Here is a 57,352-nt window from a genome sequence, read left to right as displayed (position 1 = left end):
CCAAGGCAGTGACTGCCAACGGGGTGCGCGGCCTGCCCGCGAATTACACGTTCAACTTCGCGTGCGGTTCCCGCAACGTCGTGAGCAATGGCACGGTCGAGGCAATCAAGCTGGAGGGCACCGCAACGGTCGCTCCGGGTGCGCCCGTCACGCTGAAAGTGGGAGATCCGCGTGTCGACGACGGCCCCGGCGCCACCATGCGCGTGCCCTACGGCAACACCTGTACCTTCACCGAGGATCGCCCCCAGCTGCCCGGCGGCGTGAACTGGGACACTGACGTGGATAACGTGGCGCTGACCATCACCGGCGCCACCAACACCGCCACCGTGACCAACACGTTTACCCCTGCCGGCAACGGGCTGACCATCACGCAGCGCTACACCGGGGAGCAGGCACTGTACCCGAAGGTGGGCGTCGATTATCAGTTGAGCTGCGGTGCATTCCAAGAGACCTTCCAGCTTGCCGACGGCGCCCAGCGCACCTTCACCGCCGCCGAAATCCCCGCAGGCACCCAGTGCACCCTTGCGCGGCGCAGCCCGGTGGACACGCAACGCACCAACAGCAAGGGCGTGGACTACCCGATCACCCACACCACGGTGGGCCACTACGCGCCGGGCGGCGAGCAGGCCACAGAGCTGGCGCCTGGCGTGGCGTTTACGGTCGGAGACCGCGCCACGTTGGCCATGGAGGACGAGTTCGCCTACCAGCGCGCCACCCTCACCGGGGTCAAGCGCGTGCGGTTCGACCCGGCGACCAAGGACCTGATCGCGTCTGCGAAGCAGGAGGCGTGGCTCGGGCGGGAGTATCCGGCGTCGCTACGCTGTGTGCTGCCGGACGGCACGCCGGGGGCGTCATTGCAGGCGTCGGTGCGCAACGGCGTGGTGTTTACCCAGGGCGACCTGGTGGTGGGCAGCAGCTGCACCGTCGCGGAGAACCCCCTGACCCCGGAGCCGGGCATCCACATGGCGGCGACGACCGCCGTGGACGGCACACCGGGCAACACGTTTACCGTCGCGCGGGCTGGTAATTCGGTGGAGTTCATCAACACGTTCTCCCGCCGCGTCACCGACGCAACCGTGCGCACCGGCGTGGTGCTGCCGGGGACGACGCGTCAGGACTATGAGGCCGCCGGTAAGGCGCTCGGCGCGGTGCTGCCCGCCCACCCGGTGACGCTGGTGTGCTTCGACGGCGACGCCGAATTGCTCCGCCGCAGCGCCACCGTCGACGGCGAAGGCGCCGTCAGCGTGGCAGGCGTGCCGGTTGGCGCGGCCTGCACGGTCGAGCTTGGCGGGTATGCGCCGCTGGACCTCCAGGCGGACACCCCGGAGGGCCCGCTGCGGGCCACCATGCTGCCGGACGCGGTGGACTGGACCGTCAGCCGCCCGGATCCGACGCTGGCGACGGGCAAGCCGCTCGAACAGGGGAATGAGGCGGCGGTTGCTCCTGCGTTCGTGGTCGAAGAAGACCCCGCGGCCAACGTCGTGCGTGCTACCAGCCGCTACGTGTACCAGACCGCGCCGCTGAAGCTGCGCAAAGACATCGAAGGCAATCCCTCGGACATGCGACTGCTCGGCGAGGCGAACACGATGCGCTTCGCGCTGCAGTGCCGGGCGCTCGGCACCGAGTTGACCAGTGTGGAAGGGCTGCCGCTCCAGCTGCAGCCCGGTGATTTCACGGCGGTTGACGGCGGGCTGCGCTACGTCTCTGCAGGCGGTGCGGAGTCCGCGGTGCCGGTCGGTGCGCACTGTCGCCTGCGCGAAATCGCGGTAGACAACGTGCCCGCCCAGCTCACCGTGGCCGCGGCCCACCCCAGCGTGGAGGCCGACGTCACCACCCAGGGCGCAGAGCTGCACCTGGTGAACAAGGTAAGCCGACGCACCACCAACCTGCAGGTAGCGATGCGCCAAACTGGGTACCTCCACGGCGCGGACCCCGCAGGCTACACGGGCACGCTCGTGTGCAAAGACGGCGACACCACCCTGGCCACCCGACCAGTCCAGTTCAGCCTGGCCGAAGTCCCCGAGCGCCCGCTGCCCGGCGCGGACGCCGTGCCGGTGACCGGGCTGCGCACCGTGGAGGTGCCGGCGGGGACCTCGTGCACCCTGACCGTGGATGCCGCGGCGGCGCTCAGCGCGCGTGGCGAGCTTGAGGTGTCCGCGGGTGATCGTCGCCCGTACCTCGGCTTCGCCGCCTGGCACAACGGCGCCTACAACGGCCCGGATACCACCGTGGACGGCGTCGCCCCGCAGGACGTGCGAGCCAAGCAGTACGAATACGCAGTTGACGTCGCCGCCGACGCCCCGGACACCACCGCGGCTGACCCGGCGGTGGTCGTCGGCGTGCAGGCGCACCACCCGCGGGCAACCGTGGACGTCGCGCTGACGAAGCAGGCTGCAGGCGCCCCCGACGCAGAAGCCACCTACACCTTCCGCGCTAATTGCGGCGACGGCACCCGCGAGCCGTTTACCCTGCGCGCCGGGCAGACCCACGTGCTGCGGAACGTCCCCGTGGGCAGCGAGTGCACCGTGGAGGAAGAGCAGGCGAACGGGACGTACACGTTCGCGCTGACCTCCCGGGGAGCCAAGTTGGGGGAGGGCTTTCTGCCTGAAACCGGCACGCCGACCGTGGCGTTTAAGGTGCTCGCCCCCAAGGCCGCCGACACCACCCGCGCGGGCGACGCCTGGGCGGCGACCGCGCTGAACAAGTACGCCAGCGTGGCCCTCGACAAGCGCATCGCGGGCACCCCGCTGTCCGGCGTCACCAACGTGGTGGATACCGCCCTGTTGCCGGATCACGCCACCACCATGGACATCACCTACGAGCTGACCAACACCGGCCAGTTCGACCTGTCCAACATGGTGCTGCGCGATCCGGCTCTGGCGGGGATGACGGTGCGCACGCCCGGCGGCCCGCGCACCATCGGCGAGCAGGGCACCATCCCCGCCGCCGCATGCGAGGCGGTGCGGGCGGCGCTGGCGCCGGGCCAGTCCGCAACCTGCGCCGTCACGGTGGACATCCCCGCGGAAGGAACCTTCCGCCACCGTGGCACCGCGACGCTGCAGGCGTCGGCGGGCGCCCTCGGGGTGGTCAGCGCCGAATCCACGTACGGGGCGCTGCGGGTGCCGTCGACCATTGGCTGGTTGTTGCCAGATACCGGCCGCACTACACTCGTGTGGATTCTGCTGCTTGGCCTGCTGCTCTTTGGCTTCAGCGCCCGTCGCTTCCTTACAGAGACTTCAACCTCAACAACTCCAACAACAGAAAGTTAGATACCATGAAACACATCATTTCCCGCACAGCACTTGCGGTATCCACCGCGGCCGCGGTCGCGTTCGTTGGGCCGGTCGGCGCCTCCGTCGTAGCGACGCTGCCAACCGCCGTCGCCCAGGCGCAGGTCGATGTCAACCGCGCCACGAAGCTGACGATCAAGAAGTACGAGGGCGAGCCGGTCGGTGAGAACGGCACGCTTGACGGCATGAAGACCATCAAGGGCGTCACCTTCAAGGTGGAGCGCATCGCCACCGCCCCGCTGAACACCGCGAAGGGCTGGGAGGACGTTGCCGCAGCCGGGGAGAAGAAGGTCTCCGAGTTGCAGGCGGACCCGAACTTTACTGCGAAAGAGGTAGCAACCAACGGTGACGGCGAGGCCATCTTCGAGGACCTCGGCGTGGGCCTCTTCCGCGTCACCGAGCTGCGCGCCGAGGGCGCCAAGCACTCCGTGGCGACCCCGTTCCTGCTTACCCTCCCGGCATTTGAAAAGGGCGTGGCGCAGTACGAGCGCACCATCAGCCCGAAGAACCAGATCTTGGAGCCGAAGAAGTCGCTCATCAGCGAAAACATCACCCTGGGAGATAACGCCCGCTACCGTATTGACGCCCCCATCCCAGCGTTCGGCCCGAACCCGGAAGGTGACCAGCTGAGGGTCGTCGATACGCTGGCGGCGAACCTTGAGTGGTCGCAGGCCGCGCACCCCGTGCAGGTGCAGGTGCTGAAGTCCGCGGACGACAAAAACCCGGAGCCCCTTGCCGCCGGCACCCACTACACCGTGGCCGACAACGGCGACAACACCGTGACCGTGGAGTTCACCGAGGCTGGCCTGCAGAAGCTGCGTGAGCTGCGCGCCACCAACCCCGGCCTGACCGTGCGCACCGAGTTCGACGCGAAGCTGGTCAAGCTGCCTGAGAACGGCACGATCGACAACACCGCGCAGGTGTACTACTCCAACGACGATCAACCGCACAACACCACCCCAACCGACGACCCGAACGACGGAAAGACGACGCTGAACTTCGCCAAGGTTGAGGTGACCAAGCTGCTGAACAAGCAGGCCAAGGACGGCGACAAGAATGGCGCCGGCGCCGAGTTCCAGATCTTCACCTGCACCAAGCAGAAAGACGGTTCCTGGAAGGTGGACGAAGGCACTGCTGCCCAGCGCGTCGTCATCAGCGGCAAGGTGGAAACCACGCTGAAGGCCGACCAGACCGTCGCCGAAGGCCAGGAGAACGCCGGGGCCGCCCTGGCGAAGGCCGAAGGCCTCAACCTGACCAAGAAGGACAGCAAGTTTGCCGACTACTGCGCCGTAGAAACCAAGGGCGTGTCCGGCTACCTGAATAACCCGGAGCCACAGCCGTTGAACTACGACGAAACCACCAAGACGCTCAGCGGCAGCGTGAACAACGTCAAGGACAACCTGTTCGGCCGCCTGCCAGCAACCGGTGAGCGCACCATGCTCATCATCCTGGCGCTTGGCGTGGTCCTCTTCGGCGGCGGCGCTGTCTACCAGCTGCGCTCCCGCAAGGCATAAGTAGAGGAGCACACAGCGGTGAGAAACCCGGGGACTGCGATGGCGGTGGCGCTGGCCGTAACGGTCGGCGTTGCCGGCGTCGGCATGCCTGCGTTCGGGCCACCCGCCGCGGTGGCCGCGGCACCGGGCAGCGTCACGGTGGACCTTCGCGCCGCCGCAGGTGTCGACGGCCTGGACACCATCGGGGAGCGCACCGTCACCGCCTCACGCATCACCACCGTGGACATGAGTACCCAGGCCGGGCGCGAGTCGCTGGCGACCCTCGACGTCCCCGCACTGCTACGCACGCAGCCCGACACGATCGTCGAAGTCGCCACCGCGCGCACCAGCGGCGGACGCGCCACCCTCGACGGCCTGCAACCCGGCGCGTACCTCTTCACGCTTGGCGACACTGAGGCGAAAGCGGCGTCGCAAGTCTTCTTTGCGCCCTTCGTGGTGCCAGTGACGGGCGGCTCCCCGCGCACCGTGGAACCGAAAGCCCAGCACCTCAACGTGGCGCTTACAGCCAGCCGCCAGCGTGTTCACCCCGGCGAGGACGTCACCCTCACTGTGCGCGGCGTTGCGCCCAACCCGTCTCTCGACGGCACCATCGGCCACTACGAGCTCACCCTGACGCTCACCGGAAACCTGGCGTTTGATGGGGACCCCACCGTGCGCATCAACGGGGCGGCGCTCAGACCAGGCGATGTCGCCTTCCACCGCGAAGGCAACCGCCTGCGCGCAGTCCTGACCAAGTCTGGCCTGCAGAAACTCGCGCGCGCCCGCGCCGCCGACGCCAGCACTACCGTCACGCTCGAGCAGCGTACCCGCGCCACCGCGGAAGGCACCGCAGGTGCCGACGCCACCCTCACCACCGACGGCATGGACCCCGAACGCAACCACGTCACCGTGCGCGCCGCCCACGCCGACGTGCTCATCGAGGCACCCGCGCAGCAGGGCTCCTCCAAGGGGGATCGCCGCTGGCTGTGGGGGCTCCTCGGGCTGCTGCCACTCGTGCCACTGCTGCCGGGGCTGCCAGGGCAGGCGGGCTCGTCGGGTACGGCCCCGGCTGGACCATCGCCGACAGGTCCAGCACCGAAGACGACCACGCCGGAAACGCCGAAACCTACAACCGAAGCGCAGCCTTCACAGGACGGCCCGCGCGGGCGCCTCGGCCAAGTACTCGCCTATACCGGCGCCAACGTCATCTGGCTCGCGCTGCTCGCCCTCGCCCTGATCGTTGCGGGATGGTTGCTGGCGCGTCGAAAAGAAGACGAGCAGGAACAGTGAGCCAACCCGCCCGCAAACGCGCCGGAAACCTCATCTCGCTCATCGGGCTGATCCTCGGCGCGCTCCTGCTGCTGTACCCAATCGTGGCCACACTCGCCACCAACGAACAGCTCCGCCGCCAAGCCGACGCCTACAGCGAACACACCACCAACCTCAGCGCCGAAGAACGCGACGCCCAACTCGCCCGCGCCCGCGACTACAACCAACGGCTCCTCGCCACCGGCACACACGCACGCCCACCCTCAACAAACGACCCCGACATGCCCGACTACCTGGCACAACTCAACCTGTCAGGCTCTGGGGGCATCATGGCACGCATCCGCATCCCCGACATCGGGGTGGACCTGCCCGTCTACCACACCACCGCACCCCACGTACTCTACGAAGGCGCAGGCCACATGTTCGGCTCCACCCTGCCCATCGGTGGCGACGGCGCCAACTCCGTCATCACCGCCCACACCGGCATGGTCAACGCCGCCATGTTCGACGCCCTCCCCACCCTCAAACCAGGCCAAGACATCTACATCGACGTGATGGGGCAGCGGCTGCGCTACCAAATGGTCAGCCGCGAAATCGTCAAACCGGACCAATACCAGGCAGTGCGCTACCAGCCGGGGGAAGACCGCCTCACCCTGATCACGTGCACTCCCTACGGCCTGAACACCGATCGGCTGCTCGTCCACGCCGAGCGCGTCCCCCTCGACCCCGACGCCCCCGAACCGCAGGTCACCGGCCTGGGAATTAGCTGGTGGATGATACTCGTGGCCTTGATCGTGTTGGTGGTGTTGCTGCTGATCCTGTGGCGCTGGTGGAAGCGTAGGCGCCGGGAGACTGGGCTGGGGTAGTTGGGGGTTGGCGTGGCACCAAATTCCTACACGCAGGGGTCGCGACCTGGGGAAATTCCCCGGGTGTGCGTTGGAAAGAGGGAATTTGGTGCGCATAGGCGTTGGGGTGACACCAAATTCCCACGCTCACAATCTGCGACCTGGGAAAACGCGACGGCACCTCTTCCAAAAGAGGGAATTTGGTGCATAGATGGGGGAGCGAGTGACAAAGGGCGCAATCTTGTCGGCAGACTCCGGCAAAAGCCCAGGTCGTGAAAATTGGGCTGCGTCCTTTGTCACTCGGGGTGGCGGGGCAGACACCAAATTCCCTCCTGCGAGCCACGTGAACTGGGGGAACGCGGAACCTTCCCCAGAAATCAAGGAATTTGGTGCGCGCAAGTCTGCAGCCCCCCAAGCAACCCAACCAAGAACTACAAAATCGCCTGCGACAGCTTCCGCAGGTTCTTGAGCTGCTTGTGGTTGGCGGCGTCGAGGGCTCGCTCCTCGGCGGCGGCCACTTCGTCCGCGAGTTTGGTCAGCGCTTTGCCGCCTTTCTCGGTCGCGGTCACGATTTGGCGGCGGCGGTCATTTGGGTCGCGTTCGCGTTTGACCCACGCGTGTTTTTCCAGGCAGTCGATGAGGCGGACCATGTCGGAGGCGTCGATGGCGAGGAGCTCGGAAAGCTGGGATTGGGAGCGTGCTTGCTCGGATACGCAGCTGAGCACCCAAAACTCGCGCATGGAGGAGTCGTGCTTCGCCAGGGTGCGCTCCACCTCATCTTTGGTGTGTCTGCGCACTCGTTCGATTTGGAACGATGGCGAGGTAGTCAGCGCCTCGGGGAGTTCAATCGTGGCCATAAGTCCAGAGTATAGGGCTGCTGGCCAGGAAGGAAACTGTGCTACTCGGTGGGCAGGCCGTTGGCGACCCACTCCATGGTGCCGCCTTCGACGTTGATGGGTTCCCAGCCGTGGACCTGTTCGAGGTACTCGCATGCGCGCGACGAGCGCCCGCCGGAGCGGCAGATGACGTAGATGTCCTGGTCGGGGTCGATCTTGTCGGTGAGTGTGGTCAGTTCGCTTAAGGGTAGGTTGGTGGCGCCTGCTGCGTGGACTTCTGCGTATTCTTCGGGCTCGCGGACGTCGATAAGCTGGGCGTTTTCGGGGACTTTGTTGACGTTGATGGATTGCATGTGCGCGATTGTAGCGGAAGTGTCGGGTGCGTCGGCTACGATTTCCACTATGCGTACGTCTCCTCGAACTCGCCCGCCTCAGTGGGTGTTTTGGGTGCGCCGGGTTGCGGCGTTGCTGCTGCTCGTGGTGCTCGTTTCGCTGCCGGTGAGGTGCGGTAAGAAGGAGGCACCTGCGCCCGAGCCCTCAGCGGTGCCCCTAGCGGAGGCTCCTGCAGCACTTGGGCAGTCGCAGCCGTTGGAGATGTTTATTCCCTCGGTGGGGCTTCGCGCGCAGTTCGAGGAGGGCCCGTGTCGCGTGCGCGCGGACGCCCTTGATCCCGCCACATTAGATAAGGCATGTGTGTATACGGCGTCGGATAGGCCGTATTCGCTGCCGGGGCCTGAGGCTAAGGACCTGGTGGTCGTTGCTGGTCACACGGGTGCAGGTGTGCATGGGGTCTTTGACCAGCTTTTTGACGGCTCCTCCGACCATCACACCGTCCAGGTGGGGGACATGCTCTACCTGCGTACCGCCGACTCCGAGGCGGCTGGCGGGAAGTGGTTGTCTTATCGCGCGACTGACCTGCATGACCCGGTGAAGGAGGTCATGGCTAGCGATGTTGATATTTGGGGCGATGGTCCGCGACCGGGGCGCCTGCTCACGATCTCTTGTATTCAGCCGCGCAACGTTTTGGCGGACTCGGTTCGCAATGCGGTGATTGGGTGGCAGTTTGCATCGGTGCTGGATGCGCCGCCGACCGAGACCGGCGCAAAGTAACTGAAGTTTTTTGTGTAAACACTTGTGACTGGGGTGAAGTGCGTCTACAGTGGGGGCTAAACCATGAAGTAAGACTTGAGACTTCATGTTGAGTAAAGGAGCCCCAATGAAGCGCAACACCGTTTTGGCCGCCGTCATGACCGGCGCGCTCGCAACCGCCATCGTCCCCATGGCACAGGCGCAGGACGTCCCGCTGCCAGCCGTGACCCACGACATCAACGGTGCCGAATACTTCCTCACCCAGGACGGCACCCACTACGTGCCGGACCGCAACCTGGTCAACATCGCGTTCGACCAGCTTTCGGCCGCTGACCGTGAGCGCGCAGTGGACGTGGCCAAGGCGGCTGTCGCCGGGCTTATCGACGCCCCCTCCGCTCCCGAGGTAACGACCCCTGTCGAGCAACCAGCTCCGACCGGCGACCACCAGGACGTCCTATTCACCGCCGAGGACATCGACCCGAACAACCCGGCACCGGCGGCTGCTGGCCTGATCGCGCTGCCGGCAGTGCTCGCCATCGGTGGGCTGACGTACTACCTCAACGCTGACGGCAAGACCTACGTCACCGACCTGGCGCGCATCAACGAGCCGCCAACCGACGCCGAGGTGAAGGACTCCAACTCGCTCCTCGCGGAAAACGCCGCTGAGGTCGCACGCCAAGGCCTGGCAACCTCCAAGGCTGCAGGTCAGACGCCTGTCGAGGTGCAACAGCAGGCCGCCCCGGCGCAGGCCCCAGTTGCGGAGCAGCGCGGTATCGCAGCTGAGACCGGATCCAACACCCTGGTTCGGGCACTGTTTGCGTTGGTGGTGGCGTCGATAATTGGTGCGGCCGTCTTTGCGTACGGGCGCCGATACCTCATATAGTAATCCCTTGTGAAAACTCGACGTGTCCTTGCTGCAGTATGTTCTTTCTCCCTGATGCTAGGGGGCACGACGCCCGCATCCGCGCACGTCGATGTAAAGTCGGATGGCTCTGAATGTCGGGCACTGAAGTCGCAGTTTCAGCGCGGGCAGAAGCTCGACATCACACGCTTTACATTCCCGGGTGACCACAACACGGGCATCCGCAACAACACCCTCTACCTGTACGACACCACCGGCCACCACGCCGACATCGAATACGCCGCGAACCTGTGGGTCGACGCCGTGCGCGCCCGCGGCGGATACCTGGACATCAAGTTCATCGACAACAAAACGCCCGAGGCCGTCAGCGTAATCGTCGACCCGAACCTGCCGGTGCTCGGCCGAGTCACCGGCGGCGGGCCGACCCTCACTGTACGGATCAGTCCAAGGATGTTCGGTCGCTACGTTGAACCGAAAAGCCGCATCATGACCATCGCCCACGAAATGGGCCACGCGATGGCGCTCGCGCACAGCTGCGACAACCTCCTCATGGTCTCCGGGTACTCCAGCAAGCCCGGCGTGGTGCCGCAGCCTCTCGACGCCGAAATCCTCATCCTGCGCAACAACCTGCGCCAGAAGCCGACGCCAACTCCTTCACCTGAGCCATCGCCTGAGCCTTCACCTTTGCCGCCGGTGGTGACGACGACGATTTCCGAGCGCCCGAAACCGACGCCAACTACCTCGTCTTCTTCGTCTACCTCGACGACGCCAACTACCTCGGCGCCGAGCCAGCCGTCCCTCCCAGACCTGCCACCGCTGCCGATGCCCACCATCCCGAGCGCCCAGCCGCTGCCAACGACCACGGTCACCTCGACGGCGCCGACTATCTCCTCTTCTTCGGCCCTTTCCTCTTCGTCTTCGTCGTCGACTTTGACGCAGCCTTCGTCCCCGAAGCCGTCGCCGACAGGGGAAACACACCGAATTGTTTTGCCGGAGTACGTCGCGCCGCCGAAGCCTTCCACTGAGGCCGAGGGCAAGCGCATCGTGGACGAGACGGTAAGGGAGTTCGTTGCTGCACAAGACGCACTCAACCAAGCCGAGAATTTCGCGGACCGAATCATTTCACAGGAGCGTGTGAAAAATGCTCGCCGAGCTTTCCAAGAAGCGCAAGACAACCTAGAGGTGCTGCGGCAACAACTCGCGAGCGAGACCTCCACGCCACCGACGTCCGCCCCACGAACAACCACAACCACGCCTACGAGTACGACCACGTCTGCAACCGCTTCCGCGCAGCCATCGGTGTCCGCCCCGCGGACAACCACGAGCAAGCCGACAACATCAAACCCGTTGACTACCGTTGCGCCGACCACGTCGACGACTTCCGCGCAGCGGACAACGCCGACAGTGGGGCCGTCGACAAGTGTGGAGACCTCCACCTCAACTACAGGGTGCTGTCCGAACTGTGGCGCTACCACCCCGCAGTTCGAAGCGCCGACCTACGTGCCTGCCGTGAAACCGCGCACCGTTGAGGAAGCGCGCGCCGTGCTCGCTGCCGCAACTGCGGAACATGAAAAGGCCGAGGACCGCATGACCTTGGCTCGACGGACGAAGTACGCGCCGATCATAAACGAGGCGCAAGCTGACCTCGACCGCACCTTCTTCCGCGTCAAGGAGGCGCAGAAGAACCTGGACGAGCTGCTGGCAAAGGAGCCGACGCCAACAACCACGGACGTCACCTCTTCTGCTGCGCCATCGTCGGTGACTACTTCGGTCGCACCATCTCTGACCACATCAGAGGTTTCGACGCCCACTTCCGCAACGACTTCCGCAGAAGCGCCGAAGGCGTCCGTCCCGCGGACAGCCGAAACGACTTCGGCTACTTTGTCGACGACTTCGGTGGAGCCTTCCGCGGAGCCTTCGACCTCGGAGGCACCGAAGGCGTCCGCCCCGCGGGCAACCGAAACGACTTCGGCCGCCCCGTCGAGCGAGTCCATCGAGCCTTCGACCTCGGAAGCTCCGAAGGTGTCCGCCCCGCGGACAACCACACCAACCACTACGCTGGTTGAGCCCGCGCCAGAGTCTCCAACAACGTTGACGACGACGGCATCTTCGTCGAAGACCGAGTCGGCTACCACGTCCGAGTCCGCCGCGCGGACAACGGAGGAGACCTCGGAGCCAGAGGTGGGGACGTCGACAAGTGAGCCGACACCCGAGCCGAGCGTCCCTGCGCCCGCTACCTGCGCGAAGGATGGTTCCTCAAGTGGATCCTCCGAGAATTGCGAAGGCAGCTCGAAGGGCGGCATCATCGCGGCGATCCTGGTGCCACTGCTCGCGTTGCTGGGTGCGGCGGCGTTCTGGGCGAAGGATCACCTCAAGTTCTAGCCGCTCGTGGTACATAGATTGCGGAGCGAGTGACACCAGATTCCCCTACGCGCGCTCGGCGACCTGGGGAAATGCCTTGGGTTGCTCGCGGAAATCCCGGGATTTGGTGCGCATAGGCTTTTGATAGACACCAGATTCCTCAATTTCGAGGAGAGCGGGTTGGAAAGGCCCAGGTCGTTGGAAGTCCGTGATGGAATTTGGTGCACAGATTGGGAAGCGAGTGACAAAGGACGCCTGCCCCCCGATTACGGCAAAACCCCAGGTCGTGAAAAAGGGGGGTTGCGTCTTTTGTCACTGGCTGAGCAGGGCAGACACCAAATTCCTTCACACAGCACCAGCGACCTGGGAGAACTCGACGGCGCCCTCCCGAAAAGCAGGAATTTGGTGCACGGTCAAGCAAGGACCAAGCAAGGACCAAGCAAAAACCCCAAGAAAAAGCCGCCCAGGACAACCCGGGCGGCAAACCATAAGGCGCTAAGAACCTCAAAGGCTTCAGAGGCAGCAGACTACTTCTCGTAGTTGTCGATGGAGGCCTGCAGGATCTTCTCGGCCTCTGCCTTGTTGCCCCAGCCGGAACCGGAGACTTCCTTGTTTGGTTCGAGGTCCTTGTAGTGGACGAAGAAGTGCTCGATTTCGTCCTTGAGGAACTGGGAGACGTCGTCGATGTCCTGGTAGTGGTCGTAGCGGACGTCGTCGATGACGCAGAGGAGTTTGTCGTCGCCGCCGGCTTCGTCGGTCATTTTGAAGACGCCGATTGGACGTGCCTTGACGATGACGCCTGGGAAGACGGATTCGGGGAGGATGACGAGGGCGTCCATTGGGTCGCCGTCGTCGGCGAGGGTTTCGTCGATGAAGCCGTAGTCGAGTGGGTAGGCCATCGGGGTGAACAAGTAGCGGTCGAGGTAGACCTTGCCGGTCTCGTGGTCGAGTTCGTACTTGTTGCGGGAACCCTTCGGGATTTCGATGGTGACTTCGACAGCCATGTGCGCTCCTTTTGTAGTCGCGTTGATAGTAGCGGTACTTATCATACGGGGCTGCGTCGCTGTGTGGGTTTGGGCTACGCTTATGCGCCGTGAAGCTTTGGACTTGGATTGTTGGTGGCGTGGCGTTAATTGCGGTGGGGGGCGCGGCTGGTTTCGGTGTGGCGGCGCAGCAGGAGCTGGGCCGGATTGAGCACGCCCCGGCGTATCAGTTGCCGCAGACGGAGCCGGTGTTGGTGCCGGCGGTGCCGCGCCCGGTGGATGTCCAAGCGTTGCAGGCGCGTCTCGCGGAGCTTGCGGAGGATCCCGCGTTGGGTACGTTCCATGCGCGCGTGTCGGATGGCAGCACGGGTGAGGTGTTGTTTGACCGGTTGGCGGGGGAGGCGTTGCGTCCGGCGTCGACGACGAAGATTTTGACGGCTGCGGCGGCGGTGTTGGAGTTGGGGGCGGATGACAGGATCGAGACGCAAGTGGTGCGCGGGGAGCAGCCGGGGTCGGTCGTGATCAAGGCCAACGGTGACGTGTGGCTCGATGCGGAGGCCATCGAACAGCTCGCCGGGCAGCTGGGAAACCAGCAGGTCACCGCCGTATTCATTGACACCAGTGCGTGGGAGGACCAGCCGTCTATGATGCCGGGCTGGGACCCCGTGGATATCGATGGTGGTTTCGTCGCGCCTCTGGAGCCGGCGATGCTTTCGGGCGGTCGGCTGAATGGGGAGACGGAGGGGGACGTGCCGCGCTCGCATACTCCGGCGTTGGATGTGGCGCAGGCGCTCGCGGACCGCGTGGGCGCGCAGACGGTGGGTCTGGGCCCGGCTCCGGCGGAGGCGGAGACGTTGGCGCGGGTGGAGTCGCCGGACTTGGTGCAGCGTCTGCACATGATGATGAAGGAGTCCGACAACGTCTATGCGGAGGCGATCGGCAGGGAGGTTGCGGCCCACGTAGGTATCGACGCCCCCTCCGCCACCCTGCACGTGTTGGCGGAGCACGGCTTCGACACGGGCGGCATTACGTTGGTGGATAGCTCTGGCCTGTCGGTGGATAACCGGATTACGCCGCGCATGTTGGACAGCATCCTGAGCGACGCCACCCAGCACGAGCAGCTGCGCCCGATGCTGGACGCACTGCCGATTGCCGCCGGCGACGGCACCCTGGCGACCCGCTACGGGGATCTGGCCGGGCGTGGTTGGGTGCGCGCGAAGACGGGCACCTTGGACGAGACGTCGGGGCTGGCGGGCACGGTGACGGCGGAAAGCGGCAACGTGTACACGTTTGCGTTGCTCTCGAACGACTCGGACATTCTGGAGGCGCGCCGGGCGATGGACATGTTCGCGTCGGCGCTGCGGGAGTTTTAACGATGGAGCCGTTCTGGCCCCGGCGCAGCCCCCACTTTTTGGCGTGTCGCCGCGCGGTGCGCGGGTGGACGGGGCCTGCGGTGATTGGGCTGTCGGGCGGGGCGGACTCGTTGGCGCTGGTGGCGGCGGCCGCGGCGGAGCGTTTGGACGTGACGGCACTGGTGGTGGACCACGGATTGCAGGAGGGCTCGGCGCAGGTTGCCGGGCGCGCCGCGGAGCAGGCGCGGAACTTTGGGGTGGCTGCGGATGTCGCAACCATCCAAATCACACCAACCGGCAAGGGCACCGAGGCCGACGCCCGGCAGGCCCGCTACGCGGCCCTGTTCGGGCACGCTGGCCCCGACCGTGACGTGTGGACAGCCCACACCGCCGACGACCAGGCCGAAACGCTGCTGTTGGGGGCACTGCGCGGCAACCCGGCGGGGATGTCCCCGCGGGCGGGCCGCCTGGTGCGCCCGCTGCTGCATGTCCGCCGCGCGGACACCGAAGGCGCCTGCGCCGAACTGGGGGTGACCCCCTGGCAGGACCCGATGAACCAGGATGAGCGTTACCGGCGTGTAGCGCTGCGCCACCGGGTGATCCCGCTGCTGGAGGAGATCGTCGGCGGGGAGGTCGTGCCTGCCCTGGCGGGCACGGCGGACCGGATCGCGGAGGCGTCGGTGCAGCTGCAACGCATCACCCCGGCCACAAGCACAAACTCGGACACGCTGGACTGCGCGGAGCTCGCAACCCTTCCGCCGGTGGTGAGGAGGGCGGTGGTGGCGGAGTGGATCGTCGAAAAGCGGGGAGAGGTCAAAGGTGCCCACCTGGCGACGATTGAGGCGCTGGTGACGAACTGGCGGGGGCAGGGCGCGGTGCATCTCGGCGGCGGGGTGCGGGTGGCGCGGCGCGACGGAAAACTCGAGTTCGTCTAAATGGTTGTCCAAGGTGGCGTGAAAGTGGCAAGATGATGAACTGATGCCAACCGAGACGGTCTTGAGAAAGGGCACCCGATGACCGAGCTGTATGACAAGAAGGATTTCAACGTTGCGCCACACCGCTACGGAGACGACGTGGAGGCGGTGTTGATCCCTGAGGAAGACCTGCAGCGGCGCATCCAAGAGCTGGCCGACATGGTCTCCGAGAAGTACCGCGACGCCGAGCAGGACCTGGTGCTCGTGTGCGTGCTCAAGGGCGCGGTGTTCTTCTTGACGGACTTCGCCCGCAAGCTCACCATCCCGTGCGAGATGGAGTTCATGGCGGTGTCCTCCTACGGTAGCTCCACCACGTCTTCGGGCGTGGTGCGTATTCTGAAGGACCTGGACAAGGAGATCGAAGGCCGCGACGTGCTCGTGGTCGAGGACATTATCGACTCCGGCCTGACCCTGTCCTGGCTGCTGAAGAACCTGTCGGGCCGCAACCCGAGGAGCCTCGAGGTGATCACGCTGCTGCGCAAGCCTGAGGTGCAGAAGGCCAAGATTGAACTTCTCGACGTCGGCTTCGACATCCCGAACGAGTTCGTTATCGGCTACGGCCTGGACTACGCCGAGCGCTACCGCGACCTGCCGTACGTGGGCACGTTGCACCCCCGCGTCTACTCCGACGCGCCTGAGGACATCTAATACACACAGAAGAGCTGTATGACCAAGAATAAAAACGTGTTGCGGTGGGGCCTGATCGGCGCCACCGTGCTTATTGTTTTGTACCTGCTCACCCTCATCGGGGATGACACCCGCGGCTACCAGCGCGTGGACACGTCGATCGCGATGGAGCAGCTGCAGAACAAGAACGCCAAGGAAGTCCAGATCGACGACCGCGAGCAGCGGGTCCGCATTGACCTGCGGGAGCCGATCACGGTCGAAGAGCGCGAGGGCGTCGAGCAGATTAGTGCGCAGTACCCGGCGCGCACCACGCCGGAGATTTTCGGCGCGGTGAAGGAAGCCGCCCCGGACAAGTACAAGACGAACGTGACGCAGGAGTCCTTCCTGATGTCGATGCTCGGCTTCATGCTGCCGATGGTGCTGATCTTCGGTCTGCTGTTCTTCTTCATGTACCGCATGCAGGCCGGTGGCGGCATGTTCGGCATTGGCTCGTCGAAGGCGAAGCAGCTGTCGAAGGATAATCCGACGAACACGTTCGCGGACGTCGCCGGCGCCGATGAGGCCGTCGATGAGCTGCAGGAGGTCGTGGACTTCCTCATCGACCCGAAGATTTACGAGTCGCTCGGCGCGAAGATTCCGCGCGGCGTACTGCTCTACGGCCCGCCCGGCACTGGTAAGACGCTGCTTGCGCGCGCTGTTGCGGGTGAGGCCGGGGTGCCGTTCTACACCATCTCCGGCTCTGACTTCGTCGAGATGTTCGTCGGCGTGGGCGCCTCCCGCGTGCGGGACTTGTTCAAGCAGGCCCGTGAGAACTCGCCTTGCATCATCTTTATCGACGAGATCGACGCCGTCGGCCGCCAGCGTGGCTCCGGCATGGGCGGCGGCCACGACGAGCGCGAGCAAACCCTGAACCAGCTGCTGGTGGAGATGGACGGCTTCGGCGACCGCGAGGGCGTGATCCTAATCGCGGCGACGAACCGCCCGGACATCCTGGACCCGGCGCTGCTGCGCCCGGGCCGCTTCGACCGCCAGATCCCGGTGACCAACCCGGACATCGCGGGCCGCGCCCAGATTTTGAAGGTGCACGCGAAGGGCAAGCCGTTGTCCAAGGACGTCGACCTGGATGCGCTGGCGAAGCGCACGGCCGGCATGAGTGGTGCGGACCTGGCCAACGTGCTCAACGAGGCCGCGCTGCTCACCGCCCGCATCGGCGGCAACGTGATTACCCCGGACGCGTTGGAGGAGGCCACGGACCGCGTGATTGGCGGGCCGCGCCGCTCCTCGAAGGTGATTTCGGAGAAGGAGAAGAAGGTCACCGCCTACCACGAGGGCGGGCACACGCTTTCGGCGTGGGCGCTCAAAGACATCGAGCGCGTTTACAAGGTCACCATCCTTGCCCGCGGCCGCACTGGCGGGTTCGCCATGACGGCCGACGAGGACGACAAGGGCATGTACAACCGCGACGAGCTCTTCGCCCAGCTCGTCTTCGCGATGGGTGGGCGTTCCGCGGAGGAGCTCGTCTTCGGCGAGCCGACCACGGGCGCGTCCAACGACATCGAGCAGGCCACGAAGATCGCGCGCGCGATGGTCACCGAGTACGGCATGACGTCGGCGCTGGGCACGGTGAAGTACGGGCAGGCCCAAGGCGACGCCTTCTCCGGCATGGGGGCGGGTGCCAAGATGGAGTCCTCGCCGGAGGTTGCGGCCACGATCGATAAGGAGGTACACACGCTTATCGACGCCGCTCACGCCACCGCCTACGGCATCCTGGAGCAGTACCGCGACCAGCTCGACACCATGGTGTCCAAGCTGCTGGAGAAGGAAACGCTGCGCCGCCAGGACCTCGAAGCGCTGCTCGAGGGCGTAGAGCCGCACCGGCCGCAGCTGCCCGCTTACGACATCCGCTTCGGCCGCCAGATCGGCCGCGAGCCCGTCAAGACCCCGGTCGAGCTCGCCGAAGAGCGTGGCGAGGAACCACCGAAGCGCTTCTCCATCCTTGAGGCGTCACGGGAGACGCGGGAGCGGCGTCGAAAAGAACGGGAGAAGGAGCACGGCGCTCCGCTGCCACCGCCGCCTGCGGGAGGCACCCCGACCTACGGCGGGCCGAAGCCGCCGAGCGACTGGACGTACCCGGGCGCGCCACAGGCGAAACCCGAGCCAGCGCCGAAACCCGAGCCCGAGCCGGATACGCACCCGGGCATGGACAACTACCGCCCGGACGAGGAGATCGGGTTCCGCCTGCCGGAGCACGAGCGCCCCGACCGACCCGACCGGCCTTCCGAAGAAGAGACCCAGCAGCTGCCACGACATAGGAGCAACGAGGATGACCAGTAAGTTCGACCGCGCCCGCGCTGAAGCCGCGGTGCGTGAGCTGCTTATCGCCGTCGGCGAAGACCCAGACCGCGAGGGGCTGAAGGAAACCCCGGCGCGAGTCGCGAAGGCGTACGAGGAAGTGTTCGCCGGGCTGCACCAGGACCCGACCGAGGTGCTCGAGAAGACGTTCGCGGAGGACTACCGGGAGCTCGTGCTGGTGCGCGACATCCCGGTGTACTCCACGTGCGAGCACCACCTCGTGCCGTTCTTTGGCAAGGCGCACGTCGGCTACATCCCGGGCAAGGAGGGCAAGGTGACTGGGCTGTCGAAGCTCGCCCGCCTGGCCGATTTGTACGCGAAGCGGCCACAGGTGCAGGAGCGGTTGACGGCGCAGATTGCGGACGCGATCGTCGATAAGCTGGGGGCTTCCGCCGTGATTGTGGTGCTGGAGTGTGAGCACCTGTGCATGGCGATGCGGGGCATCCGCAAGCCGGGCGCCGTGACGACGACCTCCGCGGTGCGCGGCGGCTTCCAGAACAACGCCGCCTCGCGCGCCGAGGTGCTAAGCCTGATAAGGAGCTAGGCATGGTCAGCAAGGTCAGTGTGCAGGACCTCACCGCGCCGGGGCGCACGACGGTGATGGGGATCGTCAACGTCACGGAGGATTCCTTCTCGGACGGCGGCAAGTGGCTCGCAGTTGACGACGCGCTCGCGCACGCCCACGACTTGGTCCGCCTGGGCGCGGACATCATCGACGTTGGGGCGGAGTCGACCAGGCCGGGCGCGACGCGTGTGCCCGCCGAGGTGGAAGCGGCGCGCGTTGCCCCGGTGATCCGGGCCCTTCACGAGGACGGCATCCGTACCTCCGTGGACACGATGCGCGCAGCCACCGCCGAGATCGCCGCTGAGGCCGGTGTGGACCTCATCAACGACGTCTCCGGCGGTCTCGCGGACCCCGGCATGTACGCCACGATGGCGCGCACGGACCTGCCGGTGTGCCTGATGCACTGGCGCGCCCAGCAGTTCGTGAACGCTTCCGGCGCCGCCGACCACGGCGGGGACGTGGTCGCAGACGTGCTCGGCGTGTTCGAGGAGCTGGTCGCCAACGCTACGGCGGCCGGGGTGCGCCCGGAGCAGATCACGTTGGACCCGGGCCTCGGCTTCGCCAAGACGCCGCAGGAGAACTGGCAGCTGCTCCAGGCCCTGCCCGCGCTCATGAACTGCGGCTACCCGCTGCTGGTGGGGGCCAGCCGCAAGCGCTTCCTCACGGGGGTGCGCGCCGCCCGGGGCCTCGAGCACGGGCCTGTCGATGCGGACCCAGCCACCGCCGCCGTGACCGCCCTGTGCGCCCAGGCGGGCGCCTGGTGCGTGCGCGTGCACGAGGTGGCCGTGTCGCGCGACGCCGTGGACGTGGCCGCCGCGTGGAAGGCGGGAAACCTTGGCTGACCGCATTGAACTCAAAGGCCTGTCCGTCTACGCGCACCACGGCGTATTGCCGCACGAGCGCGAGCACGGGCAGCGCTTCCTGCTGGACATCACCTGCTGGCTCGACTTCGCCGGTGCCGCCGCTTCTGACGACCTGACCCAGACGATGAACTACGCGGAGCTGGCCCAGCTGGCAAGCGATATCGCATCGGGCACGCCGCGTCAGCTCATCGAGACGGTGGCGACCGAGATCGCCGAGGCCGCCATGGAGCGTTTCGGCATCCTGCACGCGGTCGAGGTCACGCTGCATAAGCCGCACGCGCCGATCCCGCTGCCCTTCGAGGACGTTGCCGTGGTGGCGCGTCGTTCCCGCAAACGAATGGGGGCCCGCTGATGTATGCGATGATTTCGGCGGGTTCGAACATGGAGGATTCGCGCGCCCACCTTGCTTCGGTTGCCGAGGAGTTTGACGCGGAACTCCTCGAGGCAAGCTCGATCTACGTCACCAAGCCCTGGGGAGGGGTGGAGCAGCCGGACTTTTACAACCAGAGCTTTCTTATCGACCCCCCCCTCGACACCCCTTACAGCCTCCTTGCCCGGTGCCAGCGCCTTGAGCAGGAGGCGAACCGCACCCGCGACGTGCGCTGGGGGCCGCGGACGTTGGACGTGGACATCATCGACATTGAGGGCTACGAGATCGACGACATTGAGCTGACGGTACCGCACCCTCGTGCGCACTTGCGCGAGTTCGTGCTGGTTCCGTGGCTGGAGATCGACCCGGGGGCCTGCTTGCGAGGCCGCCCGGTGCGTGAATGGCTCGCGAAGCTTGAACCGCAGGGGGTTCGCAAGCTGTGAAACGAACACCGCTGGCCGGGGTTGTCGCCGCGTTCGGGTTTTGTACCGCCGCGGCGTTCATCGTTGTGCGCCGCCTGTTCGGCCTGCTTGAGTCGCTGAACATGGTGGTGCCGCTCAGCCTTTGGATCGTGGCCGCGGTCTGCTTTTACGTTGCGTTCATGGTGCGCAAGCGCCGCGAGGAGGGCAAGGTTGGGTTGGACCGCAGCCAACTCAACCCGATGATGGCGGCGAACTTCATGCTGTTTGGCAAGGCCTGCACGTGGGCAGGAGCGGTCAGCGGCGGGCTGTACGCGGGGTGCCTGCTCTTCGTGCTTCCGCGGTTGCACATACTGGCGGCGGCGTCGCAGGATGTGCCGCCCTTGGTGTCCGGCGCGTTAGGCGGCATCACGCTGGCGGTGGCCGGTGTGGTGCTGGAACGGGTGTGTGAGGTGTCGCCACCCTCAAGTGGAGAACAGGTTAGCTAAGGTAGTGGGCATGAAAAATACTTGGGTGATTGTTCCATTTGTGGCTGCGCTTGCAGGCACAGTGGTGATGTTGTTTACCAACTCCGCGAACATACTCAAGCTTTCGTTGATTTTGGCGTTGTGGGCGGCCGTCGCAGGCCTCATCGTGATCTACCGCCTGCGCCGCGACAACGAGGAGGTCACGCGCTTGCAGGAGGAGCGGGAGAAGACGTTCGCCGCAGAGCTCGAGGCCGCGCGCGCTGGCGCACCTTCGGGTGTCGACGCCCCCTCCGAGGAACTGCTGCGTGATATCCAGGAGGAGCTGCGTTCTTTGCGCTCCACGATCGAGGAGATGAGCGGTCACGTCTTCGAGTACGAGCCCGCCGCCGTGCACGCCGCGGCGCGCCGCATCCAGGAGATCGAATCTTTCACCCAGCCGGCCTACGAGCCGTCCGACGACCGTCCTGCTGGGGCGCCGTCCTCCGACGCGATCGCCGGCCGCATCGGTAGCCAACCAACCCGGGAGACCCAGAACCCGCTCACGGCGCTGATTAGCGAGCACCAGGCGAAGCAGGAAGCCCAGGAGTCGCAGAAGCCCGCACCGGAACCTGTACCCGAGCCGGCCCCTGAGCCTGAGCCGGAACCGGCTCCTGCGCCCGACCCAGAACCGGAGCCAGCTCCTGAGCCAACACCAGCTCCTGAGCCTGAGTACGGCCGCCACGAGCAGCCCACCGAAGTCATCGCGGCCGTCGAGACCCCACCCGAGCCGGAACCGCGCGCCGGGGGACGTCGCCGCCGCGACGCGGCTGGCGAGAATGCAGTGTCCGTCGCCGAGCTCTTGGCACGTCGTAACAAATGAGTCCAACGCTCACCGTCGCCGCCTGGCGTGGCCCCAGCGCGCTCAGCGAACAACTTGCGCGCGCCGGGCACCACGTGACGTACCCGCGCACGGCCGCGGACATCGCCCCCGCCGACCTGGTACTCATCGAAGGCCCCGCTGACCTCATCGAGCGCGCCGCCGCCGAGTGCGCGCCGTTCGTGCGGCCGAAGCAGATGTTCTGGCACACCAACCTGGACCACGGCGCCCAGCTCCTCGACGAGGTCGAGGTCGCGGGGGCCGTCGTCATGTGCGCGCACAACATCGTGGACAATGTGTGGGTCACCTCCGCGGCCGACGAGCTGGGGGATACCGTGATCGCGCTGCTGCTCGGGGAGCTCGGGCAACTCACGATGCCGGTCAGCGACGCCGACCGCCCCCTGGTGGCCACCGCCCAGCACCTGCGCGCCCTGCAGCGCGTCGTCAAAGAAGATGCGCTGAGCCTGCTGCGGCAGGCGAACCCCAACTTCGAGGCGGTCGCCGACGCCTTCGACGGCGCCGAACTGCCGCCGCTGCGCCCGCTCGACCGGGCACCGGTTGGGGGAGAAGGGGTGCGCCGATTAGTAGAAGCATTGGAGCGCCGCGCGGCGCAGCAACGAGAGGAAGACCTGTGACCTTTGAACCTGGCAACGCAGTTGTCGTGCGTGATGAGCAGCTGCTGGCCACCTACGGGCGTGCATTCCGCAAGATCGGCAAGACGATCGCGGTCGTGCCGCTCGGCGCGGATGTCCACGCCGGGCATATCGAACTGATCCGGGCGGCGAAGTCGCTGCTCGGCGCGTACGTGTTCGTCACCTACTCCGGCGAGGAGGTACCCGAGACCTTCCGCAACGAGGGCGTCGACGTGGTCTTCCACGGCGAGCTGCGCACCGCCGTGAGCGTGAACACCGGCATGGACCACCTTGACGATGCCGACGCCATAGCGCGCGACGTCGCCCGCATCCTCGCGGTGCTCAACGCCACCCATGCCACCGACCTGGTGATGGGGGAGAAGGACTTCGAGCTGCTCGTCGCCACGCAACTGGCCGTGGCTGGCCTGCGCATGGAGGTGAAGCTGCACAGCGTGCCCACCGTGCGCATGTCGGACGGGCTGGCGCTCTCGCTTCGCAATGAACGCGTCGCCGAAGACGCCCACGACCAGGCGCTCGCGCTGTCCGCGGCCCTGACCGCCGGGGCTCACGCCGCTGAGCACGGCGCCGAAACGGTCCTGGACACCACGCGTGGCGTGCTCGAGGCCGCAGGGGTTGCGCCCGCTTACCTTGCCGTGCGCGACCTAGCCATGCGCGAGGCCCCCGCCCACGGCGACGCCCGCCTGCTCGCCGCGATCGACCTGCCCGCCGCAGACGGCGGCACGGTGCGCCTCCACGACAACGTTGGCCTGCCGCTCGGCATCGGGTTCAAACACATCGAGGACTAGGACTGATACGGAGGAACGGCGAGTTATTCGCTACACTCTTTGGCATGCCTATAGACCTGATTGCTGGAATCCTGAACGAGCGCTTCGGCATGGACTTCACCCCCGAGCAAGTCCAAGCCACAGGACGCACCGAGGACTCACAGCTCTTCGTCGCCAGCAATGATGCAGGACAGGCGGTCGAAGTCGAGCTTTTCGACGCCGCCCAGCCCGAAGACCAACGCCGCGACATCGCAGGCCTGAACCGGGCGCTTGCCGCTTCGAACCACCCGGGCGCGTTCCAACCGCGCAGCGCCGGTTACACCGACGACGGCCACCTCTACGTGCTTCGTGAGGCCCCCACCGGTGCCTCGCTGGCCCGCCTCATCGCCGACAAGCGCGCCGACGGCGGCGTGTTCACCCCCGCCGAGGCCCGCGAACTGCTCATCGGCGTGGCCGAAGCCATCGACGACTATGACGCCCAGGGGCTCGGCGCGTTCGTCGCCCGCTCCGTGGATGCCTCCCGGATGCTCGTGCAGCCGGCGTGGTCCAGCGTCCCCGTCAAGCTCACCCTGGTCGGCCCGACGGCCACCGCCGCCGAGCACACTGAGGAGCAGCACGCGGCGAACGTCGCTAGCTTCATCGACCTGTTTAACTCCATGACCGGACTCGACGTCGACGAGGACGCCGCCAAGGCTGCTACCGGCTGCGTTGGCTACCTCAACGCCGTCGCTGGTGAACCGTTGGATGAGCCCGAGGTATCCCCGGTCGCGCCGGGAGCCACCGACGGCTACCGCCAGCCACCGCAGCCCTACCCATACGGGCCGACTGGCGAGTACGTCCGCCCAGAGGATGAGAAGAAGTTCAAGCTCTGGCCGTGGATCGCTGCTATCGTGGCGCTGCTGCTCATCGCTGCCGGCGGCATCTGGTATTGGATGCAGCACCGCGGCGAGGAATGGGTCGGCGTCGAAGCCGAGATTGCCGAGACCTACCCCGGCATCGTGTCTGACAAGGCCGGGCAGAAGGGCTGGCACGGCCTGATCTGTGAGTCCGCAACACCGGACGAAGGCCAGGAAGGCAAGATTAGGTGCTCGGATGAGACGTTGGGGGTTTCCGTCGCAAAATATGTGTCCTCTGATGCGCTCGATCGCGTCCTGCCGGACCCGAAGGAAGCCGTCGTGCTGGGCTCCGGCGAGTGCCTTATCTACGACTACCAGCTTCCCGACGCCACCCCGCCAGCCTTCGTGCTGACCCCGCGCGCTGAGCGCGAATACATGGTGGTCATCAACGGCGACGACGCCGAAACACAGCGCCTCGACCTGCCTCTCTGTGCCCCAGCAGCCGACGAGGAGTAGCCTTAGCGGGCTATGAAATCAACGAACCCAGTACTGCTCATTGGGGTGCTGGTGGTTTCCGCGATGATGATGATCTTCAACGAGACCACCGTCGCCGTTGCCCTGCCCGCCATCATGGAGGATTTCGGCGTTCCCGCCGATACAGCCCAGTGGCTGATGACCGGCTTCCTCCTCACCATGTCCGTGGCGATCCCGGCCTCCGGCTTCGTCATCCAGCGCCTCAGCACTCGCACCGTCTACTTCGCCTCGATGGCGTTGTTTATCGTCGGCTGTGTCATGGCGGCCACCGCTCCCTCGTTCGCGGTGCTGCTCGCCGCGCGCGTAGTGCAGGCGCTTGGCACGGCGGCGATGTTGCCGCTGCTCATGACGGTGACCGTGACCGTGGTCGCCCCGCAGCGCCGTGGCACGGTGATGGGGCTCAACGCGGTGGTGATGTCGGTTGCACCAGCACTCGGGCCCACGCTTGCCGGGTTCGTGCTCGGCGCGTTTACCTGGCACCACATTTTCTGGGTGATGGTGCCCATCCCGGCCGCCGCCGTCGCACTCGCGGTGTTCGCCCTCCCGAACGTCGGCGAGCGTCACGACGCCCCACTCGACATTCTCTCGGTGCTCCTTTCAGCACTCGCGTTCGGTGGCCTTGTCTACGGCCTATCGACGATCACCTCTCTCCTCACCGGTGAATCCTGGAACCCTCTTGTGGCCCTGGTGATCGGCGCGGTCTTCCTCGTGCTGTTCGTCTGCAGGCAGCTGCGCCTCGCGCCAACCGGGCGCGCGCTGCTCGACCTTAGCGTCTTTACCCACCGCAACTTCGCATTCTCCGTGGTGGGCGTGTTCATCGCCTTCGGCATCCTGCTGGGCACCGTGAACATCCTGCCCGTCTACATGCAGGTCGGCCTGGGGATTTCCACGGTGGCCACCGGCCTGATCCTGCTGCCCGGCGGCATCGCGCAAGGCATCGCGTCCCCAATCGCGGGGCGCTGCTACGACGCGTACGGGCCCCGGCCCTTGACCATCCCGGGCGCGGTGCTGATGCTGGCCTCCCAGTGGATCCTGGTCATGATCCTCGCCGACGACACCCCGCAGTGGCAGCTCGTCGCCGTGCTGATCCTGGTCAACGTAGCGATGTCCATGATCATGACCCCACTGATGACAGTGTCGCTGTCCTCGCTGCCGTCGCAGCTCTACGCCCACGGCTCCGCGGCGCTCAACACGCTGCAACAGCTCGGCGGAGCGGCGGGCACCGCGGTATTCATCGCCACGATGACTATGGGCACACAGGCCACCGGCAGTGCCTCCGACGGGACGGCGCGCGCCTTCATCGTTGGTGGCGTCGGCATGCTACTCGTCGTCGTGGCGGTGTGCTTCGTGGGAGCCAAGCCGAATACACGACTAATTGACCGAGGCTAACCCCAACCGACTAGGCTAAGTCAGCGTGAAGAATCAAACAACGCAGGACCTCTCCGAACAGCAACAGTTCCGTCGTGCGAAGCGCGAGAAGCTTCTCTCCGAAGGTCGCGACGCCTACCCAGTCGTCGTCGACCGCACGACCTCCTTGCGCGAGCTGCGCCTGAAGTACCGCGCCGTGCCCGAAGGCGAAGGCGACGGCCAGTTCAACCTCGCGCCGGGCGAAGAGACCCAGGACGTCGTCGCCGTCGCGGGCCGCATTATGTTCCAGCGCAACACCGGCAAGCTGTGCTTCGCCACCCTCCAAGAGGGCGATGGCACCCAGCTACAGGTCATGCTTTCCCTCGCGGAAGTGGGGGAGGAGGCACTCGCATCCTGGAAGGCCGACACCGACCTCGGTGACATCGTCTCCGTCCGCGGCCGCGTCATCGCTTCCCGACGCGGCGAGCTCTCCGTCCAGGCCCAGTCCTGGCACATGGCGTCCAAGGCACTGCGCCCACTTCCTGTCGCGTTCGCCGACATGAACGAGGAGCAGCGTGTCCGCCACCGCTACACCGACCTCATCATGCGCGAAGACGCCCGCAAGAACGCCATGACCCGTATCAAGGTCATCGCTGCTGTGCGCAAGTTCCTCACCGGCTACGACTTCGTCGAGGTCGAAACGCCGATGCTGCAGACCCTGCACGGCGGCGCCGCGGCCCGCCCGTTCATCACCCGCTCCAATGCGCTCGACATGGACCTCTACCTGCGCATCGCACCCGAGCTTTACCTCAAGCGCTGCGTCGTCGGCGGCATCGAGCGCGTCTTCGAGCTCAACCGCAACTTCCGCAACGAGGGCGTCGACTCCTCCCACTCGCCCGAGTTCACCATGCTCGAGACCTACCAAGCATGGGGCACCTACAAGGACGGCGCGAAGACCATGAAGGACCTCGTGCAGTTCTGCGCCAAGGAAGTCTTTGGCTCCACCACCGTCACCCTCCCCGACGGCACCGAGTACGACCTCGGCGGCGAGTGGAAAGTCATGGAGATGTACCCCTCGCTCAACGAGGCACTTCAGCGGAAGTTCCCAGGCCAGCCAGAGGTCACCATCGAGTCCTCCGTGGAGGAACTCAAGGGCATTGCCGACGTCATCGGCCTGAAGGTGCCGAAGGATGAGGGCTGGCTGCACGGCAAGCTCGTCGAGGAGATCTGGGAGCACCTCTGCTCCGACCAGCTCTACGAACCGACCTTCGTGATTAACTTCCCAGTCGAGACGTCCCCGCTGACCCGCGACCACCGCGAGCAGCCCGGCGTCACCGAGAAGTTCGACCTCTACGTCCGCGGCTTCGAGCTGGCCACCGGCTACTCCGAACTTGTCGACCCCGTCATCCAACGCGAACGCTTCGAAGACCAAGCCCGCCTCGCCGCGCACGGCGACGACGAAGCCATGGTCCTCGACGAGGACTTCCTCGCCGCCATGGAACAGGGCATGCCGCCAACCGCCGGCTGCGGTATGGGCATCGACCGCCTGCTGATGGCTTTGACCGGCCTCGGCATCCGCGAAACCGTGCTCTTCCCGCTGGTGAAGCCGGAGGTGTAGGGCCGGTTTCTTGCTGGTTCGCTTTGGTTGAGCCCGCTGATCCCTGTTTTCAGAAAAGTTCCCGCCATTTCAGGAATGGCGGGAACGTTTTTCGTTGACAGGCGTCGCGACCTGCAGAAACGCCTGTGCCGGTCGGCCGGAACCGGCCTCAAACACAAAATGGTTCCCGAGCGTGGGAACTTTTTCACGTGGCTCGAATACAGAGGACCATAAGAATGTGTGACCCGTGTTGATGGGGGTTGTCCCAAACACAGGTCCTCAGCCACGGAGCTGAGGGCAACCGCCGGAAGTTTACTTCAGCGGGATGCCGTTGGCGTCGGTGTCGTAGCTTCCGCCGCCGACGAGGACCATGATCATCTCGATGATGCACCACACCCACAGTGCCAGGAAGATCGGGGTGGAAACGATCCAGCCGACAAACGGGATCAGGCTGAACAGGCTGCCGGTAAGGAAGAAGCCCACTTTGACGACGCCACGGAAGTTCTGCCCAAGATAGAAGTTGCCGATGCCGAACGAGCCCAGGAAGAAGAACAACGCCGCCGCGAGGAACTTGTTCTTTTGGGGCACAGCATGCCCGTAGGCCATCTGCATCTGCTGCATCTGGGGCGGTTGTGCGGGTGTGAACTGTTGCATCTGCGGCTGTCCGTACGGTGAACCCTGCCCGTATTGCCCGAACTGCCCGAAGTTCTGCTGCCCGAACTGCCCGAAGTTTTGTGGCTGTTGGAATTGGCTGGTTGGCTGCGGGATTGGGAGCCCGTCTTTGTCGTACATGGGCTGCGGGTTGTTCATGTGCTTCCTCAATTCAAGGCGGTCGGGAAAGGATCATTCCGTAGTGTAGTTCATTTATGTCGGTTGTCATCGGTATGATGCGCAGAGTTAGGCAGCAGAGTTGGTCAACAGTGATGGGCGTAAGGCGATGCGATGGTGAAGCAGGTTTCGTTGTGGGTGTGGGTGCTTGTTGGGGTGCTCGCGGCTGCGAGTGGGCTCAGTGAGGTCTTCGGTGCTGCTGCGCGCGGCGAGCTGTTGGACGTCGGGGTGTTTCGCGACGCCGGCAACGCCCTGACCAGCGGCGCCGACCTGTATGACGACTTCCCGACGCGCAGCGGGTTCCGCTTCATCTACCCGCCGTTTGCGGCCCTGCTGTTTGTGCCGTTGACGTGGATGCCGGAGCCGGTGATGGACGTGGTGTGGACGTTGGCGACGATGGCGTGCGTGGCGCTCATTTCGTGGTTGGCGTTGCGCAGGCTGGATGTGAAGGTGACGCCGCTGGTGCTGGTGGGGGTGATTGCGTGGTCGCTGGCGATTGATCCGCTGCAGGCGAATTTCTTCTTCGGTCAGATTAACGTGTTCCTGTTTGCGCTGGTCGTGGTGGATGTGCTGGGCCTGTTGCCGAGGCAGTTGCGCGGTGTCGGTGTGGGGATTGCAGCCGGGATTAAGATCACGCCGGCGGCGTTCGCGATTTTGTTCTTGGTGAAGAAGGATTGGGCGTCGGTGGCGCGTGCTGCGGGGACGTTTGTGGGCACGATCCTGATTGGTGTGCTGATGCGCCCCGCGGAGACCTGGTACTACTTCACCGACGAGTTCTTCAATACCGACCGCGGCGGCAACGCGATGTACCCGCCGAATCAGGCGCTGTCCGGGCTGTTTGCCCGCGCTGGGCTGGACGCCCCGACGGGGGTCATTTTCCTTGTATTCGCGCTGCTCACTGGTTTGGGTGCGTGGTATTTGCTGCGTCGTGGGCTGGATGTGCACGCGCTGTTTTTTGTCGCGCTGGGCATTAGCGTGGGTGGGCCGTATGCGGTGTCGCACCACTTCTCCTGCGTGGTGTTGGTGGTCCCGCTGATTTTTGCGGCGGTGCCGTCGGTGTGGAAGCTCGCGCACGTGCTTTATGTCGCGGTGCTGTTTGTGCCTTCGTATCAGCTGTACCCGGAGGTTGATGCCTACAGCTTCTCGACGCCCCTTTGGTACATGGGCAACCTGATCGGGTTGGCGTCGCTGGCGATGTGGGCAGCGCTGCTTCTGGAGCGCTGGTTCCCAGCTGAGAGCAAACTTATTGCGCACTAAAACGTTCCGACATATAGTGGAACGTAATACCAACCACAGGGTTGTTACCTGCCGGTTCCGGCGGGGCAAGACCTGGGACGTTTTCGCGTCTCGGGTCTTTTTTCATCCCTGGATCTTTGAAGAAAAGGAGTGAACATGGCAACCAAGCAGGCCGGCTTGCAGGAGCAGGCGGCGGATATCCTTGCGGGGATTGGTGGTGCGGACAACATTGCGTCATTTACGCACTGTGCGACCCGTTTGCGCTTCGAGCTGAACGACGCCTCCCTGGCTGATAAGGAGCGTCTCGAGGCGAATCCGAAGGTGATGGGTGCGGTGCCGCAGGGCGGGTCGCACTACCAGGTGATTGTTGGCGGAGACGTCGCGACGGTGTACAACGCAATGAACAACCTGCCTGAGATGCAGTCACGTGGCAGCCAGAGCAACGACGACGTGAAGGCGGCCCAGCGCGCGAAGGCGCAGGGCAAGGTGCCTTGGATGGATGCGTTCTTCGAGTACCTCTCGGATTCCTTTAGGCCGATTCTGGGCGTGTTGCTTGGGGCGTCGTTAATTATTGCGTTTGCTGCGGTGATGGACGCGCTGGGCTTTGTTGACTTCCGTGCGGAGGTGAAGACGCCGGGTTGGCAGTTCGTCGACGCGATGTGGCGCTCGGTGTTCTACTTCCTGCCGGTGATGGTGGCGTACAACGCGGGCAAGAAGCTCAACATTGAGCCGTGGGTGCCTGCCGCTGTCATCCTGGCGCTGTTCACCCCTGAGTTCATGGGGCTGGCGGAGCACCCGGATGCTGTGACTGAGGTCAACAACTTGCTCGGCACCGAGGTCAGCCGCGTGACGGTGATGGGCTTGCCGATGCTGCTGCCTGACTACGGTGGCAACGTGTTCGTGCCGCTCATCATGGCGGTTATTGCGGCCATGGTGTACAAGGGCTTCCAGAAGCTCATTCCGTCCGCGGTCCACATGGTGTTCGTGCCGTTCCTCACCCTGCTGGTGATGATCCCAGTCACCGCGATCGTGATTGGCCCGCTCGGCTACGCGCTGGGCGCGTGGATCGGTGTTGGTCTTGCGTGGCTGAACGGCAACGCGCCGTTCGTGTTCGCCATCCTGATCCCTATGCTGTACCCGTTCCTGGTGCCACTCGGCCTGCACTGGCCACTCAACGCCCTGATGCTGGTCAACATTCAGACCCTGGGCTACGACTTCATCCAGGGCCCAATGGGTGCTTGGAACTTCGCCTGCTTCGGTGCAACCGCGGCAGTGTTCGCGCTCTCGCTGCGCGATAAGGACCCGCTCATGCGCCAGACCTCCGGTTCGGCGCTGGCGGCTGGTCTCTTCGGTGGTATTTCGGAGCCTTCCCTCTACGGTATCCACCTGCGCTACAAGAGGATCTACCCGCGCATGCTGGTGGGCTGCTTCACCGGTGGCCTGACCATCGCTATCCTGGGCACCCCGTTCGGCGGCGTGCAGACCAACGCGTTCGTGTTCACGTCGCTGCTGACCACCGTGGTCTTCAGCCCGATCTGGGTATACGTGATCGCGATTGCGGTTGCGTTCTTCACCTCGTTCTTCGTCATCTACTTCACCGACTACCGCACCCCGGAGGAGCGTGAAGAGGCCCTGGCTCGCGCACGCGCAGCACAGGAAGAGCAGGAGCAGGAGGAGGCCCCGGCAGTTGCTGCAGCACCGGCGGCAGCCGCCGCGCCAGCCGCTGCAGCAGCAGAGGCCGAGGCAGACGCGCCTGCAACCCCTGCAGTGGACACCCGCGAGGTCAACGCGCCGATTGCCGGCAAGGTCGTCCCGATGGACCAGATTCAGGACGCCGCGTTCGCATCTGGTGCGCTCGGCCAGGCGATTGGCGTGTTGCCGGAAGGTGGCGTCGAGAAGGTTGTGGCGCCGGTTGCTGGCAAGGTGATCTCTGTTGCGAAGACGGGCCACGCCTACGGCATCAAGACTGACGACGGCGTCGAGGTCCTCGTCCACATCGGCATTGACACCGTCAAGCTGAAGGGCGAAGGCTTCACCCCGCTCGTGGAGAAGAAGCAGCGCGTCGAAATTGGTGACGCCCTCGCGGACGTCGACTTCGGCGCAATCGCAGGTCACGGCGTGGACACCACAGTGATTATGACCGTGGTCAACTCCAAGACGCTGGCTGCTGTGGAAGATATCGCCACCGGCGAGGCCGAGGTCGGCCAGCCATTGTTGGGGGTAACCAAGTAGGGTCGAGTGCATGCAAATACTCCGCATCTTTAACAACAACGTCGTCCTGGCCCGTCGCGGGTCGGAGGATGTTGTGGTGACCGGTCGGGGCGTCGCCTTCGGAGCGAAGAAGGGCGACCTCCTCGACGAGTCGAAGGTGCAGCGAGTTTTTGTCCCGGTGGATGGTCGTGACCCGGACCACTCCGGCGAGATGATCGCTGGTTTTCCCGCCGAAGACGTCCATCGGGTGACTGCAGCGTTGGAGGCCGTGGGCGCCAAGCCCGGCATCACGCTGGTCACCGCGGTGACGGACCACATCATCAATGCGTTAGAGCGCGCCTCGCGAGGCGAGAACATCGCGTACCCGCTGCGCGCCGAGGTCCAATACCTTTATCCAGCAGAGTATGAACAAGGTGAGCGCCTGCTGGAGCGCATCAACGAGCTTTTCGACGCCACCCTGCCCGCCACCGAGGCCACCGCGCTTGCGATGCACCTGGTCAACGCCGGTTTCAACACTGGCGATCTGGCGCATACGTACCGGATGACGGGGTTGATTCAGCAGATGTTGCAGATCATTGAAGCTGAGATCGGGGTTGAGTTCGAAGCGTCGTCGATAAACGTGGCCCGGTTTATTACTCACATTCGTTATCTATTTGTTCGCCTTGAGCAGGGGAAACAACTCGAGCGCGGAAATTCTCCGCTGGCGCGTGAGTTGGCGCGCGGTTACCCGCGGGAAGTTGAGTGCGCGCGAAAAGTGGCCGCTGTAGTGGAGCTTCGCTTCGATACGGCGTTGACAGAAGATGAAATTGCGTACCTTGCTCTGCACGTTGCGCGTCTCAGCGCGTACCATCAAATGTAATACCATTAGCTTGATTGCTGAAAGGACACACTCATGACTGACCGCACCGTCTTGTATGGAATCGGGGTTTCCTCAGGTACTGCCTCTGGCCCGGTCGCAGTTGTCACACCCGCCGTTGGTATCGACGAGCACGAACAACCATGCACCGACCCAGACGCCGACGGCGAGCGTGTCGTCGCCGTCCTGGAAGAGGTTTCCGCGTCTCTGACGGCGCGCGCAGAGCACGCGAACTCCGAAACGTCCAAGGCCGTCCTTGAGGCAACCGCTGCCTTGGCGAAAGACCGCGGCCTGGTGCGCGGCATCAAGAAAGAGCTGAAGAAGGGCAGCGGCGTGACCAAGGCGGTGCACGACGCAGTGGAAGCGTATGCGGCGAAGTTCCGCAAGCTCGGCGGCTACATGGCGGAGCGCGTCACCGACCTCTACGACATCCGCGACCGCACCACTGCGCGCTTGCGCGGGCTGCCGGAGCCAGGTGTGCCTGCCCTTGAGGAACCATCGGTGCTCGTCGCGAACGACCTTGCGCCTGCTGAGACGGCGACGCTGGACCCGGAGTTGGTCGTCGGCATCGTCACAGAGGCCGGCGGTGCGACTTCGCACACGGCGATCCTCGCCGCGCAGCTCGGCATCCCGGCAGCAGTGCAGGTCAAGGGGGTCAGCGAGGCGCTTGCCGACGCCCCAGCGATCGCCCTCGACGGCGGTGTCGGCGAAGTGATCGTTTCCCCGAACGAGTCGGACGTCGCTGAGCTGGAGGAGCGCTCTCGCCGCCGCGCAGCCGCCCTGGCAGGTTCCTCCGGTGAGGGTGCCACCCGCGACGGCTACCGCGTGAAGCTTTTGGCCAACATCGGCACCGCGGACGACGCCGCGAAGGCCTCCGGCTACGACCTGGAAGGCTCCGGCCTGTTCCGCACTGAGTTCCTCTTCCTGGACCGCGACTCCGCGCCAAGCGTCGAGGAGCAGACCGAGACCTACACCAAGGTGCTGCAGGCATTCGGTGACCGTCGCGTTGTCGTGCGCACCCTGGACGCGGGCGCTGACAAGCCACTGTCCTTCGCCGACCTCGGTGAAGAGGAGAACCCGGCGTTGGGGCGTCGCGGCCTGCGTCTGTCGATGGCCCGCGAAGACCTCCTCGACGACCAGCTCAAGGCGCTGGCCGCTGCCCACAAGGCCGTCCCAGAGGCCGAGCTGTGGGTTATGGCCCCAATGGTGGCCACGGTAGAGGAGACCTGTTGGTTCACCGAGCGCGCACGTGCCCACGGCTTGCCGAAGGTCGGCGTGATGGTGGAGACCCCAGCGGCCGCAATCCGCTCCTCTCACATCCTGGACATCGCGGACTTCGCGTCCATCGGTACCAATGACCTGTCGCAGTACACCATGGCGGCCGACCGTATGGAGGGCGAGCTCGCAGAGCTGCTCACCCCGTGGCAACCGGCAACGCTGGCCATGATCCGCGAGACCTGCCGCGGCGGCGAAGCCACCGGCAAGTCCATCGGCGTCTGTGGCGAGGCAGGCGGCGACCCACTCATGGCGCTCGTTCTCGTCGGCCTGGGCGTGAGCTCCCTGTCCATGGCGCCGGGCAAGGTCAACGCGGTGCGCGCCGCGCTGCGCCTGCACGACCGCGACACCTGCCGCCAGATGGCAAACTTTGCCGTCGACGCCCCGACTGCGAAGGAGGCACGCGAGAACGTGCTCAAGATCGCGGATCCGGTGCTGCGCGACTTGCTTTAAGGTGTCCGGTTGGGGCCGGAGGAGACGTCGAAAAGCCTCTGTTCGCTACGAGCGAACATCCGGTCTGAGCTGGTGCGATGGCCCCTGAAGCCATGAATTGACGCCCTCGGCGGGACGATGTGTCCGCCGAGGGCGTTATGGTTGGTGACAACTCTTTAAAACCGTTATTAGTAAGGGGTCAGCCAGTTGTTTGAGAGGTTTACCGATAGGGCCCGCCGCGTCATCGTCTTAGCCCAGGACGAGGCGCGCGAGCTGAACCATAACTTCATGGGTACGGAGCACATCCTGCTCGGCCTTATTAAGGAGGGCGAAGGCGTCGCAGCAAAGGCGCTCGAGTCCATGGGTATCAATCTTGACGACGTCCGCTCCGAAGTCATCGAAATCATCGGGCATGGCACGCAGCCGGTCACGGACCAGATCCCATTTACCCCACGTGCCAAGAAGGTCCTGGAGCTCTCGCTGCGCGAGGGCCTGCAGATGGGACACAAGTACATCGGCACCGAGTTCCTGCTGCTCGGCCTCATCCGCGAGGGTGACGGCGTGGCGGCCCAGGTGCTGATTAAGCTCGGTGCGGACCTGCCGCGCGTGCGCCAGCAGGTGATCCAGCTGCTCTCCGGCTACGAGGGCGGCGAAGCACAGAACCCGGAGACCCCACAGGGCGGTGGCCCGGGCTTCGCTGGCGCCGGCCAGGGCCCCGGCATCATGGGCGGGCCGCGTCCGGGCCAGCAGGGCGAGCGTTCCAACTCGCTCGTGCTCGACCAGTTCGGCCGCAACCTCACCGCTGCGGCCCGCGAGGGCAAGCTCGACCCGGTGGTGGGCCGCGACAAGGAAATCGAGCGCATCATGCAGGTGCTCTCGCGCCGTACCAAGAACAACCCGGTGCTCATTGGTGAGCCGGGCGTCGGCAAGACTGCCGTCGTGGAGGGCCTCGCGCTCGACATCGCGAACGGCAACGTCCCCGAAACGCTCAAGGACAAGCAGGTCTACTCCCTGGACCTCGGCTCCCTGGTTGCAGGCTCACGCTACCGCGGTGACTTCGAGGAGCGCCTGAAGAAGGTACTCAAGGAGATCAACCAGCGCGGCGACATCATCCTGTTTATCGACGAAATCCACACCCTCGTCGGCGCCGGCGCTGCCGAAGGCGCAATCGACGCTGCCTCGCTGCTCAAGCCGAAGCTGGCGCGTGGCGAACTCCAGACCATCGGCGCGACCACACTCGACGAGTACCGCAAGCACATTGAGAAGGACGCCGCCCTCGAGCGTCGCTTCCAGCCCGTCCAGGTCGACGAGCCCTCCGTCGAGGACACCGTCACCATCCTGCGCGGCTTGCGCGACCGCTACGAGGCGCACCACCGCGTCTCCTACACCGACGATGCCCTCAAGGCAGCCGCCACCCTGGCGGACCGCTACATCAACGACCGCTTCCTGCCGGACAAAGCCGTCGACCTCCTCGACGAGGCCGGCGCCCGCATGCGCATCAAGCGCATGACCGCGCCCTCCGAACTGCGCGAAGTCGACGAGCGCATCGTCGACGTTCGCCGCGAAAAGGAAGCCGCCATCGACGCCCAAGACTTCGAAAAGGCAGCGGGCCTGCGCGACACCGAACGCAAGCTCAGTGAAGAGCGCAAGGAAAAGGAAAAGAAGTGGCGCTCCGACGACCTTGAGGAAATCGCCGAGGTCGGCGAAGACCAGATCGCCGACGTACTCGCGCACTGGACCGGCATCCCAGTCTTCAAACTCACCGAGTCCGAATCCTCGCGCCTGCTCAACATGGAGGCCGAGCTGCACAAGCGCATCATCGGCCAGGACGAAGCAGTCCGCGCCCTGTCGCGCTCCATCCGTCGCACCCGCGCCGGGCTCAAAGACCCGAAGCGCCCGTCCGGCTCCTTCATCTTCGCCGGCCCGTCCGGTGTTGGTAAGACCGAGCTCTCCAAGGCGCTTGCCGAGTTCCTTTTCGGCGACGAGGAGTCCCTCATCCAGGTCGACATGGGCGAGTTCCACGACCGCTTCACCGCCTCCCGCCTGTTCGGTGCCCCTCCGGGGTACGTCGGCTACGAGGAGGGCGGCCAGCTCACCGAGAAGGTGCGCCGCAAACCGTTCTCCGTCGTCCTCTTCGACGAGATCGAAAAGGCACACAAGGAGATTTACAACACGCTGCTGCAGGTCCTGGAAGAAGGGCACGTCACTGACGGCCAGGGGCGCATGGTGGACTTCAAGAACACCGTGCTCATCTTCACCTCCAACCTGGGCACCGGCGACATCTCCAAGCCGGTCGGCCTCGGCTTCACCGGTAGCACCGCTACCGACGCCGATGCCCAGTACGAGCGCATGAAGAACAAGGTCCACGACGAGCTGAAGAAGCACTTCCGACCAGAGTTCCTCAACCGCATCGACGAGATCGTCGTCTTCCGTCAGCTGTCGCAGGAAGAAATCGTGCAGATGGTGGACCTGCTCATCAGCCGAGTGGACACCAACCTGGCTGCGCAGGACATGGGCATCGAACTCACCGAGAAGGCCAAGAACCTCCTGGCGATCCGCGGCTTCGATCCCGTACTCGGCGCACGTCCGCTGCGTCGCACCATCCAGCGCGAGATCGAGGATATGCTCTCGGAGAAGATCCTCTTCGGCGAAATCGGTGCCGGCGAGATCATCACCGTCGACGTCGAAGGCTGGGACGGCGACATCGAGGCAGCCCGCAACACCCGCGGCAAGGCAGCACCGGAGGCAACCTTCACGTTCACTCCACGCCCACGCCCGCTGCCAGCGGAAACTTTCGGCGAGGAAGCAGCCGCTGAGGAACCTGCGGAGCAGGCAGTCAGGGACATCGCCCCTTCGGAGGGCGCCCCTGAGACCGAGGGCTCCCAGTTCCCGGACGAGCGTGCCGACGGCGAGCCTGGCCCCGACGCGGGCCCGGACTCCGACGCCGACGGCCGTGGCCCGGAACCGGTCTAAACAGTAGGTTGGAAAGCCGCACCCTTTGGGTGCGGCTTTCTTTTTGCCAGCGTTTGCTTCGGCTACGCACCAAATTCCATCACGGGCGATCGGCGACCTGGGGAAACGCAAAGCCCGATTCGGGAAATCAAGGGATTTGGTGCGCGGGCTTCGCAATCTGCGACCACACCAAAGCTAGGTTCGGTAGGCCGGAGCCAACGAGCCAGGTGCCCAAGCCCACGGCAGCAAGCACGCTAACGATGCCGACCAAAACCGCGTCCGCGATTGCGCCTGTGTACTGGTAGTTCGCGGCGACGTTGATGGAGGTGTCGCCGGGGATGTTGCAGGTCGGGGTGAAGACTGGACCGTTTGGGTCGAAGCGTTCATCGAGCCAGGTGATGACGTTGGAGGTCTCGAGGACGATCGGTAGGGCGTGGCCGGCCCCGACGAGGTTGGCGAAGGGGGTGGTGGAGGACCCGGAAGCAAGCGGCATAGACCGGGTGCCCGGGATGCCGACGCTGCGGTACTCGACGGGTGAGCCGAGTGCGCAGTAGTCCCGCGCGAGCTGAGTCGCCTGTCGGGCTGGGACCATGTCGTCATCGGGGTTGGTCAGCACCAGGGTCGGGACTTTGGTGGGGACGCGGCCGAGCTTGTTCTGGTCGAGGCGGGCACGCAGCACGGGGTTGTCGTGGGCGAGTTCGGCCAGGTTAACGCCTCGTTTCGTGTAGGCCTTGAACTCCTTGGGGGCGATGCGCATTGCGTCGAGGAGGCAAGCCTTCGACAAAGCGTCGAGCGTAGCGACGCCCTTTTCGTTGAGCTCGGCGTAGAGCGCTTCGCGGAAGTCGGGGTAGGTGGAGGAGTAGGAGACGGCGGCGAAACCGGCGACAGGGCTGATCAGCGGGCCGCGTGATTGTTCGAGCACGGCGAGTGGGTCGGCGGGTGGGGCGCCGACGAAGGCTGCGACGACGTTGAGTTCGGGGGCGTAGTCGGCGACGAGTTCCGCTGCTGCGGCGGAGGCGCCGCCTCCTTGGGAGTAGCCCCAGAAGGCAACCTTTTCTCCGTCGTGGGCGGCGAAGCGGGCGGCGTCGATGACGGCGTGGCCTTGGTCGACGCGGTTGAGGTAGGTGTGGGTGCCCGGGGTGCCGAGGCCGACGTAGTCGGTGACGATGACGCGGTAGCCGGCGTCGACAAGCATGTGGGCCATGGGGCGCTCGTAGTCGATGCTGAGGGAGACCCCGGTATCGGAGGACAGCAGCGCGGTGTTGTTGCTGGGTGCGCAGTGGTCGGCCATGCCGCGGGTGCCTGGGGCGATGACGACGAGGCCCTTCGCATTAGCGCGGTCGTAGAGGGTGGCGGTGACTGGCGCGAGTGCGCCGGATTCGGTGGTGGTTTCGTAGCGCACGACTTTTGGCGCAGGGCGGAATGCAGATTTGATGGCGGACGAGCCGACCGCGGCCACGGAGCTCAGTGGGTCGAGGGAGCTGGCGGTGGCGGCGGGGGCGAGGGGAGCGGCGGTCGCGAGGACGCACAGTGCAGAAAGTGTAGACCGAATGTGCATAGTCGGGCATTCTAATCGACGCCCTCCTCAGCACACAGCGCTTAGGGCAGCAGCATGAGGCTGACAGCCATCACTGCCATGCCACCCATCACCCCGTAGACACTGAAGTGATGGTGTCCCGTCGCAATCGCGTTCGGCAGCAGCTTGTCAAAGCTAATAAACACCATGATCCCCGCGATGACCGCGAAGGAGAGTCCCATCGTCGTCGGGCCCATAAATGGTGCGAGGATGAGGAAGCCGACGAGCGCGCCGAGCGGTTCCGCGAGCCCCGAAAGGGTGGCCCACCCGGCCGCCCACCAGCGCCTGCCCGTCGCCTCCCGCAACGGAACCGCCACCGCGATGCCCTCCGGGATGTTGTGCAGGGCGATGGCGACGGCGATCGGGATAGCCAGGTAGGGGTCGGCGAGCGCGGACATGAAGGTGGCGAAGCCTTCGGGGAAGTTGTGCAGCGCAATCGCCACGCCGGTGATGACGCCCGCGCGCCGCATGGCTTGGGCGCGTTTGTCCTCGTCGCCCTGGATACTTTCGTGCGGGTTGATGTCGTGGGGCACCAGCTTGTCGATCACCGCGATCAGCGCCACGCCAGCAAAGAAACCGAGGATGGCGCGCCCCTGGTCGAGCGCCTCAATCCCGGCGGGCAGCAGCTCTGCGAGCGAAACGTAGACCATCACGCCCGCGGAGAACCCCAAGCTGCCCGCCAAGAACTTGTCGCTAATCGAGGACTTGAGTGCAACTACAACCCCGCCGATGCCGGTGGAAATACCGGCCAATAGGGTCATCGCGAAGGCAATCAACACGCTCGAGGTCATGCGGACAGTCTATGTGTAGTCTGAGCGCATGGGAATTTATTATCGCAAGAAGCACAAGGTGAGTAAGAACTCGTGGCTGAACTTCTCCAAGTCTGGTGCTTCGGCCTCCACGAAGGTCGGCCCTGTCACGTTCAACTCGCGCGGCGGTGTGTGGGTGAAGCTGCCCGGTGGGTTTAACTACCGCGGCAGGTGGAAGTAACCCGACTCGTCTTGCACGGCGAGGCCGTCCTCAAGCAGCGAAAATAGCGCGCGGGAGCGTTGCGCCGCATCCGGCCACACCACGTCAATGTCGCGCTGCGGCACGGGCGCCGACGCCCCACGCAGCACCCGCATGATCTTGCCGCGCACCTGCCGGTCGGTGCCCGCAAAGCGCTGTGTCTTCTTCTTGCGCTGCTCCTCCGCGCTCGGCTCAGGCTTGCCCGCGGCGACCCACGCGCAGTGACGCACCGGGCACGCCCCGCAGTCCGGGTTGGTAGCGGTGCATACTAGAGCGCCGAGCTCCATCAGGCCGACCGAAAACGTCGGACCGTCCCACTCCGAATCGTCGGCGGGCAGCAGCGCCGCCACCTCCTGAAGCTCCGCCTTGCGCGGATGCGCCACCGGCCTGCCTCGCTCGGCGCGCGCGACCACCCGGCGCACGTTCGTGTCCACCACCGGCACGTTTTCCCCATACGCGAAGCAGGCCACGGCGCGCGCCGTGTAGTCGCCGATACCGGGTAGGGCTAGCAGGTCGTCGACGTTGCGGGGCACGTCACCCGCGTGACGCTCGGTGATCACCCGCGCGCACTCGAGCAGGCGCAGGGCGCGGCGCGGGTAGCCGAGGCTGCCCCAGGCGCGCAGGACCTCGTCGGTACCGGCGGCGGCGAAGGCCTCCGGGGTGGGCCAGCGCCGCATCCACTCCTCCCAAATGGGGGCGACGCGCGCCACCTGCGTCTGATGGCTCATCACCTCGCTGAGCAGCACGCCCCACGCGCTGGTGTCGGGCGCGCGCCACGGCAGCTCGCGCGCGTGAGCGCGGTACCACGGGATAATTTCGGCAGGGTGAAGGTTTGTTTGCATTTCGGCCACATCCTGTTTCATCTCTGCCAAAATATAGCCTATGAGTACATCGATGACGCCTCGTGAGGTGTGGGAACTCCTCAAGGCAGGAAATGAACGTTTCGTCGCAAGCCAGGAGACGCACCCGCACCGCGACCGTCTCTGGCGCGAACAGCTCCGGGATGGCCAGAACCCCATCGCCGCCGTCGTCGCCTGCTCGGACTCGCGGGTTCCGGTTGAGCTACTTTTCGACGTCGGCTTCGGCGACATTTTCGTGATCCGCACCGCGGGCGGCTGCGTCGACGCTGCTGTGTCCGCCTCCGTTGAGTACGCGGTGGAAGGCCTCAACGTGCCCCTGGTGATGTTCTTGTCCCACGAGTCCTGTGGCGCGGTCGGTACGGCGCTGCACGCAGTGGAGACCGCCGAGATCCCCGACGGCTTGGTCCGCGTATTTGTTGAGAAGATTGTGCCGTCGGTGCTCGAGGCGCCTTCGCGCAACCCGAAGGATGTGGAGGTTACGCACGCGAACCTGAGCGCACAGCACCTCATTGAGCGGGTGCCCGTGCTTGCCGAGCGCCTTGAGAAGGGCACCCTCGGTGTCGTCGCGGCACGCTACCAACTTGCCGATGGCGAGGTTCACCCGACCATGGAAACCTTCGGTATAAAGTAAGGGCATGACTAACCAGCGCCCGCTTCCGCCCGAGATCTACCGTCGCCGCCGAGTTGCGGCGCTCGTTGCATTATTGGTGATCGTGGTGCTCCTGGTGTGGGGGTTGAGCGCCATGGCCCGCTCAGGCGGCGGTGGCGCCGACGTATCGACGTCCACTTCGCCCACCACCACGCCCGTCACGGAGCCGACGGTGCCGGAGCCGGGCGCGGCCACGTCGAGCGCGTCCGAAACGGCGAAGGAAAGCGCATCCGGTGAGCCGACATCGTCGGCTGAGCACACGGAGGCGGCCCCGTCCGGCACCTGTGAGCTGAAGGATTTGCGTGTGGTGGCGTCGACAAACCAGCCGTCGTACGCGGTGGGTGAGCAGCCGGTGTTCTACATGGAGGTGCAGAACCCGACGGATGCGGACTGCGTCATCGACCTCGACGCTAATATCATGCGCTTCGAGGTCTACGACATGGCCACGAACAGCCGCGTGTGGTCCGACGTCGACTGCTTCGACCCTGTCTTTGCTGGCCAGGAGACCTTCCCGCGCGACTCGAAGCGTGGTTTTGAGGCCCGCTGGTCGGGCACCAGCTCCCAGCCGAACGTGTGCGCCGACCGTCAGCCCGTGCCGGCCGGGTCTTATTACCTGCACACCGTGATCGGCGACAACGCCTCCGACGCGGTCCCGTTCAACCTGACCTAGCTGAGGCGGCGCAGCCCTTCGTAGATATGGCGCGCCCACAGGCTGGTCACGTGGTCGGCAGAGCTTAAATCCTCCGGCTGCGCCTCCAAAATGGCGGGCAGCGTGCCGAAGACGGCCACGATCTGGTCCATCAAGAATTTCTGCACGCGAGGCACGCGCGCAAGCGCCCGGTAGCCGCGCGGTGTAAGCGCCTGCACCAGGTTCTCCTCGTTCGCGGGCAGCCCGAGTTGGCGCGCCAGCGTTGTCGTGTTCAGCAGCTCCGAATCCGGCAGGGTGTCCAAGGCCTCCAGGGCCTGGTGGACTTGCTCGTCCGTGGGCACGGTGGTCGTTGCGATGTAGTCACGCACCAGCATCTCCACGTCGTGGGCGTTGGTGCCCTCCAGCTCGGAAAGCTGCAGGCTGAGCTGGCGGGCGTCGACACCCAACTCCACGATGCTCAGCTCCAGGTCGGTGACGGCGCGTTCGAGCATCAGCTGGCGCTGCAGCACGTTGAGCGCGTCGGCGACGGTGGCGTAGTTGTTCATCTCCGCCACGAACAGGCGGTGATTCGATATGTCGAGGCGTTGACGGTAGCGCTCCACGGTGGACAGCGCTTGGTTCGCCCGACCCATCAGGACCGCTGGCTCCTCCAAGCGGTGACGCCGCCCACCCGCATACACCGTCACCGTATTCATCGACGCCGACACCGAAATCACCGGCCTGCCGGTCTGCAGCGCGGTGCGTTCCGCGGAGCGGTGGCGGGTGCCGGACTCACTGGTGGGGAAGTGTGGACTGGGTACGAGCTGCACGTTGGCGCGGGTGATGCGGGAACCGTCGGCGGAAAGAACGACGGCACCGTCCATTTTGCACAGCTCGCGCAGCAGCGGTGGCTGGAAGGGGACGTCGAAGGCGATGCCGCCGTCGCAAATCTCGACGATCTCCGTGCCGTCGCCGAGGACGATGAGGCCACCAGTGTGGCCGCGTTGGATCCGCTCAAGGCCATCGCGAAGTGCGGTGCCGGGGGCGAGGCGCTCAAGGGCGGCGCGCATCGTGTCATCACTCATGCTGTGCAAGTGTAGCGATAGCCTGGCCAACCGTGGCCACCTGCTCAATACGCAGGCCCGGAACCTGCAGAGACTCGCCTGACGGCACGATCGCATGCTCGTAGCCCAGGCGCGCCGCCTCCTGCAGTCGGCGCCCCAGGTTCGGCACGCGCCGGATCTCACCGGCCAGCCCGACTTCCCCAATCACCACCGTCTTCGGTGGCAGCGGCGTCTCGTGCAGGCTCGACCACGTGGCCAACGCCACCGCCAGGTCAGTGGCGGTCTCCGTGATGCGCACCCCGCCCACGGTTGCCACGTAGGCGTCCTTATCGTTCGTGCGCTGCCCACAGCGCGCCTGCAGGACAGCCAGCACCATCGGCACGCGGTTACCGTCCAGGCCTGTGACGACGCGCCGGGGCGACTTGTTCACCGGGTCAACGGTGAGCGCCTGCACCTCCGCGAGCATGGGGCGCACCCCATCCATCGCGACGGTCACGGCAGAACCATCCGGGGTGCGGCCACGGTGGGAAAGGAACAGCCCGGACGGGTCGGGTACCTCCCGGATGCCCTCCGCAGTCTGCTCGAAGCAGCCGACCTCATCAGTCGCGCCGAAGCGGTTCTTCATACCGCGCAGCATCCGCAGGCTCGATTGTCGGTCGCCTTCGAAGTTCAGCACCACGTCCACCAGGTGCTCCAGCACGCGCGGGCCCGCCACGTTGCCGTCTTTGGTCACGTGGCCCACCAGCAGGATTGGCAGGTGAGTCGTCTTGGCCAGGGTGGTCAGCGCCGCCGTGACCGCGCGGGACTGCGCAACGCCTCCCGGCACGCCCTCCACGCCCGGGGCGTGCATCGTCTGCACCGAGTCCACGATGAGCAGGGAAGGCTTGATCTGCTCCACGTGCCCGAACACGATGTCCAGGTTGGACTCGGCCGCCAGGTAGAGGCGCTCGCGTAACGCGCCGGTACGCTCGGCGCGCCCGCGGACCTGCCCGGCCGATTCCTCGGCGGTGACGTAGAGCGCCTTGCGCCCGTCGATCGCCGCCCAGCGCGAGGCCACCTCAAGCAGCAGCGTCGACTTACCGACGCCCGGCTCACCCGCCATGAGCACCACCGAGCCAGGCACCACGCCACTGCCCAACACTCGGTCTAGTTCGCCGATGCCGGAACGCACCGTTTTTGTCGCGGCGGCGTCGATAGTCGTGATTGGGCGCGCAGGTGTTTGCGGTGTGAGCGCGGCAGCACGCGGCGCGCTCGAGACCCCCGTCGCGCGGGTGGCAGAAACCACCGGCGCGGATTCTTGCAATGTCCCCCAGGAGCCGCATTCAGGGCAGCGGCCGAGCCACTTAGGAGACGAGTATCCACACTCGGAACAGGTGTGGATTACCCTAGGCTTCTTCGCCATAGAGCCTTACTTGATCAGGTCGCGGTGGACCTGGCCGGAAGGCAGCAGTGGTGCGGAAACAGGTGCGTCCACCTCGAGGGTGCCGGTGTCGAACGTAAAGGTCACAGGCACGGTACCGCCGTATGCGAAGCTGTCATTCGGCAGGGCGGTGCGGATGTACTCGATGCAGTTCTTACCGTCATCCTGTGGCATGCGGTCAAGACCTGCTGCGGAGTCGCCGACGAGCACGCAGTTGTACGCGATCTCCTTCGAGGAATCGATGCTGACCGGGGTGCCGTCAACAGAAACGGAGCGCAGCGAGTGCGACGTCATCGACGTGTCCTGGTTCAGGGCGCTGAACTTCAGTGCGGCGGAGCCAGCTTCGTCGAGGACGAGGGTGACGTCCTGTATGGCCAGCTCGCCGTTCTCGGTTTCGACGTTGGTGCCGTCAACTGCAGCCACCTGGTCAGAGGTCTGAGTGATTTGGCCTGCGGAGCATCCGGCCATGAGCAGTGCGGTTGCGAGTGCGAAAACCGGCTTCAGGGACTTCACGTGGGTGTCCTCCATCGTTCTTGTTTCACATATATGTTTCTCCGCACAACCCTAGCGCCTGGACCTAGACTTTTCACAGTTTCATCACACGCTCCAGGCCTCGGCGCTACGGGTGGGGTTAAACTTTAGTTGAGTTCGGCGCTTCGACGGTGTGCCTCCCCGTAACGGCCCGTAATGGTAGGGTGGTGAGGTTACTGAGCCGGTTGTCATCCTCAAGGAGTGTTCATGGAATTCAAAGTCGGAGAAGTGGTTGTCTATCCGCATCACGGTGCGGCACGCATCGCCGACATCGAGCAGCGCGAAATTGGCGGAGAAACGCTCGACTTTCTCGTACTGCAAATCCTCCAGTCGGACCTTGAGGTCCGCGTTCCTGTAAAGAACACCGAGCTTGTCGGTGTCCGCGACGTTGTGGGCAAGGAGGGCCTGGAGAAGGTCTTCTCGGTGCTGCGCGAAACCGACGTCGAGGAGGCCGGCAACTGGTCTCGCCGCTACAAGGCAAACCAGGAGCGCCTCGCTTCCGGCGACATTAATAAGGTGGCGGAGGTTGTCCGCGACCTGTGGCGCCGTGACCAGGGCAAGGGCCTGTCCGCAGGTGAGAAGCGCATGCTGGGCAAGGCGCGCCAGATCCTTGTCGGTGAGCTCGCGCTGGCGGAGCCTGTCGACGAGAAGAAGGTCGAGGAGCTGGAAGAGGGCGTCCGCAAGATCATCGAGGAGCAGGTCAAGGCTGGCATTTCCTTCGCGCCTGACGTGGTGGTTGAGGACGAGGATGACATCGACCTGGATGACCTCAGCTTCGACGACGACGAGGACGACGAGAAGTAGCGGGACTTTAGTACATGTCTCGCAGGGTAGTGGCGGTCGTCGCCGCGGCCGGCAAAGGTACGCGGCTCGGGGCGAGCGTGCCGAAGGCGTTTGTGCCGCTGCGCGGCCGCAGCCTGCTGGAGCGCTCGGTGACCGCGATGGAGACTGCCGAGGTGGTGGATTCGATCATCGTGGTGGTCAGCCCCGAGATGGAGGAGATCGCGCGCACCACGCTGCGCGGTCACGACGTCCGCTTCGTGCACGGGGGTGCGGAGCGCGCCGACTCTATCTACGAAGGCCTGAAGGCGATTGAGTACGAGGACGCCTGCGTGCTCATTCACGACGCCGCCCGGGCACTGACTCCACCCGGCATGATCGCACGCGTTGCCCGCGCTGTGCTCGAAGGGGCTGACGCGGTGGTGCCGGTGCTGCCGGTCGTCGATACCATCAAGGAGATTGACGCGGCTGGGCGCGTCGTGGGCACCCCGGACCGTGCCACCCTGCGGGCGGTGCAAACGCCGCAGGGGTTTGACCTGCGCTCCTTGCGTGCCGCGAACCGCGCCTACTTTGAGGGGGCGCCGGACTTCGTCGCCACGGATGACGCGAGCCTGATGGAGTGGTTCGGCGTGGACGTGCACACGGTGCAGGGGGACCCGATGGCGTTTAAGATCACCACGCCGATCGATATGCGCCTGGCGCAGAGCATTACGGACGAGGCGGAGCCGACCATTTTCGAGGTGCCGTCGGGTGGGACGCGGTAGGCTTGCGCGCATGACGTCGCACACAGATTTTCCACAGTTCAGGGTCGGTACCGCGTTTGATGCGCACCAGATCGAGGCCGGGAAGCCGTGCTGGATCGCGGGTATTCTCCATGAGGGCCAAGATGGGTGCGAGGGGCACTCGGACGGCGACGTTGTCAGCCACGCGGTGGTGGACGCCGTGCTTTCGGCGACCGGGCTGGGTGACCTGGGTTCCTTCGTCGGCGTTGGTAGGCCGGAGTACGACGGGGTGCAGGGCACGCAGCTGCTCAAGGAGCTGCGTGGGCTGCTCGCGCAGCACGGCCACCAGGTGATCAACGTGTCGGTGCAGATGATCGGGCAGACCCCGAAGATGGGCCCGGTGCGCGAGGAAGCGCAGCGCGTGCTCTCGGAGGCGCTCGGCGCCCCGGTGTCGGTGTCGGCGACCACGACGGACCATATGGGTTTTACCGGTTCGGGTGAGGGGCGCGCTGCCGTCGCTACTGCGCTGGTTGCACTAAGCTAAGGGCCGTGACTGCCGAGACCCAACAGATTTTTGACACCGCGACGCGCACGCTGCGTCCATTCCGCCCGCTGCGTGAGGGACACGTTTCCATTTACTTGTGCGGGGCCACGCCACAGTCCGCACCGCATATCGGGCACTTGCGTTCGGGGGTGGCGTTCGACATTGTGCGCCGCTGGTTCGCAGCCAAAGGCTACGACGTCGCCTTCGTGCGCAACGTCACCGACATTGATGACAAGATTCTCACCAAGGCCGCCGAGCACAATCGCCCCTGGTGGGAGTGGGTCAGCACGTACGAGCGCGAGTTCACGCGCGCCTACAACACGCTCGGTGTGTTGCCGCCGTCCGTCGAGCCGCGCGCTACGGGCCATGTCACCCAGATGGTCGACTACATGCAGCGACTTATCGACGCCGGCTTCGCCTACGCCTCCGAAGGCTCCGTCTACTTCGACGTGGCTGCTTGGACGAAGGCGAGCGACGACTACGGTTCCCTGTCCGGTAACCGTGTCGAGGAGATGAACCAAGGCGAGAGCGACGTGCATGGCAAGCGTGGCAGCCACGATTTCGCGCTGTGGAAGGCGGCGAAGCCGGGTGAGCCGAGCTGGCCGACCCCCTGGGGCGACGGTCGACCTGGCTGGCACCTGGAGTGCTCCGCAATGTCCACCTGGTACCTGGGTGCCGAGTTCGATATCCACGGCGGTGGCCTGGACCTGCAGTTCCCGCACCACGAGAATGAGCAGGCGCAATCGCACGCCGCCGGCGACGGCTTCGCCCAGTACTGGATGCACAACCACTGGGTGACCATGGCGGGTGAGAAGATGTCGAAGTCGCTGGGTAACGTGCTGAGCATCGACAACATGCTGGACGCGGTGCGCCCGGTGGAGCTGCGTTACTACCTGGGGTCTGCGCACTACCGCAGCGTGCTGGAGTACTCGCCGGAGGCGCTGCAGGAGGCCGCGGCGGGGTACCGCCGCATCGAGGACTTCGTGCACCGGGCCGGAACGCCCGACCCGAGCACCTGGACCGAAGGCTTCGCTGAGGCGCTTGACGACGACTTCTCCGTCCCCCGCGCGCTCGCTGAGATCCATAACGTGGTCCGCGAAGGCAACAAGGCGCTCGCCGCGCACGACGCTGCCCGGGCTGCCGAGTTGGCTGCTCAGGTGCGTGCAATGGCCGCTGTGTTGGGTGTGGACCCCTGCGTGTGGGACGATGGGGCGTCGAAAAATAATGGAGTAACTGAGGCACTTGATGTGCTGGTCGGTACCGAGCTTGAGCGCCGTGCCACCGCGCGTGCCGAGAAGGACTGGGCCGTGGCCGATGCCGTACGTGACCGCCTTGCCGCCGCAGGCATCGAGGTCACCGACACCGCCGATGGCGCGCAGTGGCAACTGAAGGAGAACTAATGGCCAAGCCATACCACCGCCCCGATAAGCAGAAGAAGAACAAGAAGACCGCCACGAAGGGCTCGGGCGGGCAGCGCCGACGCGGGCTGCGCGGCAAGGGCGCGACCCCTAAGGCCGAGGACCGCGTCTACCACGCGGCGCACAAGCGCAAGCTGGAGCGCAAGCGCCGCGACCAGGGCCGCCACGAGCGCGAGCTGCCGGACATGGTGGTGGGTCGCAACCCCGTCGTGGAGTGCTTGCACGCAAAAGTCCCCGCCGAGGCGCTGTTCGTGGCGCGCGGCACCGGGCACGACGACCGCCTCAGCGAGGCCGCCACCCTGGCGAACTCCCGCAACATCCCCGTACAGGAAGTGGAGCGCCGCGAGCTGGACACGATGACCGGCAACGGCATGCACCAGGGCATCGGGCTGAAGATCCAGCCGTACAAGTACGCCGACGTCTTCGACCTGATCGCGGGCGTGGCGGACCGCGGGGAGACCGGCATGTTCGTCATCCTTGACAACATCACCGACCCGCGCAATCTCGGCGCGGTGATCCGCTCGACGGCCGCGTTCGGCGGCCACGGCGTGATCATCCCGGAGCGCCGCTCCGCGCAGGTGACGGGCGTGGCGTGGCGCACCTCGGCGGGCACGGCGGCGCGACTGCCCGTCGCGCGGGTGACCAACGTGACCCGTACTGTCAAGCAGTTCAAGGACAACGGCTACATGGTCGTGGGCCTCGACGCTGGCGGCGAGCACACCCTGGATACCTTCGACGGCGCCACCGACCCGGTGGTCATCGTTGTCGGTTCGGAGGGCAAGGGCATTTCCAGGCTCGTACGGGAAAACTGCGACGTGATCATGTCGGTCCCCACCACCGAGTGGGTGGAGTCCCTGAACGCCTCCGTCGCGGCTGGCGTGGTGCTCAGTGAGTTCGCGCGTCAGCGCCGCGTGAAGTAGCCCACCGCCCGGCACGCGAGGTAGATGGCGAAGGACACGAACGCCACCATCACACTCACCGGCAGGCCGGGCGCCAGCGAAAGCAGCATGCCGCCCACGGCTGCGAGCTCCGCAAAGCACACCGACCACGCCACCGCCGCCGCGGGACGCGCCGTAATGGCCACCGCGGACGCGCCGGGCGTGATCAGCAGCGCCATCACCAGCAGCACACCCACGATCTGGACGGTCTGGGCGGCGGCCATTCCGAGCAGGATGGCGAACAGGGTGGCCAGTACCTTCACGCGTACCCCGCTCGCGGCCGCCATCTCCGGGTCCACGGACGCGAACAGCAGCGGGCGCCACAGCACCATGACCGCCACAACGACCAGCAGCGTGGTGGCCGTCAGCACCCCGAGATTTTCCTTGCTCACCCCAACGACTTGGCCTGTCAGCAGCGCCATCGCCGTGGTGGAGTTGCCGGGGTAGAGGTGGATGCACAGCACGGAAATGCCCATCCCGAAGCTCATCACCACGCCGACGGAGGAGTCAGTGTCGCTGCGAAGCCCCAGCAGGACGAGCACGATCGCCGCCATGATTGACCCGACGACGGCCCCCAGGCTCAGGTTCAGGCCTGTCACGAGGGCAATCGCCGCGCCCATCAGCGCCAGTTCAGAGGTGGCGTGCACCGCGAATGACATTTTCCGCATCACGATCAGTGGCGCGATCACCCCGGAAAGCACGCCCAGCAACGCGCAGGCGATCAGCGCAATGATCACGAAATCGAACCCGAGCAGGTACTGCGTTTGCTCCAGCATTTACAGGATCACCGTCTTTCCACCTACGCGCACGACCTCCACCGGGGCGCCGTACAGCTCACTGAGTACCTCGGAACGCAGCACCTCGTCGGCACTGCCGACCACGTGCCCGTTCGGCCCCAGGTAGAGCACCTTGTCCACGATGTCGATCACTGGGTCGATGGAGTGCGTCACCATCACCACCGCGACGTTGGCGGCGTGTAGTCGGGACACGAAGTCGCGCTGTCGCGCCACGTCGAGGGAGAGTAGGGGCTCGTCGGCCAGGATGAGCTCCGGCTGCTTCGCAAAGGCCTGCGCCTGCCGCACCAGCTGCTGCTGACCACCCGACAGGGTGCCCACGCGGGCGTCGGCAAGGTGCAGCGCACCAACACTTTCCAACAGCTTATCGACGTCCCCCTTCCTCGGCCGGCGCAGCGGCCGGTGCTCAAGCGATAGCGACACCAGGTCGCGCACCCGCACTGGTAGCTCGGGCGCGAACATGCGCTGCTGCGGGATAAACCCGATGTTCTTTGGCGCCGTGATGGTGCCCGAGCTGAGTTTGCGAGTGCCCAGGATCGTGCCGAGCAAGGTGGACTTGCCGCTGCCGTTCGGGCCCAGCACAGCAACAAATTCCCCCGCGGCGACATCCATGTTGATGTCGTGCCACAGGGGATCGCAGGAAGCGTTGGTCAGGTGCAGCATTAGAGCTCGTCAAGTGCCTTTGCAAAGTAGTCGAAGAAGTTCTCGCCGTTTGGCGGGGTCTCGTAGATATCGACGACCTTGACGTTGTTGGCCTTCGCCACCTCGACCAGCTTGTCAGAGACACCGTTCGGGCTTTGCGGGTTGTGAATCAGGATGTCGATCTCACCGGACTCCAGGGCTGCGATGAACTCGGCGAGCGCCGCCGAGGACGGCTCCGAGTGGTTCAGCGTCGCGTGGCGGAAGGACTCAGGCGTGACGTCTTCCAGCGCGGACTCCTCGATGATGGCGTCGGCAATTGGGTGCGTCTGCGCCACACGGGCTTCATGCAGGGAGTCCAGCTTCGCTTGCAGCTGCGCAAGTTTTCCGTCGAGCGTGTCCGTCGAGCCGTCGGTGCGCTGCGCGAGGTCCGCGCCCACCTTCGCGATCGCCTCGGTGGAGTACCAGATGTGCTCGTTCTCCTCGTGAGCATGGTCATGGCCCTCGTGGCCGTGCTCATCGTGTGCGGAGTCGTGGTCGTGGTCATGGTCGTGCGCCTCCGCCAGCGGTAGCGCAGACACGACGTTCGCAGCCTCGGCCGCGCCGTAGATGCGGGCGTCGTAGGCGCCGCCGTTGGCCACCACGAGCACCGCCTTCGCTACCTGGGCAAGGTCGGCGGCTGTCGGCTCGTAGTCGTGCGGATCTACCGAGGTGTTCGCGATGATCGCCGGGACCTCCTGGCCCGTGACCAAGCTCGCGACGTCCGCCCACACCTGGGTGGTGGCCACGATCTGGCCGTCGTCAGACGCGGGAGCGTTGGCGGCTTCAGGTGAGGTGTCGGTGCTGCTGCAGGCGCTCAACGCGAGCGTCGATGCTGCAAGGATGCCAAAGAAACGTCGTGAAAACATGGGCGCCATTCTACGCGGTATTGAAAATGAATATCAACAGCGTGCGTCGGCGAGCTGCCTTAAGAACGCCGCCATCCCATCCACGCCGGCGACGTCAATGCCCACCTTGATGCCAACATCCGCAGGCCCCAGCACCGCCAGCGCCGAGTCATCGGTGACGTCATCGCCCGCGAAGAGCGTCGCAGCAAAGCGCTGCTTGTGGGCCCTTAGCCACGAGCCTTTCGATACGTCCACCGCAGAAAACTCCACCACGTTGTTACCCGGCGTGACAGGACGAGGCGTCGCAATCCGCAGGGCCTCCGCCAGCATGCGCTCACGCAACGCCGCATCCTCCACGGGCGCGACGTGCAGTACCCGCTGGTACGGCTTGACCTCCACGTAGGCCGGCGGCACCGCGATCGTCTCTAGCTGCTGCCCAATCGCATCTAGGTACGCGACATCCTCCGACGTAAGCTCCGGTCCAGGCTCAGCGCCGTGCGAGCCCACCAACACCACCGGGTCCCCCAGTGGGAACACCCTGCGCAGGCCCTCCAGATGGCGGCCGGACAGCATCGCCACCTCCGTGCCGGGGGCGTGCGCCAGCCGCGCAATCGCGTCCAGCGCCACCGGGTGCGGCTTCACCGCGTAGGGGTCCGGGTTCAGCTCGCTGATCGTGCCGTCGAAATCGAGACAGACGAGGAGCGAAGGGGCCGTCGACAAGTAGTCGATGGAACTCACAACATCATCACCCTCACGCTCGGCTCGTTCACGTCCTCGCCGTCGAGCGTGAGCACCTTCTCAGTGTCACTGACATTGTTGATGTGGAACGTGGCCTCCGGCACCACCACCGACGCCAGCTGGTCATGCGTGTAGCGGGCAGCACCCTCGCAGCCAGCGGGATCGGGGAAGGAAATCTCGTGAATAGCGAGTGTGTCTTCAGTAACCGTGACCTCGCCTTCGACCTTGCCGCAACCCGTCGAACCGGTCAGCTTCGAACCATCGATGCTCACATTCGCCCGATCAGGCAAATCCCCCGGAGTGTCCGGCGACGTGTACACAGCAACGACCTGCCACACCGGAGGCGCAGGCGCACACGCCGCCAACCCCAGGGCTGCACCCGCAACAAGCAGACGCTTCATCGCGCAACCTCCTGCAAAAACTCCGCGGCCCACCGGTGCACATCGTGCCCCATCACCCGCGCATACATCCGGCGCATCCGCGCCGGGTCCGGGTCAAGCGCCTCACGCATCGCCCGAAGTATCGACGCCCCCTCGAAGGGATTACACAAATAGGCATCATGCAGCTCCACCGCAGCACCGGCGAACTCGGACAGCACCAACGCACCATCGCCGTTCGGGTGGCAGGCCACATACTCCTTCGCCACTAGGTTCATGCCGTCCTTAAACGGCGTCACCAACATCACGTCCGCCGCCGCGTAGAACGTGCCCAGCTCCTGCTTCGATACACCCCGGTGCATGTAGTGGATCACCGGGCGGCCCACCGAACCAAAACGGCCATTAATCCGGCCCACCGCCTCTTCGACTTGGCGGCGGGTCTCGCGGTAGTGCTCGATACGCTCGCGCGACGGGGTGGCTAGCTGGATCAAGGTGGCGTCGACACCCTCCTCAAGGAGCTGCTCGAACGCGAGCAAACGCTGCAGGATGCCCTTCGTGTAATCCATGCGGTCAACACCCAACATCAGCGCTGTCGGGTTACCTACCGACGCCCGCAGCTTCGCCACCGCCTCCGGCGAACCAACCTGCACCGCCGCCGGATCAATCGAGATCGGGAACGTGCCACTGCGCGGACTGTGCTCGTTGTCGTTGTCGCCCACGAGCGCGCGGAAATTCCGCTCATCCGCCTCACGCTGGAACCCCACGAGGTCACAGCCGTGCAAGCCATCGATGAGTACCTCGCGCCACGGAAGCTGACGGAACAAGTCCGGGGAGGGGAAAGGGATATGCAGGAAAAACCCGATGGTCAGATCGGGGCGCATCTCGCGCAACAGACCCGGCACCAACTGCAGCTGATAATCCTGCACCCACACCGTCGCGCCCTGCGCCGCCACCTTGGCAGCCGCGCGCGCGAACCGGACGTTCACGTCGCGGTAGCGCTGCCACCACTGCTCGTGGTACTGCGGCGGCACAATCAGGTCGTGGTAGAGCGGCCACAACGTCGAATTGGAAAAACCCTCGTAGAACTCCTCGTAGTCCTGAGCATCCAGCGTCACCGGGTACAGGTCAATGCCGTCGAAAGTAAACGGCTCAACCGGTTCATCGACAGCGCCGGACCACCCCACCCAGCAACCAGCGCGCGCCCGCAACACCGGGGCGAGCGCGGCCACGAGCCCGCCGGGTGACGCCTTCCACCCGCCCTCGACGCGGTCGACAGGCAGGCGGTTTGCCACCACTACGAACTCATTCACAACTACGACTTCTTCTTTACAGTCTTCTTTTTCGTGGCCTTCTTCTTTGTTGCTTTCTTCTTGGTGGCCTTTTTCTTTGTGGCCTTCTTCTTAGAAGCCTTCTTCTTGGTGGCTTTCTTTTTCTTCGTGGCCTTTTTCTTGGTGGCCTTCTTCGGCTCGTCCTCTTCCTCGGTGCCAAGGACTTCCTCTGCGTACTTCTTGTATACGAAGCCCTGTGGCTCGACGCCGAGCATGGACATCAAGGTCACGCCATCAAAAAAGTCCTCGGCGTAGGTAGCAACAATCCTGCGAGCACCAGATGCTGTCTGCTCCTCGAGGGCGTGGAGCGCCTCGGGCGAGGGGCGAGAGTCGGTGATCTTGGGTGGCACTACGGGTTCCTCCTTGTATGACGCGCATTACTAGCACAACGATTCTACGCCAATACTAGTGGCGAAGCCCGCCAGGGGGCCTCCGACGGCGGATTTGCTGGAACGTAAAACGCCCCGCCCGCTTGAAGGCGTCGTATGGAATGTAGTGCTGCGGGGACCGCAGGCGGCGTGCCACCCACTCGCCAAACACCACACCACCGGCCAGCGCCATGCAGGTCCCGACCGCCATGAACAGGTTCGTCAGCCCCACCACGATCTGCTCGTTCATCATTGCGTACATGCCGCGGTACACACCCGAACCGGGCAGGAACGGGGTCACGCCGGCCACCGCCGTGATCACCGGGTTGATCAGGAAACGTCGGGCAATCAAACCACCCGCCAGCCCCACGACGAAGGCCAGCGCCGCAGTCGCCATCAAAGCGCCTGAACCGAGCGGGATCAAAAACAGGTAGTACATACTCGAACCGGCCGCGGCAGTAAACGCCGACACCACCACGGCGGGGCGCTCCGCAAAACACGTCACCGCAAACGCCGCCGACGCCAACGTACTACCCGCAATACGCGCCGCCGCACCACTAAACGTCGGTGTACCGAGCATCGTTTCCAACGGCGGCAGGCCTAGGCCCATCATCTCCCACACGTTCAAACCAATCGCGACACCAGCTACAATGCCGCCCGTGAACAGTAGTGTCTGGAAGAAGCGCGCCGAGGCCGTCACCGGCGAGCCCGTCACCCCGTCCAGTAGCGACTGCACCAGCGTTAACCCCGCCAACAGGACCACGATGCCGACCGCGATCACCTGGCTCGGCACGATCGTCCTGCCGATCAACGGCGCGAACTCGTAGAACAACGCCGCCGGGATCGTCGTCAAGAAACCGCCGATGGCGCAGTGGAAGAAGTAGGGCAGCGAGTTGCGCGACAGGATCTTGTTGAATCCCATGATCAGAAACGACGTCAGCCCACCGATCGCCGACATGAACAAGTCCCCGCCCAGCAAAATCGCGACGGCGGCACCCATCACGAGCCAGCCCGCCAAGTAGCGCGTATTGCGCCACGGGATGGGGGAGTTATCAATATCGTCGAGGATGTTCTCCGCAAGCTCCGGTGGCGTCGCACCCGAACGAATCGACCGAATCAACCGGTCAGCTTCCTGCAGCTTATGGTAGTTCTCGCTCATCATCGTGACCACGCGGAACACATTGACCGGTGTGCGCTTATGCACACCAATAATCGTGTTGATCATGATCGTGTTCACCGTGATGTCCACATGGCAGTAGTGCAGACCATACGACGACGTCACTGTGTGAATCTGCGCAATCGCATCCGAAGACGTCGTGCCGTTCGCGATCAGGATCTCCCCAATACGCGCAGCAATATTCATCACCCCGGCCACCTGCGCGGTATCCGTCAGGTCAATTGGGGCGAGCACGGACGGCGGCGGTGACGTTCGCGCCGCGTCAATCGTTGCCACATGTTGGCGTGACCCGCGGACAAACTCCCACAGCGAATTCAAGTTCACGTACTCGACCCTAGCAAGGTACTCCGACACACCTAGAATGGCCACATGACCTGGCAACTCTACGACCAACTTATCGACGCCACCCCGACCTCCATTACCGTCACCGACTTCGGCATCGCACCCCACTGGGCATGGCTCCGCACCTCCGATGGGCACGTCGGCATCGCCGCCGTCTACCCCGGCGATGGCCGCCCGGTCCTTTCCGACTCTCCAATCGGTCGCCCCCTTGTCGACGCCGCCTCCATGCTCAAATCGTGGAACCTCGCCGAAGCCGGCGTCGGCCTCGCCGCCATCAACGCCTGGGTCAACCGCGATACGTCCCACTTCACAGACGCCCCGGACGCGTTCGTCGCCTACGCCTCGCGTTACGCTGGCAAACGTGTAGGCGTCGTCGGGCACTTCCCGGGACTGGAGCGCACCCTCCGCGACGTCGCCGACCTCTACGTATTCGAGCGTGTCCAGCGCCCCGGCGACTACCCCGACTCCGCCTTCGAGTACCTCGCCCCAGATCTCGACGCCGTATTCATCACCGCCTCCGCCCTCGTGAATAAAACGATGCCACGCCTCTTGGAACTCGCCTCCGGGATGGACACCATCATCGTCGGCCCATCAACCCCAATGACACCCATCCTTTTCGACGCCGGCGCCACCACCCTCTCCGGCTTCATCTCCACCAACCCGACCGGTCTCCTCGGTACGCTGAAGGGCATCGGTGGAGGTAGGAAGTGGGATTTCGGTAAACGGGTGAACGTTAGTGTAGACTCTTCAGCGCTGCTAGAGTGGCGCAATTGGTAGCGCAACGCACTTGTAATGCGTAGGTTGCGAGTTCAAGTCTCGTCTCTAGCTCTGAATAACACCCCCTACTCGGGAAAACGGGTAGGGGGTGCTTGCGTTGGTGTATTGGCTACGCACCAAATTCCTCCTCGAGGGACCGCCACCTGGTGTTTTGTCTTGGCTGTTTTCTGAAACCAAGGAATTTGGTGTCACCGGCGTTCGCGCTAGTGACAATGGACGCAATACTGCCGTCCGATTCCAACAAAAGCCCAGGTCGCAAAAAATGTCGTTCGGTGTCAAGTGGTTGTGGACTGGAATCATGGTTAACAATGCATCATCAACGCACACGGCGTCGGCGCGGTCTTACTTGTTGTGCGGATAATCGTGACTTTCTCAGGCAACCCAGTCGGTGTT

54 protein-coding genes and 1 tRNA gene (1 of these 55 cut by a window edge) are annotated in these 57,352 nt (G+C 65.0%); 37 read left to right on the top strand and 18 right to left on the bottom strand.

Features of this window, described 5'->3' with window-relative positions; translation table 11 throughout:
- The 4 genes in view from BJP07_RS11160 to BJP07_RS02475 are tightly spaced (at most 18 nt apart) and all read left to right on the top strand, a layout consistent with a single transcriptional unit that may run on beyond the window.
- Positions 1-3,269, top strand: the 3' portion of a protein-coding gene (locus tag BJP07_RS11160; RefSeq protein ID WP_177222499.1) for a CshA/CshB family fibrillar adhesin-related protein. The gene continues 2,503 nt to the left of window position 1, outside the view; only the last 3,269 of its 5,772 coding nucleotides appear in the window; the start codon falls outside the window, past its left edge; the stop codon is at positions 3,267-3,269.
- 5 nt (positions 3,270-3,274) lie between these two features.
- Positions 3,275-4,804 (top strand): SpaH/EbpB family LPXTG-anchored major pilin, encoded by a 1,530-nt coding sequence (locus tag BJP07_RS11290; protein ID WP_218160238.1) that lies wholly within the window; start codon positions 3,275-3,277, stop codon positions 4,802-4,804.
- An 18-nt stretch (positions 4,805-4,822) separates the two neighbouring features.
- Positions 4,823-6,073, top strand: a complete 1,251-nt coding sequence (locus BJP07_RS02480; protein WP_143109643.1) for an LPXTG cell wall anchor domain-containing protein — start codon at positions 4,823-4,825, stop codon at positions 6,071-6,073.
- Positions 6,070-6,918, top strand: a complete 849-nt coding sequence (locus tag BJP07_RS02475; protein ID WP_071565911.1) for a class C sortase — start codon at positions 6,070-6,072, stop codon at positions 6,916-6,918. Before BJP07_RS02480 ends, BJP07_RS02475 begins: the two co-directional genes overlap by 4 nt.
- Positions 6,919-7,328: 410 nt before the next feature.
- Here BJP07_RS02475 and BJP07_RS02470 read toward each other — a convergent pair whose 3' ends face one another.
- Both BJP07_RS02470 and BJP07_RS02465 read right to left on the bottom strand, forming a co-directional pair.
- Complete coding sequence (locus BJP07_RS02470; RefSeq protein ID WP_071565910.1) at positions 7,329-7,754, bottom strand: MarR family winged helix-turn-helix transcriptional regulator; 426 nt, start codon at positions 7,752-7,754, stop codon at positions 7,329-7,331.
- A gap of 41 nt (positions 7,755-7,795) precedes the next feature.
- The gene (locus BJP07_RS02465) at positions 7,796-8,086 is read right to left on the bottom strand and encodes a rhodanese-like domain-containing protein (RefSeq protein ID WP_071565940.1); all 291 of its coding nucleotides are present in this window, start codon (positions 8,084-8,086) and stop codon (positions 7,796-7,798) included.
- A gap of 49 nt (positions 8,087-8,135) precedes the next feature.
- Here BJP07_RS02465 and BJP07_RS02460 point away from each other — a divergent pair, with 49 nt between their 5' ends.
- The 3 genes from BJP07_RS02460 to BJP07_RS02450 all read left to right on the top strand — a co-directional run bounded on the left by BJP07_RS02460 (position 8,136) and on the right by BJP07_RS02450 (position 12,066).
- Positions 8,136-8,843: a sortase gene (locus BJP07_RS02460; RefSeq protein ID WP_255365906.1), complete on the top strand. Its 708-nt coding sequence runs from the start codon at positions 8,136-8,138 to the stop codon at positions 8,841-8,843.
- A 106-nt stretch (positions 8,844-8,949) separates the two neighbouring features.
- The gene (locus tag BJP07_RS02455; protein ID WP_071565909.1) at positions 8,950-9,705 is read left to right on the top strand and encodes a hypothetical protein; all 756 of its coding nucleotides are present in this window, start codon (positions 8,950-8,952) and stop codon (positions 9,703-9,705) included.
- Positions 9,706-9,714: 9 nt separating this feature from the next.
- Positions 9,715-12,066, top strand: a complete 2,352-nt coding sequence (locus BJP07_RS02450; RefSeq protein ID WP_143109642.1) for a hypothetical protein — start codon at positions 9,715-9,717, stop codon at positions 12,064-12,066.
- Between the two features lie 506 nt (positions 12,067-12,572).
- On the opposite strand, the gene BJP07_RS02445 is transcribed toward BJP07_RS02450, so the two are convergent.
- The gene (locus BJP07_RS02445; protein ID WP_071565907.1) at positions 12,573-13,049 is read right to left on the bottom strand and encodes an inorganic diphosphatase; all 477 of its coding nucleotides are present in this window, start codon (positions 13,047-13,049) and stop codon (positions 12,573-12,575) included.
- A gap of 89 nt (positions 13,050-13,138) precedes the next feature.
- Between BJP07_RS02445 and dacB the strand changes: the two genes are divergently transcribed.
- From dacB to lysS, 15 genes are all read left to right on the top strand, one after another.
- Positions 13,139-14,401 (top strand): D-alanyl-D-alanine carboxypeptidase/D-alanyl-D-alanine-endopeptidase, encoded by a 1,263-nt coding sequence (dacB, locus tag BJP07_RS02440; protein ID WP_071565906.1) that lies wholly within the window; start codon positions 13,139-13,141, stop codon positions 14,399-14,401.
- Positions 14,402-14,403: 2 nt separating this feature from the next.
- Positions 14,404-15,315 (top strand): tRNA lysidine(34) synthetase TilS, encoded by a 912-nt coding sequence (tilS, locus tag BJP07_RS02435; RefSeq protein ID WP_071565905.1) that lies wholly within the window; start codon positions 14,404-14,406, stop codon positions 15,313-15,315.
- Positions 15,316-15,393: 78 nt separating this feature from the next.
- Positions 15,394-16,002 (top strand): hypoxanthine phosphoribosyltransferase, encoded by a 609-nt coding sequence (gene hpt / locus BJP07_RS02430; RefSeq protein WP_177222497.1) that lies wholly within the window; start codon positions 15,394-15,396, stop codon positions 16,000-16,002.
- Between the two features lie 18 nt (positions 16,003-16,020).
- Positions 16,021-18,315 (top strand): ATP-dependent zinc metalloprotease FtsH, encoded by a 2,295-nt coding sequence (ftsH, locus tag BJP07_RS02425; protein WP_071565904.1) that lies wholly within the window; start codon positions 16,021-16,023, stop codon positions 18,313-18,315.
- On the top strand, positions 18,305-18,877 hold the full coding sequence (gene folE / locus BJP07_RS02420) for a GTP cyclohydrolase I FolE (protein ID WP_071565903.1): 573 nt from the start codon (positions 18,305-18,307) through the stop codon (positions 18,875-18,877). Before ftsH ends, folE begins: the two co-directional genes overlap by 11 nt.
- Before the next feature lie 2 nt (positions 18,878-18,879).
- A complete protein-coding gene (gene folP / locus BJP07_RS02415) occupies positions 18,880-19,740 on the top strand; it encodes a dihydropteroate synthase (RefSeq protein WP_071565902.1) in 861 nt (286 codons plus the stop codon).
- The gene (gene folB / locus BJP07_RS02410; protein WP_071565901.1) at positions 19,733-20,113 is read left to right on the top strand and encodes a dihydroneopterin aldolase; all 381 of its coding nucleotides are present in this window, start codon (positions 19,733-19,735) and stop codon (positions 20,111-20,113) included. Before folP ends, folB begins: the two co-directional genes overlap by 8 nt.
- Positions 20,113-20,574 (top strand): 2-amino-4-hydroxy-6-hydroxymethyldihydropteridine diphosphokinase, encoded by a 462-nt coding sequence (gene folK / locus BJP07_RS02405; protein ID WP_071565900.1) that lies wholly within the window; start codon positions 20,113-20,115, stop codon positions 20,572-20,574. The genes folB and folK overlap by 1 nt, the downstream gene beginning before the upstream one ends.
- On the top strand, positions 20,571-21,038 hold the full coding sequence (locus BJP07_RS02400; RefSeq protein WP_071565899.1) for a DUF3180 domain-containing protein: 468 nt from the start codon (positions 20,571-20,573) through the stop codon (positions 21,036-21,038). The genes folK and BJP07_RS02400 overlap by 4 nt, the downstream gene beginning before the upstream one ends.
- Positions 21,039-21,048: 10 nt before the next feature.
- Positions 21,049-21,876: a DUF6779 domain-containing protein gene (locus BJP07_RS11150; RefSeq protein WP_177222496.1), complete on the top strand. Its 828-nt coding sequence runs from the start codon at positions 21,049-21,051 to the stop codon at positions 21,874-21,876.
- On the top strand, positions 21,873-22,508 hold the full coding sequence (locus BJP07_RS02385) for a hypothetical protein (RefSeq protein ID WP_071565897.1): 636 nt from the start codon (positions 21,873-21,875) through the stop codon (positions 22,506-22,508). Before BJP07_RS11150 ends, BJP07_RS02385 begins: the two co-directional genes overlap by 4 nt.
- The gene (locus BJP07_RS02380) at positions 22,505-23,311 is read left to right on the top strand and encodes a pantoate--beta-alanine ligase (RefSeq protein ID WP_071565896.1); all 807 of its coding nucleotides are present in this window, start codon (positions 22,505-22,507) and stop codon (positions 23,309-23,311) included. Before BJP07_RS02385 ends, BJP07_RS02380 begins: the two co-directional genes overlap by 4 nt.
- A 44-nt stretch (positions 23,312-23,355) precedes the next feature.
- Positions 23,356-24,642 (top strand): hypothetical protein, encoded by a 1,287-nt coding sequence (locus BJP07_RS02375; RefSeq protein ID WP_071565895.1) that lies wholly within the window; start codon positions 23,356-23,358, stop codon positions 24,640-24,642.
- Positions 24,643-24,654: 12 nt separating this feature from the next.
- Positions 24,655-26,049, top strand: coding sequence for a DHA2 family efflux MFS transporter permease subunit (locus tag BJP07_RS02370; RefSeq protein WP_071565894.1), 1,395 nt, complete (start codon positions 24,655-24,657; stop codon positions 26,047-26,049).
- A gap of 25 nt (positions 26,050-26,074) precedes the next feature.
- Positions 26,075-27,625, top strand: a complete 1,551-nt coding sequence (gene lysS, locus BJP07_RS02365; RefSeq protein ID WP_071565893.1) for a lysine--tRNA ligase — start codon at positions 26,075-26,077, stop codon at positions 27,623-27,625.
- Positions 27,626-27,916: 291 nt separating this feature from the next.
- On the opposite strand, the gene BJP07_RS02360 is transcribed toward lysS, so the two are convergent.
- Positions 27,917-28,414, bottom strand: a complete 498-nt coding sequence (locus BJP07_RS02360) for an NINE protein (RefSeq protein WP_071565892.1) — start codon at positions 28,412-28,414, stop codon at positions 27,917-27,919.
- Positions 28,415-28,546: 132 nt separating this feature from the next.
- On the opposite strand from BJP07_RS02360, the gene BJP07_RS02355 reads away from it, so the two are divergent.
- The 5 genes from BJP07_RS02355 (at position 28,547) to BJP07_RS02335 (ending at position 37,415) form a co-directional block, all read left to right on the top strand.
- Entirely contained in the window at positions 28,547-29,689 is a 1,143-nt protein-coding gene (locus tag BJP07_RS02355; RefSeq protein ID WP_071565891.1) for a glycosyltransferase 87 family protein, read from the top strand.
- Positions 29,690-29,824: 135 nt separating this feature from the next.
- Positions 29,825-31,900, top strand: a complete 2,076-nt coding sequence (locus tag BJP07_RS02350) for a glucose PTS transporter subunit IIA (protein ID WP_071565890.1) — start codon at positions 29,825-29,827, stop codon at positions 31,898-31,900.
- A 10-nt stretch (positions 31,901-31,910) separates the two neighbouring features.
- Positions 31,911-32,738: a PRD domain-containing protein gene (locus BJP07_RS02345; protein ID WP_071565889.1), complete on the top strand. Its 828-nt coding sequence runs from the start codon at positions 31,911-31,913 to the stop codon at positions 32,736-32,738.
- A 33-nt stretch (positions 32,739-32,771) separates the two neighbouring features.
- On the top strand, positions 32,772-34,463 hold the full coding sequence (gene ptsP, locus BJP07_RS02340) for a phosphoenolpyruvate--protein phosphotransferase (protein WP_071565888.1): 1,692 nt from the start codon (positions 32,772-32,774) through the stop codon (positions 34,461-34,463).
- Between the two features lie 186 nt (positions 34,464-34,649).
- Positions 34,650-37,415, top strand: coding sequence for an ATP-dependent Clp protease ATP-binding subunit (locus BJP07_RS02335; protein ID WP_083584040.1), 2,766 nt, complete (start codon positions 34,650-34,652; stop codon positions 37,413-37,415).
- A 127-nt stretch (positions 37,416-37,542) separates the two neighbouring features.
- On the opposite strand, the gene BJP07_RS02330 is transcribed toward BJP07_RS02335, so the two are convergent.
- Positions 37,543-38,952 carry a lipase family protein gene (locus BJP07_RS02330; protein ID WP_071565887.1) on the bottom strand — a complete coding sequence of 470 codons (1,410 nt, stop codon included), beginning with the start codon at positions 38,950-38,952 and terminating at the stop codon, positions 37,543-37,545.
- Positions 38,953-38,993: 41 nt separating this feature from the next.
- On the bottom strand, positions 38,994-39,761 hold the full coding sequence (gene zupT / locus BJP07_RS02325; RefSeq protein WP_071565886.1) for a zinc transporter ZupT: 768 nt from the start codon (positions 39,759-39,761) through the stop codon (positions 38,994-38,996).
- A gap of 28 nt (positions 39,762-39,789) precedes the next feature.
- On the opposite strand from zupT, the gene BJP07_RS02320 reads away from it, so the two are divergent.
- Entirely contained in the window at positions 39,790-39,960 is a 171-nt protein-coding gene (locus BJP07_RS02320; RefSeq protein ID WP_071565885.1) for a DUF4236 domain-containing protein, read from the top strand.
- Here BJP07_RS02320 and BJP07_RS02315 read toward each other — a convergent pair.
- Complete coding sequence (locus tag BJP07_RS02315; RefSeq protein ID WP_071565937.1) at positions 39,939-40,820, bottom strand: A/G-specific adenine glycosylase; 882 nt, start codon at positions 40,818-40,820, stop codon at positions 39,939-39,941. The two genes, BJP07_RS02320 and BJP07_RS02315, sit on opposite strands and share 22 nt — an antisense overlap.
- Before the next feature lie 40 nt (positions 40,821-40,860).
- Here BJP07_RS02315 and BJP07_RS02310 point away from each other — a divergent pair, with 40 nt between their 5' ends.
- Positions 40,861-41,469 (top strand): carbonic anhydrase, encoded by a 609-nt coding sequence (locus BJP07_RS02310; protein ID WP_071565884.1) that lies wholly within the window; start codon positions 40,861-40,863, stop codon positions 41,467-41,469.
- Between the two features lie 4 nt (positions 41,470-41,473).
- Positions 41,474-42,157, top strand: a complete 684-nt coding sequence (locus BJP07_RS02305) for a hypothetical protein (RefSeq protein WP_071565883.1) — start codon at positions 41,474-41,476, stop codon at positions 42,155-42,157.
- On the opposite strand, the gene disA is transcribed toward BJP07_RS02305, so the two are convergent.
- The 3 genes from disA to BJP07_RS02290 are packed head-to-tail and all read right to left on the bottom strand — an operon-like array spanning position 42,154 to position 45,127.
- Complete coding sequence (gene disA / locus BJP07_RS02300; RefSeq protein ID WP_071565882.1) at positions 42,154-43,200, bottom strand: DNA integrity scanning diadenylate cyclase DisA; 1,047 nt, start codon at positions 43,198-43,200, stop codon at positions 42,154-42,156. The genes BJP07_RS02305 and disA overlap by 4 nt on opposite strands.
- The gene (radA, locus tag BJP07_RS02295; protein ID WP_071565881.1) at positions 43,193-44,581 is read right to left on the bottom strand and encodes a DNA repair protein RadA; all 1,389 of its coding nucleotides are present in this window, start codon (positions 44,579-44,581) and stop codon (positions 43,193-43,195) included. Before radA ends, disA begins: the two co-directional genes overlap by 8 nt.
- A gap of 6 nt (positions 44,582-44,587) precedes the next feature.
- Entirely contained in the window at positions 44,588-45,127 is a 540-nt protein-coding gene (locus tag BJP07_RS02290; RefSeq protein WP_071565880.1) for a hypothetical protein, read from the bottom strand.
- A 210-nt stretch (positions 45,128-45,337) separates the two neighbouring features.
- On the opposite strand from BJP07_RS02290, the gene BJP07_RS02285 reads away from it, so the two are divergent.
- Genes BJP07_RS02285 through rlmB form a run of 5 tightly spaced genes read left to right on the top strand, consistent with a single transcriptional unit; the run spans position 45,338 to position 49,514 of the window.
- Complete coding sequence (locus tag BJP07_RS02285) at positions 45,338-45,934, top strand: CarD family transcriptional regulator (RefSeq protein ID WP_070361918.1); 597 nt, start codon at positions 45,338-45,340, stop codon at positions 45,932-45,934.
- 14 nt (positions 45,935-45,948) lie between these two features.
- Entirely contained in the window at positions 45,949-46,674 is a 726-nt protein-coding gene (ispD, locus tag BJP07_RS02280; protein ID WP_071565879.1) for a 2-C-methyl-D-erythritol 4-phosphate cytidylyltransferase, read from the top strand.
- A 10-nt stretch (positions 46,675-46,684) separates the two neighbouring features.
- The gene (gene ispF / locus BJP07_RS02275) at positions 46,685-47,176 is read left to right on the top strand and encodes a 2-C-methyl-D-erythritol 2,4-cyclodiphosphate synthase (RefSeq protein ID WP_071565878.1); all 492 of its coding nucleotides are present in this window, start codon (positions 46,685-46,687) and stop codon (positions 47,174-47,176) included.
- A gap of 5 nt (positions 47,177-47,181) precedes the next feature.
- Entirely contained in the window at positions 47,182-48,576 is a 1,395-nt protein-coding gene (gene cysS, locus BJP07_RS02270; protein ID WP_071565877.1) for a cysteine--tRNA ligase, read from the top strand.
- Positions 48,576-49,514, top strand: a complete 939-nt coding sequence (rlmB, locus tag BJP07_RS02265) for a 23S rRNA (guanosine(2251)-2'-O)-methyltransferase RlmB (protein ID WP_071565876.1) — start codon at positions 48,576-48,578, stop codon at positions 49,512-49,514. The genes cysS and rlmB overlap by 1 nt, the downstream gene beginning before the upstream one ends.
- Here rlmB and BJP07_RS02260 read toward each other — a convergent pair.
- Genes BJP07_RS02260 through BJP07_RS02225 form a run of 8 tightly spaced genes read right to left on the bottom strand, consistent with a single transcriptional unit; the run spans position 49,496 to position 56,164 of the window.
- Complete coding sequence (locus BJP07_RS02260; RefSeq protein ID WP_071565875.1) at positions 49,496-50,308, bottom strand: metal ABC transporter permease; 813 nt, start codon at positions 50,306-50,308, stop codon at positions 49,496-49,498. The genes rlmB and BJP07_RS02260 overlap by 19 nt on opposite strands.
- On the bottom strand, positions 50,309-50,989 hold the full coding sequence (locus tag BJP07_RS02255; protein WP_071565874.1) for a metal ABC transporter ATP-binding protein: 681 nt from the start codon (positions 50,987-50,989) through the stop codon (positions 50,309-50,311).
- Complete coding sequence (locus BJP07_RS02250) at positions 50,989-51,873, bottom strand: metal ABC transporter solute-binding protein, Zn/Mn family (RefSeq protein ID WP_255365903.1); 885 nt, start codon at positions 51,871-51,873, stop codon at positions 50,989-50,991. Before BJP07_RS02250 ends, BJP07_RS02255 begins: the two co-directional genes overlap by 1 nt.
- Positions 51,874-51,906: 33 nt before the next feature.
- Positions 51,907-52,590 (bottom strand): trehalose-phosphatase, encoded by a 684-nt coding sequence (locus BJP07_RS02245; RefSeq protein WP_071565872.1) that lies wholly within the window; start codon positions 52,588-52,590, stop codon positions 51,907-51,909.
- Entirely contained in the window at positions 52,587-52,991 is a 405-nt protein-coding gene (locus BJP07_RS02240) for a hypothetical protein (RefSeq protein WP_071565871.1), read from the bottom strand. The genes BJP07_RS02245 and BJP07_RS02240 overlap by 4 nt, the downstream gene beginning before the upstream one ends.
- On the bottom strand, positions 52,988-54,277 hold the full coding sequence (locus tag BJP07_RS02235; RefSeq protein WP_071565870.1) for a trehalose-6-phosphate synthase: 1,290 nt from the start codon (positions 54,275-54,277) through the stop codon (positions 52,988-52,990). The genes BJP07_RS02240 and BJP07_RS02235 overlap by 4 nt, the downstream gene beginning before the upstream one ends.
- A 2-nt stretch (positions 54,278-54,279) precedes the next feature.
- Complete coding sequence (locus tag BJP07_RS02230; protein WP_071565869.1) at positions 54,280-54,645, bottom strand: hypothetical protein; 366 nt, start codon at positions 54,643-54,645, stop codon at positions 54,280-54,282.
- Between the two features lie 55 nt (positions 54,646-54,700).
- Positions 54,701-56,164, bottom strand: a complete 1,464-nt coding sequence (locus BJP07_RS02225) for a threonine/serine exporter ThrE family protein (protein ID WP_255365902.1) — start codon at positions 56,162-56,164, stop codon at positions 54,701-54,703.
- A 45-nt stretch (positions 56,165-56,209) separates the two neighbouring features.
- Between BJP07_RS02225 and BJP07_RS02220 the strand changes: the two genes are divergently transcribed.
- Together BJP07_RS02220 and BJP07_RS02215 are read left to right on the top strand one after the other, a co-directional pair.
- Positions 56,210-56,959, top strand: a complete 750-nt coding sequence (locus BJP07_RS02220; protein ID WP_071565868.1) for a DUF364 domain-containing protein — start codon at positions 56,210-56,212, stop codon at positions 56,957-56,959.
- A tRNA-Thr gene (locus BJP07_RS02215) sits at positions 56,938-57,010 on the top strand. Before BJP07_RS02220 ends, BJP07_RS02215 begins: the two co-directional genes overlap by 22 nt.
- Positions 57,011-57,352 lie beyond the last annotated feature (342 nt).

It is taken from the genome of Corynebacterium sp. NML130628, assembly GCF_001875665.1.
In the GTDB taxonomy this organism is placed as follows: Bacteria; Actinomycetota; Actinomycetes; order Mycobacteriales; family Mycobacteriaceae; genus Corynebacterium.
Note: the sequence above shows the minus strand (reverse complement) of the source record. Positions and strands in the feature narration are given on the sequence as shown.

Coding starts and splice junctions, on each gene's coding strand:
- BJP07_RS02255 (WP_071565874.1), bottom strand. CDS start 50,989: ATGCTGCACCTGACCAACGCTTCCTGCGATCCCCTGTGGCACGACATC.
- BJP07_RS02260 (WP_071565875.1), bottom strand. CDS start 50,308: ATGCTGGAGCAAACGCAGTACCTGCTCGGGTTCGATTTCGTGATCATT.
- BJP07_RS02460 (WP_255365906.1), top strand. CDS start 8,136: ATGCGTACGTCTCCTCGAACTCGCCCGCCTCAGTGGGTGTTTTGGGTG.
- BJP07_RS11290 (WP_218160238.1), top strand. CDS start 3,275: ATGAAACACATCATTTCCCGCACAGCACTTGCGGTATCCACCGCGGCC.
- tilS (WP_071565905.1), top strand. CDS start 14,404: ATGGAGCCGTTCTGGCCCCGGCGCAGCCCCCACTTTTTGGCGTGTCGC.
- BJP07_RS02375 (WP_071565895.1), top strand. CDS start 23,356: ATGCCTATAGACCTGATTGCTGGAATCCTGAACGAGCGCTTCGGCATG.
- BJP07_RS02385 (WP_071565897.1), top strand. CDS start 21,873: ATGAGTCCAACGCTCACCGTCGCCGCCTGGCGTGGCCCCAGCGCGCTC.
- BJP07_RS02465 (WP_071565940.1), bottom strand. CDS start 8,086: ATGCAATCCATCAACGTCAACAAAGTCCCCGAAAACGCCCAGCTTATC.
- BJP07_RS02240 (WP_071565871.1), bottom strand. CDS start 52,991: ATGAAGCGTCTGCTTGTTGCGGGTGCAGCCCTGGGGTTGGCGGCGTGT.
- BJP07_RS11150 (WP_177222496.1), top strand. CDS start 21,049: ATGAAAAATACTTGGGTGATTGTTCCATTTGTGGCTGCGCTTGCAGGC.
- BJP07_RS02455 (WP_071565909.1), top strand. CDS start 8,950: ATGAAGCGCAACACCGTTTTGGCCGCCGTCATGACCGGCGCGCTCGCA.
- BJP07_RS02360 (WP_071565892.1), bottom strand. CDS start 28,414: ATGAACAACCCGCAGCCCATGTACGACAAAGACGGGCTCCCAATCCCG.
- folE (WP_071565903.1), top strand. CDS start 18,305: ATGACCAGTAAGTTCGACCGCGCCCGCGCTGAAGCCGCGGTGCGTGAG.
- zupT (WP_071565886.1), bottom strand. CDS start 39,761: ATGACCTCGAGCGTGTTGATTGCCTTCGCGATGACCCTATTGGCCGGT.
- BJP07_RS02285 (WP_070361918.1), top strand. CDS start 45,338: ATGGAATTCAAAGTCGGAGAAGTGGTTGTCTATCCGCATCACGGTGCG.
- folP (WP_071565902.1), top strand. CDS start 18,880: ATGGTCAGCAAGGTCAGTGTGCAGGACCTCACCGCGCCGGGGCGCACG.
- BJP07_RS02445 (WP_071565907.1), bottom strand. CDS start 13,049: ATGGCTGTCGAAGTCACCATCGAAATCCCGAAGGGTTCCCGCAACAAG.
- BJP07_RS02320 (WP_071565885.1), top strand. CDS start 39,790: ATGGGAATTTATTATCGCAAGAAGCACAAGGTGAGTAAGAACTCGTGG.
- BJP07_RS02305 (WP_071565883.1), top strand. CDS start 41,474: ATGACTAACCAGCGCCCGCTTCCGCCCGAGATCTACCGTCGCCGCCGA.
- BJP07_RS02220 (WP_071565868.1), top strand. CDS start 56,210: ATGACCTGGCAACTCTACGACCAACTTATCGACGCCACCCCGACCTCC.
- BJP07_RS02315 (WP_071565937.1), bottom strand. CDS start 40,820: ATGCAAACAAACCTTCACCCTGCCGAAATTATCCCGTGGTACCGCGCT.
- BJP07_RS02250 (WP_255365903.1), bottom strand. CDS start 51,873: ATGTTTTCACGACGTTTCTTTGGCATCCTTGCAGCATCGACGCTCGCG.
- rlmB (WP_071565876.1), top strand. CDS start 48,576: ATGGCCAAGCCATACCACCGCCCCGATAAGCAGAAGAAGAACAAGAAG.
- BJP07_RS02355 (WP_071565891.1), top strand. CDS start 28,547: ATGGTGAAGCAGGTTTCGTTGTGGGTGTGGGTGCTTGTTGGGGTGCTC.
- BJP07_RS02350 (WP_071565890.1), top strand. CDS start 29,825: ATGGCAACCAAGCAGGCCGGCTTGCAGGAGCAGGCGGCGGATATCCTT.
- ptsP (WP_071565888.1), top strand. CDS start 32,772: ATGACTGACCGCACCGTCTTGTATGGAATCGGGGTTTCCTCAGGTACT.
- ispF (WP_071565878.1), top strand. CDS start 46,685: ATGACGTCGCACACAGATTTTCCACAGTTCAGGGTCGGTACCGCGTTT.
- folK (WP_071565900.1), top strand. CDS start 20,113: ATGTATGCGATGATTTCGGCGGGTTCGAACATGGAGGATTCGCGCGCC.
- BJP07_RS02330 (WP_071565887.1), bottom strand. CDS start 38,952: ATGCACATTCGGTCTACACTTTCTGCACTGTGCGTCCTCGCGACCGCC.
- BJP07_RS02290 (WP_071565880.1), bottom strand. CDS start 45,127: ATGGAGGACACCCACGTGAAGTCCCTGAAGCCGGTTTTCGCACTCGCA.
- BJP07_RS02345 (WP_071565889.1), top strand. CDS start 31,911: ATGCAAATACTCCGCATCTTTAACAACAACGTCGTCCTGGCCCGTCGC.
- disA (WP_071565882.1), bottom strand. CDS start 43,200: ATGAGTGATGACACGATGCGCGCCGCCCTTGAGCGCCTCGCCCCCGGC.
- BJP07_RS02370 (WP_071565894.1), top strand. CDS start 24,655: ATGAAATCAACGAACCCAGTACTGCTCATTGGGGTGCTGGTGGTTTCC.
- ispD (WP_071565879.1), top strand. CDS start 45,949: ATGTCTCGCAGGGTAGTGGCGGTCGTCGCCGCGGCCGGCAAAGGTACG.
- BJP07_RS02470 (WP_071565910.1), bottom strand. CDS start 7,754: ATGGCCACGATTGAACTCCCCGAGGCGCTGACTACCTCGCCATCGTTC.
- radA (WP_071565881.1), bottom strand. CDS start 44,581: ATGGCGAAGAAGCCTAGGGTAATCCACACCTGTTCCGAGTGTGGATAC.
- ftsH (WP_071565904.1), top strand. CDS start 16,021: ATGACCAAGAATAAAAACGTGTTGCGGTGGGGCCTGATCGGCGCCACC.
- hpt (WP_177222497.1), top strand. CDS start 15,394: ATGACCGAGCTGTATGACAAGAAGGATTTCAACGTTGCGCCACACCGC.
- BJP07_RS02310 (WP_071565884.1), top strand. CDS start 40,861: ATGAGTACATCGATGACGCCTCGTGAGGTGTGGGAACTCCTCAAGGCA.